47 protein-coding genes are annotated in these 45,313 nt (G+C 67.7%); 29 read left to right on the top strand and 18 right to left on the bottom strand.

All coding sequences use genetic code 11. The features are described 5' to 3' along the window. On the bottom strand, positions 1 to 1,794 hold a 1,794-nt coding region (locus tag VBO01S_RS14860; protein WP_157627370.1), incomplete at its 3' end, for an Rne/Rng family ribonuclease. A gap of 548 nt (positions 1,795 to 2,342) precedes the next feature. Here VBO01S_RS14860 and VBO01S_RS14855 point away from each other — a divergent pair. The 4 genes from VBO01S_RS14855 to VBO01S_RS14840 are packed head-to-tail and all read left to right on the top strand — an operon-like array spanning position 2,343 to position 5,531. Continuing rightward, the gene (locus VBO01S_RS14855; protein WP_062475576.1) at positions 2,343 to 3,443 is read left to right on the top strand and encodes an RluA family pseudouridine synthase; all 1,101 of its coding nucleotides are present in this window, start codon (positions 2,343 to 2,345) and stop codon (positions 3,441 to 3,443) included. Next, positions 3,436 to 4,110: an HAD family hydrolase gene (locus tag VBO01S_RS14850; protein ID WP_062475573.1), complete on the top strand. Its 675-nt coding sequence runs from the start codon at positions 3,436 to 3,438 to the stop codon at positions 4,108 to 4,110. The genes VBO01S_RS14855 and VBO01S_RS14850 overlap by 8 nt, the downstream gene beginning before the upstream one ends. Positions 4,111 to 4,120: 10 nt before the next feature. Next, a complete protein-coding gene (locus VBO01S_RS14845) occupies positions 4,121 to 4,489 on the top strand; it encodes a Rieske (2Fe-2S) protein (protein WP_062475569.1) in 369 nt (122 codons plus the stop codon). 1 nt (position 4,490) lies between these two features. After that, positions 4,491 to 5,531 carry a S49 family peptidase gene (locus tag VBO01S_RS14840; protein WP_056572114.1) on the top strand — a complete coding sequence of 347 codons (1,041 nt, stop codon included), beginning with the start codon at positions 4,491 to 4,493 and terminating at the stop codon, positions 5,529 to 5,531. Positions 5,532 to 5,543: 12 nt separating this feature from the next. On the opposite strand, the gene VBO01S_RS14835 is transcribed toward VBO01S_RS14840, so the two are convergent. The 3 genes from VBO01S_RS14835 to VBO01S_RS14825 are packed head-to-tail and all read right to left on the bottom strand — an operon-like array spanning position 5,544 to position 8,058. After that, on the bottom strand, positions 5,544 to 6,710 hold the full coding sequence (locus VBO01S_RS14835; RefSeq protein ID WP_062475567.1) for an MFS transporter: 1,167 nt from the start codon (positions 6,708 to 6,710) through the stop codon (positions 5,544 to 5,546). A gap of 2 nt (positions 6,711 to 6,712) precedes the next feature. After that, positions 6,713 to 7,480 (bottom strand): SAM-dependent methyltransferase, encoded by a 768-nt coding sequence (locus VBO01S_RS14830; protein WP_174543664.1) that lies wholly within the window; start codon positions 7,478 to 7,480, stop codon positions 6,713 to 6,715. Further along, positions 7,477 to 8,058, bottom strand: coding sequence for a Maf family protein (locus tag VBO01S_RS14825; RefSeq protein ID WP_062475564.1), 582 nt, complete (start codon positions 8,056 to 8,058; stop codon positions 7,477 to 7,479). Before VBO01S_RS14825 ends, VBO01S_RS14830 begins: the two co-directional genes overlap by 4 nt. Positions 8,059 to 8,144: 86 nt before the next feature. On the opposite strand from VBO01S_RS14825, the gene VBO01S_RS14820 reads away from it, so the two are divergent. From VBO01S_RS14820 to nagZ, 23 genes are all read left to right on the top strand, one after another. Then, entirely contained in the window at positions 8,145 to 8,702 is a 558-nt protein-coding gene (locus VBO01S_RS14820) for a YceD family protein (protein WP_062475561.1), read from the top strand. A gap of 173 nt (positions 8,703 to 8,875) precedes the next feature. Then, positions 8,876 to 9,058 carry a 50S ribosomal protein L32 gene (gene rpmF, locus VBO01S_RS14815; RefSeq protein ID WP_057592299.1) on the top strand — a complete coding sequence of 61 codons (183 nt, stop codon included), beginning with the start codon at positions 8,876 to 8,878 and terminating at the stop codon, positions 9,056 to 9,058. 61 nt (positions 9,059 to 9,119) lie between these two features. Then, positions 9,120 to 10,217 (top strand): phosphate acyltransferase PlsX, encoded by a 1,098-nt coding sequence (gene plsX / locus VBO01S_RS14810; protein WP_082818146.1) that lies wholly within the window; start codon positions 9,120 to 9,122, stop codon positions 10,215 to 10,217. Then, the gene (locus tag VBO01S_RS14805) at positions 10,217 to 11,194 is read left to right on the top strand and encodes a beta-ketoacyl-ACP synthase III (protein WP_062475555.1); all 978 of its coding nucleotides are present in this window, start codon (positions 10,217 to 10,219) and stop codon (positions 11,192 to 11,194) included. The genes plsX and VBO01S_RS14805 overlap by 1 nt, the downstream gene beginning before the upstream one ends. Before the next feature lie 51 nt (positions 11,195 to 11,245). Next, positions 11,246 to 12,199 carry an ACP S-malonyltransferase gene (gene fabD, locus VBO01S_RS14800; protein ID WP_062475552.1) on the top strand — a complete coding sequence of 318 codons (954 nt, stop codon included), beginning with the start codon at positions 11,246 to 11,248 and terminating at the stop codon, positions 12,197 to 12,199. Positions 12,200 to 12,231: 32 nt separating this feature from the next. Next, entirely contained in the window at positions 12,232 to 12,975 is a 744-nt protein-coding gene (gene fabG, locus VBO01S_RS14795; RefSeq protein WP_062475549.1) for a 3-oxoacyl-ACP reductase FabG, read from the top strand. 100 nt (positions 12,976 to 13,075) lie between these two features. After that, entirely contained in the window at positions 13,076 to 13,315 is a 240-nt protein-coding gene (gene acpP / locus VBO01S_RS14790; RefSeq protein ID WP_007830471.1) for an acyl carrier protein, read from the top strand. A gap of 96 nt (positions 13,316 to 13,411) precedes the next feature. Further along, positions 13,412 to 14,656: a beta-ketoacyl-ACP synthase II gene (gene fabF, locus VBO01S_RS14785; protein WP_062475546.1), complete on the top strand. Its 1,245-nt coding sequence runs from the start codon at positions 13,412 to 13,414 to the stop codon at positions 14,654 to 14,656. A 13-nt stretch (positions 14,657 to 14,669) separates the two neighbouring features. Then, complete coding sequence (locus VBO01S_RS14780; protein ID WP_062475543.1) at positions 14,670 to 15,152, top strand: hypothetical protein; 483 nt, start codon at positions 14,670 to 14,672, stop codon at positions 15,150 to 15,152. A 9-nt stretch (positions 15,153 to 15,161) separates the two neighbouring features. Then, on the top strand, positions 15,162 to 15,836 hold the full coding sequence (rpoE, locus tag VBO01S_RS14775) for an RNA polymerase sigma factor RpoE (RefSeq protein WP_235926394.1): 675 nt from the start codon (positions 15,162 to 15,164) through the stop codon (positions 15,834 to 15,836). Positions 15,837 to 15,853: 17 nt separating this feature from the next. Next, positions 15,854 to 16,528: a sigma-E factor negative regulatory protein gene (locus VBO01S_RS14770; protein ID WP_062475540.1), complete on the top strand. Its 675-nt coding sequence runs from the start codon at positions 15,854 to 15,856 to the stop codon at positions 16,526 to 16,528. Positions 16,529 to 16,566: 38 nt separating this feature from the next. Next, positions 16,567 to 17,634: a MucB/RseB C-terminal domain-containing protein gene (locus VBO01S_RS14765; protein WP_223301400.1), complete on the top strand. Its 1,068-nt coding sequence runs from the start codon at positions 16,567 to 16,569 to the stop codon at positions 17,632 to 17,634. A gap of 108 nt (positions 17,635 to 17,742) precedes the next feature. Further along, a complete protein-coding gene (locus tag VBO01S_RS14760) occupies positions 17,743 to 19,221 on the top strand; it encodes a DegQ family serine endoprotease (RefSeq protein ID WP_062475536.1) in 1,479 nt (492 codons plus the stop codon). Between the two features lie 522 nt (positions 19,222 to 19,743). After that, a complete protein-coding gene (lepA, locus tag VBO01S_RS14755; RefSeq protein ID WP_056572087.1) occupies positions 19,744 to 21,555 on the top strand; it encodes a translation elongation factor 4 in 1,812 nt (603 codons plus the stop codon). A gap of 11 nt (positions 21,556 to 21,566) precedes the next feature. After that, positions 21,567 to 22,532, top strand: a complete 966-nt coding sequence (lepB, locus tag VBO01S_RS14750) for a signal peptidase I (protein WP_062475534.1) — start codon at positions 21,567 to 21,569, stop codon at positions 22,530 to 22,532. A gap of 41 nt (positions 22,533 to 22,573) precedes the next feature. Further along, positions 22,574 to 22,945 carry a DUF4845 domain-containing protein gene (locus VBO01S_RS14745; RefSeq protein WP_062475531.1) on the top strand — a complete coding sequence of 124 codons (372 nt, stop codon included), beginning with the start codon at positions 22,574 to 22,576 and terminating at the stop codon, positions 22,943 to 22,945. 20 nt (positions 22,946 to 22,965) lie between these two features. Next, entirely contained in the window at positions 22,966 to 23,652 is a 687-nt protein-coding gene (rnc, locus tag VBO01S_RS14740; protein ID WP_056572447.1) for a ribonuclease III, read from the top strand. A gap of 7 nt (positions 23,653 to 23,659) precedes the next feature. Continuing rightward, on the top strand, positions 23,660 to 24,625 hold the full coding sequence (era, locus tag VBO01S_RS14735; protein ID WP_062475526.1) for a GTPase Era: 966 nt from the start codon (positions 23,660 to 23,662) through the stop codon (positions 24,623 to 24,625). Position 24,626: 1 nt separating this feature from the next. After that, on the top strand, positions 24,627 to 25,400 hold the full coding sequence (gene recO / locus VBO01S_RS14730; RefSeq protein ID WP_062475523.1) for a DNA repair protein RecO: 774 nt from the start codon (positions 24,627 to 24,629) through the stop codon (positions 25,398 to 25,400). 44 nt (positions 25,401 to 25,444) lie between these two features. Then, entirely contained in the window at positions 25,445 to 26,320 is an 876-nt protein-coding gene (locus VBO01S_RS14725) for a DUF7164 domain-containing protein (RefSeq protein ID WP_062475520.1), read from the top strand. A gap of 26 nt (positions 26,321 to 26,346) precedes the next feature. Next, on the top strand, positions 26,347 to 27,120 hold the full coding sequence (locus tag VBO01S_RS14720) for a pyridoxine 5'-phosphate synthase (protein ID WP_062475517.1): 774 nt from the start codon (positions 26,347 to 26,349) through the stop codon (positions 27,118 to 27,120). Beyond that, complete coding sequence (gene acpS, locus VBO01S_RS14715) at positions 27,117 to 27,509, top strand: holo-ACP synthase (protein ID WP_056572075.1); 393 nt, start codon at positions 27,117 to 27,119, stop codon at positions 27,507 to 27,509. The genes VBO01S_RS14720 and acpS overlap by 4 nt, the downstream gene beginning before the upstream one ends. A gap of 44 nt (positions 27,510 to 27,553) precedes the next feature. Continuing rightward, on the top strand, positions 27,554 to 28,651 hold the full coding sequence (nagZ, locus tag VBO01S_RS14710; protein WP_062475581.1) for a beta-N-acetylhexosaminidase: 1,098 nt from the start codon (positions 27,554 to 27,556) through the stop codon (positions 28,649 to 28,651). Here nagZ and VBO01S_RS14705 read toward each other — a convergent pair. Genes VBO01S_RS14705 through VBO01S_RS14695 form a run of 3 tightly spaced genes read right to left on the bottom strand, consistent with a single transcriptional unit; the run spans position 28,621 to position 32,327 of the window. After that, a complete protein-coding gene (locus VBO01S_RS14705; protein WP_062475514.1) occupies positions 28,621 to 30,507 on the bottom strand; it encodes a glycosyltransferase family 2 protein in 1,887 nt (628 codons plus the stop codon). The genes nagZ and VBO01S_RS14705 overlap by 31 nt on opposite strands. A 19-nt stretch (positions 30,508 to 30,526) precedes the next feature. Continuing rightward, complete coding sequence (locus VBO01S_RS14700; protein WP_062475511.1) at positions 30,527 to 31,054, bottom strand: YgjP-like metallopeptidase domain-containing protein; 528 nt, start codon at positions 31,052 to 31,054, stop codon at positions 30,527 to 30,529. A gap of 7 nt (positions 31,055 to 31,061) precedes the next feature. Next, positions 31,062 to 32,327, bottom strand: a complete 1,266-nt coding sequence (locus VBO01S_RS14695; RefSeq protein WP_062475508.1) for an Hsp70 family protein — start codon at positions 32,325 to 32,327, stop codon at positions 31,062 to 31,064. 94 nt (positions 32,328 to 32,421) lie between these two features. Here VBO01S_RS14695 and VBO01S_RS14690 point away from each other — a divergent pair, with 94 nt between their 5' ends. Then, positions 32,422 to 33,756 carry a glycosyltransferase family protein gene (locus VBO01S_RS14690; protein ID WP_062475505.1) on the top strand — a complete coding sequence of 445 codons (1,335 nt, stop codon included), beginning with the start codon at positions 32,422 to 32,424 and terminating at the stop codon, positions 33,754 to 33,756. 21 nt (positions 33,757 to 33,777) lie between these two features. On the opposite strand, the gene VBO01S_RS14685 is transcribed toward VBO01S_RS14690, so the two are convergent. The 5 genes from VBO01S_RS14685 to VBO01S_RS31845 form a co-directional block, all read right to left on the bottom strand. After that, positions 33,778 to 34,572: a class I SAM-dependent methyltransferase gene (locus tag VBO01S_RS14685; RefSeq protein WP_062475502.1), complete on the bottom strand. Its 795-nt coding sequence runs from the start codon at positions 34,570 to 34,572 to the stop codon at positions 33,778 to 33,780. A gap of 23 nt (positions 34,573 to 34,595) precedes the next feature. Next, a complete protein-coding gene (lysS, locus tag VBO01S_RS14680) occupies positions 34,596 to 36,137 on the bottom strand; it encodes a lysine--tRNA ligase (protein ID WP_062475499.1) in 1,542 nt (513 codons plus the stop codon). Positions 36,138 to 36,283: 146 nt separating this feature from the next. After that, the gene (locus VBO01S_RS14675; protein ID WP_062475497.1) at positions 36,284 to 37,654 is read right to left on the bottom strand and encodes a hypothetical protein; all 1,371 of its coding nucleotides are present in this window, start codon (positions 37,652 to 37,654) and stop codon (positions 36,284 to 36,286) included. A gap of 17 nt (positions 37,655 to 37,671) precedes the next feature. Further along, on the bottom strand, positions 37,672 to 38,295 hold the full coding sequence (locus VBO01S_RS14670) for an LON peptidase substrate-binding domain-containing protein (protein WP_223301401.1): 624 nt from the start codon (positions 38,293 to 38,295) through the stop codon (positions 37,672 to 37,674). Between the two features lie 29 nt (positions 38,296 to 38,324). Next, positions 38,325 to 39,290 carry a glycosyltransferase family 2 protein gene (locus VBO01S_RS31845; RefSeq protein ID WP_082818145.1) on the bottom strand — a complete coding sequence of 322 codons (966 nt, stop codon included), beginning with the start codon at positions 39,288 to 39,290 and terminating at the stop codon, positions 38,325 to 38,327. Positions 39,291 to 39,380: 90 nt separating this feature from the next. Here VBO01S_RS31845 and VBO01S_RS14660 point away from each other — a divergent pair, with 90 nt between their 5' ends. After that, positions 39,381 to 39,941, top strand: coding sequence for a YggT family protein (locus tag VBO01S_RS14660; RefSeq protein ID WP_056572059.1), 561 nt, complete (start codon positions 39,381 to 39,383; stop codon positions 39,939 to 39,941). A gap of 86 nt (positions 39,942 to 40,027) precedes the next feature. On the opposite strand, the gene accD is transcribed toward VBO01S_RS14660, so the two are convergent. The 6 genes from accD to VBO01S_RS14630 form a co-directional block, all read right to left on the bottom strand. Next, positions 40,028 to 40,900 carry an acetyl-CoA carboxylase, carboxyltransferase subunit beta gene (gene accD / locus VBO01S_RS14655; protein ID WP_062475492.1) on the bottom strand — a complete coding sequence of 291 codons (873 nt, stop codon included), beginning with the start codon at positions 40,898 to 40,900 and terminating at the stop codon, positions 40,028 to 40,030. A 24-nt stretch (positions 40,901 to 40,924) separates the two neighbouring features. Then, positions 40,925 to 41,770: a tryptophan synthase subunit alpha gene (gene trpA, locus VBO01S_RS14650; protein ID WP_062475489.1), complete on the bottom strand. Its 846-nt coding sequence runs from the start codon at positions 41,768 to 41,770 to the stop codon at positions 40,925 to 40,927. Then, a complete protein-coding gene (gene trpB / locus VBO01S_RS14645; RefSeq protein WP_062475486.1) occupies positions 41,770 to 43,056 on the bottom strand; it encodes a tryptophan synthase subunit beta in 1,287 nt (428 codons plus the stop codon). The genes trpA and trpB overlap by 1 nt, the downstream gene beginning before the upstream one ends. A gap of 47 nt (positions 43,057 to 43,103) precedes the next feature. Next, positions 43,104 to 43,847 (bottom strand): phosphoribosylanthranilate isomerase, encoded by a 744-nt coding sequence (locus tag VBO01S_RS14640; protein WP_062475483.1) that lies wholly within the window; start codon positions 43,845 to 43,847, stop codon positions 43,104 to 43,106. Then, entirely contained in the window at positions 43,844 to 44,668 is an 825-nt protein-coding gene (truA, locus tag VBO01S_RS14635) for a tRNA pseudouridine(38-40) synthase TruA (RefSeq protein WP_062475480.1), read from the bottom strand. Before truA ends, VBO01S_RS14640 begins: the two co-directional genes overlap by 4 nt. Positions 44,669 to 44,699: 31 nt before the next feature. Further along, a partial coding sequence (locus VBO01S_RS14630; protein WP_303621477.1) for a FimV/HubP family polar landmark protein occupies positions 44,700 to 45,313 on the bottom strand: 614 nt, incomplete at its 5' end.

The raw sequence follows: 45,313 nt of genomic DNA, 5'->3' as shown, positions 1-45,313 counted from the left end.
TGCTTCGACCGGAATGGCGCTGGGGGCCGGTGCCGGTGCGGGCGCCGGCGAGGCGCCGCCGAAGAAGCTCTTGATCCAGGCCATGAAGCCGGTCTGTGCCGGGGCCGGAGCGACCACCGCGGGCGGGGCCACCGGTGCGGGCGCGGGCGCAGCGCGCACCGCTTCGGGCTTGGGCGGTACCACCGGCGCGGGTGCGTCGGGCAGCACGCCCTTGATGACTGGCGTCTGCTTGTTGGTGGGTTCTTGCGAACGGCGCGTGACCGAGGTCGGATCTTCGATCTCGTCGGCCATCTTGTAGCTGGCTTCGATGTGATCGAGGCGCGGATCGTCGTGCTTGAGGCGCTCGAGCTTGTAGTTCGGCGTTTCGAGCGTCTTGTTGGGCACCATCAGCACGGTGACGCGCTGCTTGAGCTCGATCTTGGCGATTTCAGGGCGCTTTTCGTTCAGCAGGAACGACGCGACTTCCACGGGCACCTGCACATGCACGGCGGCCGTGTTGTCCTTCATGGACTCTTCCTGAATGATGCGCAGGATCTGCAGCGCGCTCGATTCGGTGTCGCGGATGTGGCCCGAGCCGCCGCAACGGGGGCAGGGGATCGACGAACCTTCGCTCAGCGCCGGCTTCAGGCGCTGGCGGCTCATTTCCATCAGGCCGAACTTGCTGATCGAACCGAACTGCACGCGGGCGCGGTCTTGCCGGAGCGCGTCGCGCAGGCGGCTTTCGACTTCGCGGCGGTTCTTCGACTCGTCCATGTCGATGAAGTCGATGACGATCAGGCCGCCCAGGTCGCGCAGGCGCATCTGGCGGGCCACTTCGTCGGCGGCTTCGAGGTTGGTGCGGGTGGCGGTCTCTTCGATGTCGCCGCCCTTGATGGCGCGGGCCGAGTTCACGTCGACGGACACCAGTGCTTCGGTGTGGTCGATCACGATGGCGCCGCCCGAGGGCAGCTGCACGGTGCGGGCGTAGGCCGATTCGATCTGGTGCTCGATCTGGAAGCGGCTGAACAGCGCCGCGTCGTCGCGGTAGCGCTTCACGCGGGCGGCATGCTCGGGCATGACGTGCGCCATGAACTGCTGCGCCTGGTCGTAGATGTCGTCGGTGTCGATCAGGATGTCGCCGATGTCGTGATTGAAGTAATCACGGATCGCGCGGATGACGAGCGACGATTCCTGATAGATCAGGAAGGCACCCTTGCCGCCCTTGGCCGCGCCGTCGATGGCGGTCCACAGCTTGAGCAGGTAGTTCAGGTCCCACTGGAGTTCGGGCGCCGAGCGGCCGATGCCGGCGGTGCGCGCGATGATGCTCATGCCCTTCGGGTACTCGAGCTGGTCCATCGCCTCCTTGAGTTCGGCGCGGTCGTCGCCCTCGATGCGGCGCGACACGCCACCGCCACGGGGGTTGTTGGGCATCAGCACGACATAGCGGCCGGCCAGCGAGATGAAGGTGGTGAGGGCCGCGCCCTTGTTGCCGCGCTCTTCCTTTTCGACCTGGACGGTGAGTTCCTGGCCTTCACGGATCACGTCCTGGATGCGGGCCTGGCTGGCCGACACGCCTTCGGCGAAATACTGCTTGGAGATTTCCTTGAACGGCAGGAAGCCGTGGCGGTCTTCGCCGTAGTCGACGAAACAGGCTTCGAGCGAAGGCTCGACGCGGGTCACGACCGCTTTGTAGATGTTGCCCTTGCGCTGTTCGCGCCCTTCGATTTCGATTTCGTAGTCGAGCAGTTTCTGCCCGTCGACGATGGCCAGGCGGCGTTCTTCGGCCTGCGTGGCATTGATCAGCATCCGCTTCATGATGCGTTGTCCTTATATGTATCGTTCTACCGGCTCATGACGAGCCAACGATGCACGGACGACGCCCGCGAAACCAGGGAATTGCCGCTTGGCCCCGGATGCTGTGACTGCCGCGCCAGGCGCGAGCAGGCCTCTCGAGCGTCAGCTCAAGAAGACAGCCGGGGTGGGGGCGCGTGGATGGGCGCGAGCCAGATTCGGTGTTGGGTGGCTGCCTTTTTGACAGCCGGTTGCGCAAGGGTGGCGCGCACTGCGGGCGATTCAATGCCTGAGGCGACTGGTCGAAACCAGGTCGACCAGCGCAGACATATTTGAATCAGCAGCATCAACACAACAAGGGACTCGCTTCGATCCGCCTGCAGCTTGGAAGCTGCAGGCTGGGTATTCCGTATCGGTGTTTCGTGGGTGTCGGCTTGACTTGGGTGCCTGGCCTGCCACTTTGCGCGATTGCGCGGGGTTTGCGGGCTGGACGCCAAAGCGGCATCGACCTCACAGCATGGTCGTCAGTGCTCTAAACTTCTGTCTAATCAAGCACTTACACGACCGCGCTGGTGAAAAACATTATAGGTGCGAAGAAAAGCCCCGCGGGGGCTCCAAATCCCGCAGATCGACCCGCGGGCGCTGACACCGGCACGCCGCACGCCGCCATCCACTTCCTGACCGTCGACGCCGAATCGGCCGGGCAGCGGCTCGACAATTTCCTTTTTCGCCATCTGAAAGGCGTGCCGAAGACGCACGTCTACCGGATCATCCGGTCGGGCGAAGTGCGCATCAACAAGGGCCGGGCCCAGGCCGAGACCCGCATCGAAGACGGTGACCTGGTCCGGATTCCGCCGGTCCGCATCTCGCCACGCGCCGAAGAGGGCGCCACGCCGCCCGCGCCGGCGCGCGAGTTTCCGGTGCTGCTCGAAGACGAGGCCGTGCTGGCCATCGACAAGCCCGCCGGTGTGGCGGTGCACGGCGGCAGCGGCGTGAGCTTCGGCGTGATCGAGCAGTTGCGCACGGCGCGCCCGGGCGCCAAGTTCCTGGAACTGGTGCACCGGCTCGACCGCGAAACCTCCGGCATCCTGCTGGTCGCCAAGAAGCGCAGCGCACTGGTGGCATTGCAGGACCAGTTTCGCGAGCGCGAAACCGGCAAGACCTACCTGGCGCTGGTCGAAGGCGACTGGCCCGCCAACAAGAAGGTGCTGGACGCGCCGCTCGCCAAGTACCTGCTGCCCGACGGTTCGGGCGCCGGTGCCGGCGAGCGCCGCGTGCGCGTGGTCGCCAAGGACCACCCCGACGCCATGCGCGCCGTCACGCTGGTGCGCGTGCTGGCCCGCCTCAGCCTGCCGGGCGACGCCACGCCGCTGTCATTGCTGGCGGTGACCATCAAGACCGGGCGCACCCACCAGATCCGCGTGCACCTGGCCTCGGCCGGGCATCCGATTGCCGGCGACGACAAATATGGCGAGTCCGATCGGCAGCGTGCCTTGCACAAACTCGGCCTCAAGCGCATGTTCCTGCATGCGTGGCGGCTGCAATTCAACCACCCGGCCAGCGGCGAGCGCATTGCGCTGCAGGCCGGGCTGCCGCCTGAGCTGCATGCGCTGATGTCGCGCGCGGCGCTCGAGGCGATGGCGCAACACCCCACCCCCACGGCCCATGACTGATTCTTCCGCCCGCCCTCCGCGCTTCGACCTGATCGCCTTCGACTGGGACGGCACGCTTTACGACTCCACCCGCCTGATCGTGCGCTGCATCCAGGCGGCCGTGGTCGATGTCGGCGGCGCCAAGCCCAGCGAGGACGATGCCGCCTGGGTGATCGGTCTGGGCCTGGCCGAGGCGCTCGCGCGCGCGGCGCCCGACGTGCCCAAGGAAAAATACCCCGAGCTCGGCGCCCGCTACCGCTACCACTTCCTGCAGCACCAGGACGACCTCGTGCTGTTCGACGGCGTGCTGCCCATGCTCGACGCGCTGCGCGCGCGTGGCCACAAGCTGGCCGTGGCCACGGGCAAGTCGCGCCGCGGCCTCAACGAAGCATTGAAGACGGTGGCGCTGCGCGACCGCTTCGACGCCTCGCGCACCGCCGACGAAACCTTCGGCAAGCCGCATCCGCGCATGCTGCTCGAACTGATGGAAGAGCTCGACGTGCCGGCCGAGCGCACGCTGATGATCGGCGACACCACGCACGACCTGCAGCTGGCGCAGAACGCCGGCTGCGCCAGCGTGGGCGTGGGCTTCGGCGCGCATGCGTCGTCCACCTTTGACGAGTTCAAGCCGCTGTACGTGGCGCAGTCGATCGCCGAGCTGCAGGCCTGGCTGCTCGACAACGCCTGAGGGACGCTGCATGAGCGACCAGCGCATCCCGTTGTGCAATGCCTCGGACCTGGTCGAGGGCGGCAACGCCGTGCCCTTCGACGTGGTCCACGGCGGCGAAACCTGCCGCGCCTTCGCGGTGCGCTTCGAGGGCCTGCCGCATGCGTATCTCAACCGCTGCAGTCATGTGGCGATGGAGATGGACTTCCAGCCCGACCGCTTCTTCGACGACAGCGGCCAGTGGCTGCTGTGCGCCACCCACGGCGCCGTCTACAAGCCCGACACCGGCGAATGCGCGGGCGGGCCGTGCCGCGGCGGGCTCGTGAAGATCGCGCTGAGCGAAGAAGACGGCGTGGTGCACTGGCATACTGACTGGAACCTCCAACCTCTTTCCTTCTGACATGACCGATCCGAACCGCAGGGAACCCCAAGGTTTCGAACCGCTGGAGCCGGCCGTCCCCCTCACGACATCCCAAGACAGCCCCCGTACCATGGCCCAAGACCCCACGCAGCGCCCCGGGTGGGAGCGCGCCACGCTCGAGAAACTCGCGTTCGCCTCCCTGAATGAGCAGAAGGCCACGCGCCGCTGGAAGACCTTCGTGCGCCTGGGCTGGCTGGCTTTCTTTGTATTCCTGGCCTGGTTCGCGTTCTCGCGCAGCACGCCCAGCACCGCCAAGACCACGGCCCACACGGCCGTCGTCGAGATCAAGGGCGAGATCGCCAACGGCGGCGACGCCAGCGCCGAGTTCGTGATCGCCGCCATGAAGACGGCCTTCGAGGACGAGGGCGCCAAGGGCGTGGTGCTGCTGATCAACTCGCCCGGCGGCAGCCCGGTGCAGGCCGGCATCATCAACGACGAGATCAAGCGCCTGAAGGCCAAGCACAAGAAGCCGGTCTACGCGGTGGTCGAAGAAACCTGCGCCTCGGCGGCGTACTACATCGCCGCGGCCGCCGACAAGATCTTCGTCGACAAGGCCAGCATCGTCGGCAGCATCGGCGTGCTGATGGATGGCTTCGGCTTCACCGGCGTGATGGAAAAGGTCGGCGTCGAGCGCCGCCTGCTGACGGCCGGTGAAAACAAGGGCTTCCTCGATCCGTTCAGCCCGATGAACGACGCGCAGCGCGCGCATGCCCAGTCGATGCTCAACCAGATCCACACGCAGTTCATCAACGTGGTGAAGACCGGCCGCGGCGACCGCCTCAAGCTCGACACCCCGGGCCTGTTCAGCGGCCTGTTCTGGAGCGGCGAACAGGCCGTCGAGTTCGGCCTGGCCGACCAGCTGGGCAACGTCGACTTCGTGGCACGCGAGGTGATCAAGGCCGAGGAAGTCATCGACTACACGCGCCGCGACAACGTGGCCGAGAAGCTGGCCAAGAAGTTCGGCGCCGCCATGGGCGCGGCCTCGGTGAGTGCGCTGAAGACCTCGCCGGCGCTGCGCTGAGCGCGGCTCTTGTCAGGCGGCGCTGCTGTCGCCGCTGCCGGTGAACCGGGCCGAGGCCGCCAGCGCGGCGGCAAAGGCCACCACCACATAGAGCGCGGCGGTCAGGGAGCTGACCCGCGCCAGCAGGCCGATCACCGCGGGCCCTGCCATGAACCCCAGGTAAGCGATGGCCGACACGGCGGCAATGCCGTTGGCGGGCGCCACGCCCGGCACGCGGGCCGAGGCCCCGAACAGGATCGGCACCACGTTCGCAAAGCCGACCCCGACACCCGCGAAGCCCAGCAGCGCGAGCCAGGGCAGGTCGGTCAGCAATACCAGCGTCATGGCCGCCGCCGCGAGCAGGCCGCTGCCGCGCAGCAGCGCCGTGGGTGAGAAGCGGGCGCGCATCGCGTCGCCACCGAAACGCGCAGCCGCCATCGCGGCGGAAAAGCTCGCATAGGCCAGCGCGGCCTGCTGCTGCGGGCTGCCCAGCTCCTGCTGCATGTAGAGCACGCTCCAGTCGTAGATGGCGCCCTCGGCGATCAGTCCCAGCGCGGCCAGCACGCCGAGCACCGCGAGCACGCCGCGCGGCAGGCGGAAGCTATGGTCCGTTGCGGCTGCGCCGTCGGCGGGTGCAGCCGGCGTGGGCAGCATGCGCGTTGCCGCAATCGCGACCACGCCGATCATCACCACGGCCACCGTCCACAAATGAGTCTGAGGCGCCATGCCGGCGGCCAGCGCCGCGCTGCCGCTCGCGGCACCGACCATGCCGCCGAGGCTGAACATGCCGTGCATGCCGCTCATCAACGGCTGATTGCCGCGCAACTCGAGCTGTGCGGCCTCGGTGTTGATCGCCACGTCGAACACGCTGGTGACCAGGCCGAACACCGCCAGCAGGCCCAGCAGCGCGGCATAGCCGGGCATCGCGATCAGGCCGGCAATCAACAGTGCGTAGATGCAGCCGCACAGCGCGGCCATGCGGCGCGGGCCGTGGCGGCCGATCCAGCGCCCGGCGCTGGTCAGACCGACCATCGCGCCGGCACCGGCCGCAAGCATGGCGAGCCCGAGCTGCGCCTCGTCGATGGCGTAGTGCGCCTTGACCGTCGGCACGTGCACACCCCAGGTCGCGAAGATGAAGCCCGACGCGAAGAACTGGGCGCGCGACGCCCAGCGCGTACCGGCCGTGACGCCCGGCCCCACCGTCAGCGCCCGATCGCGAACACGGCGGGCAGGCGGTCGTCGGTCGTGGCCTGCGGCTTGGTGGCGCGCCAGCCTTTCACCGTCTCGCTGCGCACCTGCGCGGTCGCCAGCGTCAGGCCGCGCGCGACGGCGAGGCGGGTGTTGTGCTGCAGCGTCTGCACCAGCGCCTGCAGCAGGGCAGCGTTGCGGTACGGCGTCTCGATGAAGAGCTGCGTCTGGCCGGTCTTGAGTGCGAGCGTCTCGAGTTCGCGGATGCGCGCCTGGCGCTCGCCGCCGTCCTGCGGCAGGTAGCCGACGAAGGCGAAGTTCTGTCCGTTCAAGCCGCTTGCTGCGAGGGCCAGCAGCAAAGACACCGGTCCGGTGAGCGGCACGACGGTGAGGCCCAGGTCGTGCGCGGCGCGCGCCACCGACGAGCCGGGGTCGGCCACGGCGGGCATGCCGGCTTCGCTCAGCAGGCCGACGTCGTGGCCTTCGAGTGCGGCGGCGAGCAGCGGGCGGGCGTCGAACTGGCCGGCGTGGTCGCCTTTCTTGTGCACTTCGCGCGGCAGTTCCTGGATGTTCTGCGCCTGCAGCGGCGCGGCCAGCGGGGCGACGGCGTCGATGCGCTTCAGGTAGGCGCGGGCCGACTTGGCGTTCTCGCAGATCCAGTGCGTGATGCCGGCGGCGGCCTGCAGCGTGCCCAGCGGCAGGGCGTCCTGCAGCGGGGCCTGGAGGTCGCAGCCGAAATCGAGCGGCGCGGGGACGAGGTAGAGCTTGCCTGGGGTGGTCACAGCAGGTCGACCCCCGCGGCGCGCAGCATCCGGCAGGTGCGGATCAGGGGCAGGCCGACCAGCGCGGTGGGGTCGTCGCTGTCGATGGCGTCGAGCAGGGCGATGCCGAAGCCCTCGCTCTTGGCGCTGCCGGCGCAGTCGTAGGGCTGCTCTGCTAATAGGTAGCGCTCGATGGCGGCGTCCGAGAGGTCGCGGAACACCACGCGCACGGGGGCGATGTCGCGCTGGACGAAGTCCGTCGCATGGCAGACAACGGCCACGGCGGTCTGAAAGATCAGCGTCTGGCCGCGCATGCGGCGCAATTGGGCGGTGGCCCGTGCGTGGTCGCCGGGCTTGCCGAGCGCTTCGCCCGCCAGGTCGGCAACCTGGTCGGAGCCGATCACCACCGCGTCGGGAAAGCGCGCGGCCACAACGTTGGCTTTTTCCAGCGCCAGGCGCTCGGCGAGCGCGCGGGGCGTTTCGCCTTCGAGCGGGGTTTCGTCGACTTCGGGGGCGTGCACCTCGAAGGGCAGATGGAGGCGGGTGAGCAGTTCGCGCCGGTAGCGCGAGGTCGAGGCGAGGATCACGGTGCGTTGCATGCAGCGATTGTGCGTGAGCGACCGGACCCGACCGGCTTGGCGGGTTGCTCGCCTGGGAGGCCGGCCGGCGCGCTAGACTGGGGCGGATGAAGAGAGAATTTGCCCCCGAAAGGCTCAATGTGCCCGCGTTCACCGCGGCGGCTGCCACGCTGGATGGTGCCGATCCGGTCCCGGGTTTCGCACGCCTGGTCGCCGAACTGGCGACGCCGGCCACCGACGCCGTGGTCCGCTGGGAAGCGACCGGCGAAGAGCGCCCCGGCGCCGACGGCAAGGCGACGCCCTGGTTGCACCTGGACGTCGAAACCACCGTGCCCCTGGTCTGCCAGCGCTGCCTGTCGCCGGTCGATACCGAACTGTTCGTGGACCGCTGGTTCCGTTTCGTGGCCGACGAGGCCACGGCCGAGGCGGAAGACGAGGAGTCCGATGAAGACCTGCTGGTCGTCAGCCGCGATTTCGACCTGCGCGGGCTGATCGAGGACGAGCTGCTGATGGAAATCCCCGTCATGCCGGTCCACGACGTGTGCCCGACGCCGGTGCGCCTGTCGTCCAGCGACGAAGATTTCCAGGCGGCCGAAGAGGCCAAGCCGAACCCCTTTGCCGTGCTCGGCGCGTTGCGTCCGCGCAAGCCCGAAGAGGGAAAGTAGCCCTTTCTCCGTGGCTGGGCTATAATCATGGGCTTCGCGCGCGCCGCCGTGAGCAGCAATGCATACAAGGCAAAGGCAGAACGTGGCATTCCATGCATGCCGCCGGAGCTTTCGCCTCATTGCCACCGCTTGAGCCCGCATCCAGTCACCCACCTAACCGTCCAGGAGCCATCATGGCCGTCCAGCAAAACAAGAAGTCGCCTTCCAAGCGCGGCATGCACCGTTCCCACAACGCCCTGGGCGTGCCCGGCATCGCTGTCGAGCCCACCACCGGCGAAACGCACCTGCGCCACCACATCAGCCCGAACGGTTTCTACCGCGGCCGTCAGGTGCTCAAGAACAAGTCCGAAGCCTGATCTCGAATCCCAAGGCCAAGGCCCGAAGCTACTTTTGCTGTAGCGTCGGGCCTTTGTTTTGATGGCTGCGCCTTTTTCTCCCGAACTCACTGCTGCGCCCGCCGCAATCACGCTCGCCGTGGATTGCATGGGGGGTGACCATGGGCCGCGTGTCACGCTCGCGGCCTGCCGCGCGTTTCTCGAGCGGCACAGCGAAGCCTCGTTGCTGCTCGTCGGTGCGCCGGCCGCATTGGCGGGGTTTGCCGATCATCCGCGCGCCCGCATCGTGCCGGCCAGCGAAGTCGTCGGAATGGACGATCCCATCGAAATCGCCTTGCGCAAGAAGAAGGACTCTTCGATGCGCGTCGCGATCCAGCAGGTCAAGGATGGCGCGGCGCAAGCGGCCATATCTGCTGGCAACACGGGCGCATTGATGGCGATCGCACGCTATCTGCTCAAGACACTCGATGGCATCGACCGTCCTGCCATTGCGCCCCAGCTGCCCAATGTGAAGGGCGGAGCGACCACCGTGCTCGATCTCGGTGCGAACGTCGATTGCGACGCTGAAGACCTGCTTCAGTTCGCGGTGCTGGGCTCGGCGCTCGTTTCGGCATTGACCGGCAACGAATCGCCCTCGGTCGGTTTGCTCAATATTGGTGAGGAAGCCATCAAGGGCAGCGAAACCATCAAGAAGGCCAGCCAACTGCTGCGTGCAGCTGCCAACTCCAAGGATCTGAACTTCTACGGCAACGTCGAAGGGAACGACATTTTCAAGGGCACGACCGACATCGTCGTGTGCGACGGATTTGTCGGCAATGTGGCGCTGAAGGCCAGCGAAGGCGTTGCGTCGATGATCGGCGAGTTCATTCGCGTCGAGTTCTCGCGAAACATTCTCACGAAACTGGCGGCTATTGTTGCTTATCCGGTTCTAAAAGCGTTCAAAGGTCGTCTGGATCACCGTCGCTACAACGGCGCGGCCTTGCTGGGCCTGCGCGGGCTGGTGTTCAAGAGCCATGGCTCGGCCGACGAAGTGGCTTTCGGCCATGCGTTGGATCGCGCTTATGATGCCGCTCGCAACAACCTGCTCGATCGCGTGCGGGCCCGCATCGCCCACGCCGCGCCTTTGCTAGCGCGACAGGAGTCGGCGGTGCCGGCCGACGCGACAGCCCTTCACGCTTGATGACCCCTTTTTCGCGCATTACCGGCACCGGCAGCTACCTGCCCCCCCGCCGCGTCACCAATGACGACCTTGCCAAGGATCTGGCGACACGCGGCATCGAAACCTCCGATCAGTGGATCGTCGAGCGCACCGGCATTCACGCGCGCCACTTCGCGGCGCCCGATGTCAGCAGCAGCGATCTCGGCCTCGAAGCCGCGAAACACGCGCTGGAAGCCGCCGGCCGCAGGGCGAGCGATGTCGACCTGATCATCGTCGCGACCTCGACGCCGGACATGGTGTTCCCGTCGTCGGCCGCGATCCTCCAGCACAAGCTTGGCATCGCCGGCTGCCCGGCCTTCGACGTCCAGGCGGTCTGCAGTGGTTTTGTCTACGCGCTGACGGTGGCTGACGCGATGATCCGCACGGGCACCGCGCGCTGCGCGCTGGTGATCGGCGCCGAAGTGTTCTCCCGCATCCTCGACTTCAACGACCGCACCACCTGCGTGCTGTTCGGCGACGGCGCGGGCGCGGTGGTGCTCGAGGCCTCCGACGAGCCCGGCATCCTGGCCAGCGACCTGCATGCGGACGGCAAGCACGTCGGCATCCTGTGCGTGCCGGGCCATGTGTCGGGCGGCAACGTGCTCGGCACGCCGCTGCTGCACATGGACGGCCAGGCCGTCTTCAAGCTGGCGGTGCGCGTGCTCGAAGACGCCGCGCGCGCCACGCTCGCCAAGGCGGGCAAGACCGAGGCCGACATCGACTGGCTGATCCCGCACCAGGCCAACATCCGCATCATGGAAGGCACGGCCAAGAAGCTGAAGCTGCCGCGCGAGAAGCTGGTCGTCACAGTGCACGAGCACGGCAACACCTCGGCCGCCTCGATCCCGCTGGCGCTCGACGAAGCCGTGCGCTCGGGCAAGGTGAAGAAGGGTGAGACCCTCATGCTGGAAGGCGTGGGCGGTGGCTTCACCTGGGGCGCGGTGCTATTGAATCTGTAGTGCGTCGCGGCGCCCCGAAGCGGGCGTCGGCGCGGTGACGAAGAAACAACAATGAAATCCTTTGCTTTTGTCTTTCCGGGTCAGGGCTCGCAGGCGGTCGGCATGCTCGACGCCTGGGGCGATCACCCGGCCGTGGTCGAGACCTTGCGCGAAGCCTCTGAGGCGCTGAGCGAAGACATCGGCGCGCTGATCAAGAACGGTCCCAAGGAAGAGCTGGCGCTCACCACCAACACGCAGCCCGTGATGCTGGTGGCTGGCGTGGCCGCCTGGCGTGCCTGGCTGGCCGAAGGCGGCGCCACGCCGTGCGTGGTCGCCGGCCATTCGTTGGGCGAGTATTCGGCGCTGGTGGCTTCGGGCGTGCTCACGCTCGCGCAGGCCGCGCCGCTGGTGCGTTTCCGTGCGCAGGCCATGCAGCAGGCGGTGCCGGTCGGCGTTGGCGCGATGGCGGCGATCCTCGGCATGGCGTCCGACAAGGTGGTCGCCGGCTGCGCCGAAGCCACCGCCACGTTCGGCCCCGGCAGCGCCGAAGTGGTCGAGGCCGTGAACTTCAACGATCCGATGCAGACCGTGATCGCCGGCAGCAAGGCCGCGGTCGACAAGGCCTGCGAGCTGCTGAAGGCCAACGGCGCCAAGCGCGCATTGCCGCTGCCGGTGTCGGCGCCGTTCCATTCGAGCCTGATGAAGCCCGCGGCCGAAGCCCTGCGCGAGAAGCTCGCGAGCGTGGCGCTGGCCGCGCCGCAGATTCCGGTGTTCAACAACATCGACGTGGCCGTCGAGACCGATGCCGATCGCATCCGCGACGCCCTGGTGCGCCAGGCCGCCGGTCCGGTGCGCTGGGTCGAGAGCGTTCAGGCCTTGAAACTGCGCGGTGCAACCGCCATCATCGAGTGCGGTCCCGGCAAGGTGCTGGCCGGCATGGTGAAGCGCATCGCCCCCGAACTGGAAGCCGCGTCGGTGTACGACCCAGCCACCCTCGCGGACGTCCGACAATCGCTCGCCGGCTGAACGCCGCCAGGCCCCGATACTTTTTCTCTTTTATGAGCACTCCCAAATTCGAAGGCCAGGTCGCCCTGGTCACCGGCGCAACGCGCGGCATTGGTGCCGCCATTGCGCTCGAACTCGCGCAGCGCGGCCTCAAGGTCGTGGGCACCGGCACCACCGACGACGGTGCTGCCAAGATCACCCAGGCGCTGAGCGCGTTCGACGGCCGCGGCCGTGCGCTCGACGTGAACGACGGCGCTGCCGTCGAAGCCCTGATCGACGAGATCGTGCAGGCCTACGGCGCGATCCACGTGCTGGTCAACAACGCCGGCATCACGCGCGACACGCTCGCCATGCGCATGAAGGATGACGACTGGGATGCGGTGCTCGACACCAACCTCAAGGCCGTCTTCCGCCTTTCGCGCGCGGTGATCCGCCCGATGATGAAGCAGCGCTATGGCCGCATCATCAGCATCACGAGCGTGGTGGGCGCGTCCGGCAATGCCGGCCAGGCCAACTACGCGGCCGCCAAGGCCGGCGTGTCGGGCATGACCCGTGCGCTGGCCCGCGAACTCGGCAGCCGCAACATCACGGTCAACTGTGTCGCGCCGGGCTTCATCGAAACCGACATGACGGCCAGCCTGCCGGAAGCCCAGCAACAGGCGCTGCTCTCGCAGATCCCGCTGGGCCACCTGGGCAAGCCGGCCGACATCGCGCATGCGGTGGCCTACCTCGCATCGCCGCAGGCCTCGTACGTGACGGGGCAGGAGCTGCACGTCAACGGCGGCATGCACATGTAGCCGAAAGGCGCAATCTTTTTCCGTACCGAAGCGCGGGGCAAATGCCACGGGCCGCCCGGCTAAAATCCACCAGTTACCTACAACCCTTAGAGGGAATCAAATGAGCGATATCGAAGCACGTGTCAAGAAAATCATCGCCGAGCAGCTCGGCGTGGAAGAGTCCCAAGTGACGAACGAAAAGGCTTTCGTGGCCGACCTCGGCGCTGACTCGCTCGACACGGTCGAACTCGTGATGGCACTCGAAGACGAGTTCGGCATCGAGATCCCGGACGAAGACGCCGAGAAGATCACGACGGTGCAGAACGCCGTCGACTACGCCACCAAGAATCAAAAGGCCTGATCGGCCAGCTGACACTGCAACGACGGCCGGCGGCTCTTTTTTCAACCGCCCGCGCCGCTCGGCAGCTGTCCAGCGCTTCCAGAAAGGTTTGCCGGCATGACCAAACGCCGCGTCGTCGTGACCGGACTCGGTTGCATCGCTCCTGTCGGAAACACCGCAACCGAATCCTGGACCAACCTGTTGGCCGGGAAGTCGGGCATTGCGAACATCACCGCGTTCGATGCAAGCGCCTTCGCCTGCAAGTTCGCCGGTGAGGTCAAGGGTTTCGACATCACCCAATACATCTCGGAGAAGGAAGCGCGTCACATGGACCGCTTCATTCATCTGGGACTCGCCGCCGCCATCCAGGCGGTGCAGGACAGCGGACTGCCGACCGGCGAAGCGCTGTCCTATGAAAAGGCCGTGCGCATCGGCTGCAACATCGGCTCGGGCATCGGCGGTCTGCCGATGATCGAACAGACGCACGGCGAGTACGCGAGCCGCGGCCCGCGCCGCATTTCGCCGTTCTTCGTGCCGGCGTCGATCATCAACATGATCTCGGGCCACGTCTCGATCAAGTACGGCTTCAAGGGCCCGAACATCGCAGTGGTTACCGCCTGCACCACCGGCCTGCATGCCATCGGCACGTCGGCACGCATGATCGAGTACGGCGATGCCGACGTCATGATCGCGGGCGGCGCCGAATCGACCATCTCTCCGCTCGGCATCGGCGGCTTCACCGCGCCTCGCGCATTGAGCACCCGCAACGACGATCCCGCCACGGCCTCGCGCCCGTGGGACAAGGACCGCGACGGCTTCGTGCTGGGCGAGGGCGCCGGCGTGCTGGTGCTCGAGGAGTACGAACACGCCAAGGCGCGCGGCGCCAAGATCTACGCGGAAGTCTCCGGCTTCGGCATGACGGGCGACGCGTACCACATGACCGCACCCGACGTCGACGGCCCGCGCCGTTCGATGGCGATGGCACTGGCCAATGCGGGTGTCAACGCCGACGAGGTCCAGTACCTGAACGCGCACGGCACCTCGACGCTGATCGGTGACCTCAACGAGACCAACGCGGTCAAGCTGGCTTTCGGCGATCACGCGAAGAAGCTCGTCGTCAATTCGACCAAGTCCATGACCGGCCACCTGCTGGGCGGCGCGGGCGGCATCGAATCGGTGTTCACGGTGCTCGCGCTGCATCACCAGAAGAGCCCGCCGACGATCAACATCTTCAACCAGGATCCGGAGTGCGATCTCGACTACTGCGCCAACGAGGCGCGCGATCTGAAGATCGATGTCGCGGTCAAGAACAACTTCGGCTTCGGCGGCACCAACGGCACGCTGGTGTTCAAGCGCGCTTGAGCGTCGCTCTCCCATGCACAGCGCACCGTCGGTGACCTATCCGGTGGGGCGCACCCGCGGCGCGACCCGGATTCTTCTGGCCCTTTGGACTCTGGGCGTCTGCTGCGCCGGCGCAGCCTGCTATCTGTTCGATAGCAATGGCTGGCGTCAGCTGCTGCTGCTCCTCAGCGTCGTCTTCTCTGGTGTCGCGGCAGGCTTCGGCCTGCGGCGGGACGGTGCGGCCACGCTGCATTTCGATGGCTTGCACTGGTCGCTGACCGGTGCCGATCCGTCGCGCGGCGTGCTCGCTGCGCGCGCCGTCGTGGCGCTCGATTTCCAGTCGCTGCTGCTGGTCCGTCTGGCCGAACCCGGCCGCGCGGCCCGCTGGGTCTGGCTCGAGCAGCGGGCCATGCCCGAGCGCTGGCGCGACGTGCGCCGTGCGGTCTACGCGCGGCCCCCGGTCGCCGAGGTGGCCGGCGACCCCTGGCGCGCGACCGCTCCGGCCGACGCGCCCTGATCCGTTTCGATGACCACTTCCTTGCCTCCCGTGCCTCCGGAGTCCGCGCTGCCCGATGAGGCGGCGCAGGCGCCGCGCCCGGGTGAGGTCGATTTCCAGCTGGTGCAGCGCACCGTCGCGGGCGACCAGAAGGCGTTCGAGCTGCTGGTCATCAAGTACCAGCGCCGCATCGAACGGCTGATCGGGCGCATGGTGCGCGATGTCGACCTGATCGAGGACATCGCCCAGGAGACCTTCATCCGCGCCTACCGCGCACTGCACCAGTTCCGCGGCGAGGCGCAGTTCTACACCTGGCTGTACCGGATCGCCGTGAACACCGCCAAGAAGGCGTTGGTGGACATGAAGCGCGATCCGACCGTCTCCGAAAGCGCACTGCGTTCGTCCTCGGACGACGAAGATGAAACTTACCGTCCTGGAAACGAACCAACCAGCGATGAAACCCCCGAATCGGTCATGGCGGCGAATGAAATCGCCAGTGCCGTCGAGGCTGCCATGGAAGCGCTCCCCACCGAGTTGCGCCAGGCGGTCACGCTGCGCGAGATCGAGGGGATGAGTTACGAAGAGATTGCCGAGGTCATGGATTGCCCGATCGGCACGGTGCGCTCGCGTATTTTCCGGGCGCGCGAGGCCATTTCGGCCAGGGTCAAGCCGCTGCTGGACAACCAGTCCGGCAAGCGTTGGTAGATCAGCAGGTGAATGACATGAATCAGACGATGACGGTTCGGGAACAGGTGTCCGCGCTGGCGGACGGCCATTTGCAGGGCGAGGCGTTCGCGCGTGCGATCGAATCCGTCTGCGCCGAGGAAGACTCGCGCGACGCCTGGCACGCGTACCACGTGGTGGGCGACGTGCTGCGCTCGTCGGCGCATTCGCGCTGCAGCGACACCTCGGCCTTCCTGGCGCGTTTCCAGCAGCGGCTGGCGCAAGAGCCGGTCGTGATCGCTCCGCCCGCGGCCGTGGCGCCGCTGGCCGCCGTGCCGGCCGCGATGTCCGTGCGGCAACGCGCCGAGGCGGCCAACGAGCCGGTTTTCCGCTGGAAGCTGGTGGCCGGCGCCGCGTCGCTGATGGCCGTGGCGGCCATCAGTTGGACGCTGGTCGGCAATGGTGCCGCGGTGCCGAACGGCGGTGCCCAGTTGGCCGCAGTGCAGCCGCCCGTGGCGAACTCGGTACTGGCGGCCGCAGCCGGTGGCAGCGAGCTGCCGGGCAACGGTGCCCTGACGCCGACTCGCGTGCTGGTCGGCAGCGGCAATCCGCAGGTCATGCTGCGCGATCCGCGCCTTGACCAGTTGCTCGAAGCCCACCAGCAGGCCGGTGGTGCGTCGCAAATGCCGTCCGGTTTCCTGCGGAACGCCACCTTCGAGGGCCCCACGCGCTGATTGCGCGACCGTCGCCGCCTGCAATGACCGTTGTTCACATGCCGATTTCCGCACGCACCTTGGTGCTCGCGTTTGCTGTTCTTTGCCTGGGGCAGATGGCCACCGCGCAGACCCGCTACGGTGCGGCGAACACGAAGAGCGTGCCCTCGGCGCAGACCGACGAACCGCCGGCCATGGGCGTGACCGAGTGGCTGCAGCGCATGCATGCGGGCGCACGGCAGCGCAGCTACGTGGGCACCTTCGTGGTGTCGGCGCCAGGTGGCGATCTGTCGAGCGCGCGCATCTGGCATGTGCGCGACGGCGATCACCAGCTGGAGCGCATCGAAGCGCTGTCGGGCCCGCCGCGCTCGACCTTCCGGCGCAACCGCAACGTGATGACCTTCCTGCCTGAGGCGAAGGTCGTGAAGGTCGAGAAGCGCGAGAACCTCGACCTTTTCCCCAACCTGCCCGACAAGCCCGATTCGTCGGTGGGCGACTACTACGACGTGCGCGCCATCGGCAAGGACCGCGTCGCGGGCTTCGATGCCGACGTGGTGCAGCTGGTGCCGCGCGACGGCCTGCGCTTCGGCTACCGCATCTGGAGCGAACGCCGCTCCGGCCTCGTGGTGAAGCTCCAGACCGTCGACAGCGACACCCGCGTGGTCGAGCAGTCGGCGTTCTCCGAGCTGCAGCTCGATGCGCCCGTGAAGGCGCAGGCACTGGCGCAGATGATGGCCAACACGAGCGGCTACCGCATCGAGAAGCTCGAACTCGAGCGCAGCACGGCGCAGGACGAAGGCTGGATGCTGCGCACACCCGTGGCCGGATTCAAGCCCCGAAGCTTCTTCCGACGCCCCGCGCTGCCCGCCGGCGACGGCAAGCCGCCCAAGCCCGAGGCGACCACCGTCCAGTGGACCTTCTCCGATGGCCTGGCGACGGTCTCGCTCTTCATCGAACGCTACGATCCCGCGCGCACGCCAGGCGATGGCGTGCTGACCATCGGCGCCACCAACGCGATCCGCCGACGACTGCCCGCACCGGCCAGCGACTGGTGGCTGACCGCGGTCGGCGAGGTGCCGCAGCAGACGCTCAATGCCTTTGCCCAGAGCCTCGCGCGCACGCGCTGACGGGCGATGCGCTGACGCCGTGCAGGCGTTCGGGCTGAACCAAGCCGGCGCCGGGTACTCATAGCCTCTGTCGTTATTTGCAGCTCTGTTCTTTTGGAAAGACAACCGATGATGTTCAAAGTCGAGGGACACAAGCTTCGTTCCGGCCTGCTGGCCTTTGCGCTGGCACTGACGGCCGGCGCCACTTTCCTGCCGGTCGAGTCGGTGCATGCGCAGACGCGCACGCTGCCCGACTTCACCGACCTGGTCGACCAGGTCGGGCCGTCCGTGGTCAACATCCGCACCGTCGAGAAGGTCGCGCAGCGCGGCGGCGGCAACGGCGAGATGGACGAGGAGATGCAGGAGTTCTTCCGCCGCTTCTTCGGCCAGCCGCTGCCGGGCACGCCGCGCCAGGGGCCGCGCCCGAACCGTCCGCAGCAGGAAGAAGAGCGTCCGCGCGGCGTGGGCTCGGGCTTCATCCTGACGGGCGACGGCTACGTCATGACCAACGCGCACGTGGTGGAAGACGCCTCCGAGGTGCTGGTCACGCTGCCCGACAAGCGCGAGTTCAAGGCCAAGATCATCGGTGCCGACAAGCGCACCGACGTGGCCGTGGTGAAGATCGAAGCCACAGGCCTGCCCGCGGTGAAGGTGGGCGACATCTCCAAGCTGCGTGTGGGCGAGTGGGTGATGGCGATCGGTTCGCCCTTCGGCCTGGAGAACACCGTCACGGCCGGCATCGTGAGCGCCAAGCAGCGCGACACGGGTGAGTACCTGCCGTTCATCCAGACCGACGTGGCCATCAACCCCGGCAACTCGGGCGGCCCGCTGATCAACATGCGCGGCGAAGTGGTGGGCATCAACAGCCAGATCTATTCGCGTTCGGGCGGCTTCATGGGCATCTCGTTCTCGATCCCGATCGACGAGGCGATCCGCGTCAGCGAGCAGCTGCGCACCTCGGGGCGCGTCTCGCGCGGGCGCATCGGCGTGCAGATCGACCAGGTCACCAAGGACGTGGCTGAAGCCATCGGCCTGGGCAAGGCGCAGGGCGCGCTGGTGCGCGGCGTCGAAGCCGGTTCGCCGGGCGAGAAGGCCGGCGTGGAGCCGGGCGACGTCATCACCAAGTTCGACGGCAAGGCGATCGAGAAGCCGAGCGACCTGCCGCGCCTCGTGGGCAATACCAAGCCGGGCACCAAGAGCACGCTGACCGTGTTCCGCCGCGGCAGCTCGCGCGACCTCAGCGTGACCATCGCCGAGATCGAGCCGGACAAGCCCGCCAAACGCGCAACCGACCGCGACGAGCCGGCTGCGAAGCCGTCTGCTTCCGCGGCCCTCAAGTCGCTCGGCCTCGCGGTCAGCGACCTCAGCGATGCGCAGAAGAAAGAGCTCAAGCTGAAGGGCGGTGTGAAGGTCGATGCCGCCAACGACGCCGCGGCGCGGGCCGGCCTGCGCGAGGGTGACGTCATCCTGGCGGTGGGCAATCTCGAGGTGGCGAATGCCCGCGAATTCGAGGCGGCGGTCGCCAAGGCGGACAAGGCCAAGTCGCTCAGCGTGCTCTACCGCCGGGGCGACTGGGCACAGTACGCCCTGATCCGACCCGCACGCTGATACGGCGGCGGCGTCAAGTGGCCCCACCCGGCAGTCGGGTTTGGGGCCATTTTTTCGAGGTGTTTACGACGCTTCGGCGCCGGCCTCTAAAAAAATCCGGGGCCTTGAAAACGCCAGGATTTGTTTGCAATCACTAACTTATAAAAGGGCTAAGGACGAATTTCGGTAGAATAGACAGCTCCTGGCGGCCAGTCAGCGCATAAAGAGGGCGATGGCCTTCACGATGCGAGATGTCACACAGCCGTCCACCGGTGCTCCACAGATCGCCCACAAGTTGTTCAGCTACTGCTCCACCGATCCTGTTGATAAGTTGTGAGTATCTTTGATGTTGTGGACCTGCAACGAGCCCTTTGGACCCTGTTCCCGGATGTACGTGCTTCCCTTTTTGCCTACAATGAAGTTCCAACTACTGCAGTTGCCATTGCTTGTTGGTTCAGGGCGCGTCTCCAGAAGACGCGCCCTTTTTTCTTGGCCCCGCCCCTCGGCGCCCGAGCCAATTCAAGTACTTAAGCGTTCCCGTTGATGAATCACATCAGAAATTTTTCGATCATTGCGCACATCGATCATGGCAAGTCGACGCTCGCAGACCGTTTGATCCAACGTTGCGGCGGCCTCGCGGAACGCGAGATGGAAGCGCAGGTGCTCGACTCGATGGACATCGAAAAAGAGCGTGGGATAACCATCAAGGCGCAGACCGCCGCGCTGCACTACAAGGCACGCGATGGACAGGTCTACAACCTCAATCTGATCGACACGCCGGGCCACGTCGACTTCTCGTACGAAGTGAGCCGATCGCTGTCGGCATGCGAAGGCGCATTGCTCGTTGTCGACGCATCGCAAGGCGTTGAAGCGCAGACGGTGGCCAACTGCTACACCGCGCTCGACCTCGGTGTCGAAGTGGTGCCGGTGCTCAACAAGATCGATCTGCCGAATGCAGACCTCGACAACGCGCGCACTGAGATCGAAGACGTGATCGGCATCGATGCGACCGACGCGATTCCGTGCTCCGCAAAAACCGGTGTCGGCATCGACGACATCCTCGAGACCATCGTCGCGCGCATGCCCGCACCGCGCGGCAATCCCGACGGCCCGCTGCGCGCGATGATCATCGACAGCTGGTTCGACCCGTACGTCGGCGTCGTGATGCTGGTGCGCGTGGTCGACGGCCGCCTCGTGAAGGGCGAGCGCATCAAGATGATGGCCTCGGGCGCCATGTACAACGCCGACAGCATCGGCGTCTTCACGCCCGCCAACGAAGCGCGCGCGTCGCTCGAAGCCGGCGAGGTGGGCTACATCATCGCGGGCATCAAGGAGCTGCAGGCGGCCAAAGTCGGCGACACGGTCACGCTGATCCGTCCCGGCACCGGCGGCGCCGCCGCCACGGCCACCGAGGCGCTGCCCGGCTTCAAGGAAATCCAGCCGCAGGTGTTCGCGGGCCTGTACCCGACCGAAGCCAGCGAGTACGACTCGCTGCGCGACGCGCTCGAGAAGCTCAAGCTCAATGATTCGTCGCTGCGCTACGAACCCGAAGTGAGCCAGGCGCTGGGCTTCGGCTTCCGCTGCGGCTTCCTGGGCCTGCTGCACATGGAGATCGTGCAGGAGCGTCTGGAGCGCGAGTTCGACCAGGACCTGATCACGACCGCGCCTAGCGTGGTCTACCAGGTGGTGCGCAACGACGGCGAAGTCATCATGGTGGAGAACCCGTCCAAGATGCCCGACGTCGGCAAGATGGCGGAGATCCGCGAGCCCATCGTCACCGTGCACCTGTACATGCCGCAGGAATACGTCGGCTCCGTCATGACGCTGGCCAACCAGAAGCGCGGCGTGCAGCTGAACATGGCCTACCACGGCCGCCAGGTCATGCTGACCTACGAGATGCCGCTGGGCGAAATCGTGCTCGACTTCTTCGACAAGCTGAAGTCGGTGAGCCGCGGCTACGCCTCCATGGACTACGAGTTCAAGGAGTACCGTGCGTCCGACGTGGTGAAGGTCGACATCCTGCTCAACGGCGACAAGGTCGATGCGCTGTCGATCATCGTGCACCGCAGCCAGTCGCAGTACCGCGGCCGTGCCGTGGTCTCGAAGATGCGCGAGATCATTTCGCGCCAGATGTACGACGTGGCGATCCAGGCGGCCATCGGGGTCACGATCATTGCGCGTGAGACAATCAAGGCACTTCGCAAGAACGTGCTCGCCAAGTGCTACGGCGGCGACATCTCCCGCAAGAAGAAGCTGCTCGAGAAGCAGAAGGCGGGCAAGAAAAGAATGAAGCAGATCGGTTCCGTCGAAGTCCCGCAAGAGGCCTTCCTCGCGATTCTGCAAGTCGAAGACTGATCACCACGAACATGGCATACCTCACCACCCTGGTTCTCGCGGCGTTCGCCAGCTACGTCGGCGCCTGGTATTTCGGCGCGCTCGAAGGCAACTTCGCGCTGCTGCTGTTCGTGGCCACGGTGGTCACCGGGGTCTACTGGCTGGCCGAGCGCTTCTACTTCCTGCCGCAGCGCGAACGCGCCGCCGCCACGCTCGAGAGCTCCATCGCCGAACGCAACACGCGGCTGGCGGGGCAGGGCATCACCCAGGTCGACACCACCGACGCCAAGGCCAGCGAGCGCCTGCTGATGCAGCCCTGGTGGCTCGACTGGACCGCGGGCCTGTTCCCGGTGATCCTGGTGGTGTTCCTGCTGCGCTCGTTCCTGTACGAGCCCTTCAAGATTCCCTCGGGCTCGATGATGCCCACGCTGCTGACCGGCGACCTGATCCTGGTCAACAAGTTCACCTACGGCCTGCGCCTGCCGGTCGTCAACACCAAGCTCACCGACGGCACGCCGCTGGCGCGCGGCGACGTGGTGGTGTTCCGCTACCCGCCCAAGCCCAGCATGGACTACATCAAGCGCGTGGTCGGCATCCCGGGCGACGAGGTGGCCTACCTGAACAAGAAGCTCACGATCAACGGCCAGCCGGTGGGCAAGGCCCCGATCGCCGACTACCTCGATGGCGAGTCGATGCGCATCCTGAAGCAGTTCGATGAAGACCTCGGCGGCAAGCAGCACAAGATCCTCAACGACGAGAACGCCCCCGCCTTCGTGCCGGGTGCCAGCGACTTCCCATTCCGCGAGAACTGCCGCTACTCGGTCGAGGGCGTGGTGTGCAAGGTGCCCGAAGGCAACTACTTCATGATGGGCGACAACCGCGATAATTCGGCCGATTCCCGTTTCTGGGGATTTGTACCGGACAAGAACATCGTGGGCAGGGCCTTCTTCGTCTGGATGAACTTCGGCGATCTCGGTCGCATCGGTCCGTTTCAATAATTAATCAACAGTCAACGTTACTGTTCGAGGGGTAAGAGGGCATGAGAACCAACAGTCGGTCCGTCCGTGGCAGTGCCGCGCACCAGCGCGGCATCTCGTTCATCGGCCTGGTGTTCGTCGCGGCGGTGCTGGGCTGCGTGGGCGTTGTCGTCGCGCAGGTCATTCCGACGCTGATCGAATGGCAGGCCATCGACAAGGCCGCCAACAAGGCCAAGGAAGGCGCCACGGTGCCCGAGATCCGCGCGATCTTCGACCGTGCCCAGGCCATCGACGACTTCAAGTCGGTCAGCGGCCGGGACCTCGAGATCAAGAAGGTGGGCGACAAGGTCGTCGTGTCGTATGCGTACGAGCGCGAGATTCCCCTGTTCGGGCCGGCCTACCTGACGCTCAAATACAAGGGCGCGTCCCGCTGACCGCGGTGTCGAACAAGAAGGTGGACGGCAGCCTCGTCGCGCTGCAGGCGCGCCTTCAGTACACGTTCTCGGACCCGCGCCTGCTCCAGCTCGCGCTCACGCACCGCAGTTTCTCGGCCGACCACAACGAGCGCCTCGAGTTTCTCGGCGACTCGGTGCTGAACCTGGCCGTCTCGCACCTGCTGTACATCCGTCTCTCGGAACTGCCCGAGGGCGACCTGTCGCGCGTGCGGGCCAACCTGGTCAAGCAGGACACGCTGCACCGGCTCGCGCTGGGACTGGCGCTGTCGCCGCTGTTGCGCCTGGGCGAAGGCGAAGCCCGCTCGGGCGGCCCGAACCGGCCCTCCATCCTGGCCGACGCGCTCGAAGCGCTGATCGGCGCGGTCTACCTGGACGCCGGCTTTGCCGCCGCGCAGGCGCTGGTGCACCGGCTCTACGAGGCGGTCGAGATCAATCCGCGCATGGAAGCCGCCGCGAAAGACCCGAAGACCGAATTGCAGGAATGGCTGCAGGGCCACAAAATGAAGCTGCCGGTGTACCGCGTGGCAGCGACGCTGGGTGCAGCGCACAAGCAGACCTTCGATGTCGAGTGCGAGGTGCCCGAGCTGGGCCTTCGCGAGCGCGGCATCGGCGGCTCGCGCCGCGCCGGCGAGCAAGCTGCCGCGGCCGCCATGTTGATCCGGCTCAAGGCACGCGGCGCCGCGTGAAATCAGAATGAACGATGTAACCAATCCCGCAGCGGGACCCGAAGACACCGCAGGCGAAATGCCTGCCACCGGGCCGCAGCACTGCGGCCTGATCGCCATCGTCGGCAAGCCCAATGTGGGCAAGTCGACGCTGCTCAATGCGCTGGTCGGTCAGAAGATCAGCATCACCTCGCGCAAGGCGCAGACCACCCGCCACCGCATCACCGGCATGCGCACGCTGGGCGCCACGCAGTTCGTGTTCGTCGATACGCCGGGTTTTCAGACCCTGCATGCCAACGCGCTGAACAAGTCGCTCAACAAGACCGTGCAGGGCGCGGTCGGCGACGTCGACCTGATCCTGTTCGTGGTCGAGGCCGGCAGCTTCACGCCGGCCGACGAGCGCGTGCTCAAGCTGCTGGGCAAGGGCATCCCCACGGTGCTGCTGGCCAACAAGCTGGACAACGTGCACCGCCGCGGCGACATCGCGCCCTGGCTGCAGACGATGCAGGCCAAGCACAGCTTCGCCGAGTTCGTGCCGATGTCGGCCAAGAACTCGAAGGACGTCGAGCGCCTGTTCGGCATCTGCGAAAAGTACCTGCCCGAGCAGCCCTGGTTCTACGACGAAGACGAGCTCACCGACCGCAGCGAGAAATTCCTCGCCGGCGAGCTGGTGCGCGAAAAGCTCTTCCGCCTCACGGGCGACGAGCTGCCCTACACATCGACCGTCATCATCGACAAGTTCGAGGAAGAGCCGCCCCAGAAGAAGGGCCAGAAGCGCCTGCTGCGCATTGCCGCCACCATCGTGGTCGAGCGCGATGGCCACAAGGCCATGGTGATCGGCGACAAGGGCGAGCGCATCAAGCGCATCGGCATGGAAACCCGCGTCGAGCTCGAGAAGCTGGCCGACGCCAAGGTGTTCCTCGAGCTGTGGGTGAAGGTGCGCTCCGGCTGGGCCGACGACGAGGCGCGCGTGCGCTCCTTCGGCTACGAATGAAGTGGCTGCCGCTCATCGCGTTTCGCATGAACCGGCTTACGTGCTCCATCGCTACGACTGGAGCGAGTCGAGCCTGATCCTCGAGGTCTTCACCCGCCACCACGGGCGCATCGCGCTCGTGGCCAAGGGGGCGAAGCGGCCGAGTTCCAATTTCCGTCCCGTGCTGCTGCCGCTGCAGCCGCTGCAGCTCAACTACGGTGGCGACGCCGAGATCCGCACGCTGAAAGGCGCTGAATGGATGGGCGGCCACGTCATGCCGACCGGCGAGGCGTTGCTCTCGGGCTACTACGTCAACGAACTCCTGTTGCGCCTGCTGGCGCGCGACGACGCGCACGAGGCGCTGTTCGACGCCTACGCCGGCGTGGTGCAGGTGCTGGCCGGCGACCACGCGGGCGCCCAAGCCGCGACGCAGGCCGCCGCGCTGCGCGCCTTCGAGCTGCTGCTGCTGCGCTCGGTCGGCCTGCTGCCCTCGCTCGACGTGCAGACGCTCACCCTGGAGCCGCTGGCGGCCCGCACGCGCTACACCCTCGTGCCCGAAGCCGGCCTGCGCCAGGCGGCCAAGGACGAGGCCGCGCTGGCCGGTGCCGACTGGCAGGTGCTGCAGAGCGTGCTCGACGACCGCACCCCGTTCACCGCCACCCTGCGCGAGGTCGCGACCATGAACGCCGGCAGCAACAGTGCCCTGCGCAACCAGCTGCGGGCCTTGCTCAACTACCATTGCGGCGTGACCACGCTGCGCACGCGGCAGATGATGAGAGACCTGCAAGCGCTCTAGCCCGGCGCACGATCGATCGAAACGCCAACCTGAGAACCGAAGCCATGCGTCTGGGTGTCCTCGTCTACGTCGACGACAAGAAAGAAATCGTCGACGAGTTCCACTGGCTGTACCGGAGCATGATCGTCTCCGGCGTCTTCGCGCGCGGCGGCGAGCTGATCGCGGTGTGCCACCCGAACGTCATCGCGCAGCTGCCCACCGACGACCGCGTCGTCGTGATTCCGGGCCTGCCCTACGCCGACCAGCACCCCGAATGGGCCGGCTACGGCTACATCAATTCGATCGCGAACCTGTGCGACCCGGCGGTGCTCGCCGTGTGCCGCAACTACGACGCGATCCTCAAGACCGACTGCGACACCTTCGTCACGCCGGCGATGGCCAGCTTCGAGCCGACCGGGCTGTGCTTCGGCTTCGGCGCCTACGCGTACCAGGAAGAGGTGCGCCGCAAGCTCTCCGAATGCAGCGCGCGCTGGGGCTTTCCTCATTCGGGGCTGCACAACGTGGGTGCGTCGGTGCTGGGGCCGACCGAGTTCGTGGGCAACTTCGTGCAGGCCCAGTTGGACTACTGCCACAAGCTGCTCGACGAGGAATTCCGCGATTTCCAGGGCGAGTGGCCCGGCTGGTGCAAGAACGTGCTCACCATGTACGCCGGCGAGCTGGCATTGCGGCGCACCTACCCGCAGCGCTGCTCGCTGGGCCTGCTCGACCACCTGCCGTACGCCGATCGCACCCTGGGCGGCGACGTGCTGCACATCCACGGCTGGCACACCGACCAGTACTGGTCCAAGCATCATTTCCGTGCCGGCGCCTACGACCACATGGCGCCCGGCGACATCGACAGGACGACGCTCGGCGGCTACTGTCACTGGCTTGCCGTCACCCCCACCGACGACCTCCGGGCCGGCGCGGGCGGCGCATGAACGAAGAGAAGAAAGCGATTGCGTCCATGAGCGATACCTCGTCCTCCCTCCCTCGCACCACCACGGCCCTGTCGGTCAACCTCAACAAGGTGGCCCTGGTGCGCAACACGCGCCACCTCGGCATCCCGAGCGTGGTGGGCGCGGCCCAGGCCTGCCTAGCCGCGGGCGCGCAGGGCATCACCGTGCACCCGCGGCCCGACGCGCGCCACATCCGCGCGCACGACGTGAGCGACCTGTCGGAACTGCTCGCCAAGGACTGGCCGGCCATCGAGTTCAACATCGAAGGCAACCCCTTCCACAACCTGATGGACTTCGTGCGCGAGCTCAAGCCGCACCAGGCCACCTTCGTGCCCGACAGCGAAACCCAGTCGACCAGCGACCACGGCTGGAGCTTCCCGGAAGACGCCGAGCGCCTGCGCCCGCTGGTCGCCGAAGCCAAGGCACTGGGCGTGCGCGTGAGCCTGTTCATGGACCCGATCCCCGAGATGATGGCCGCCGTCAAGGCCGTGGGCGCCGACCGCGTCGAGCTCTACACCGAGGGCTACGCCGCCTCGCGCGGCACGCCGCAGGAAGCCGCCGTGCTCGCGCGCTACGTGGCCGCGGCGCAGGCCGCCCATGCGGCGGGCCTGGGCGTCAACGCCGGCCACGACCTGAGCCGCGACAACCTCACGCCGTTCCTGCGCGCGGTGCGCGGCGTGCACGAGGTGTCGATCGGCCATGCCTTCGTCGCCGATGCGCTCGAACTCGGGTACGCCGCGACCACGCGCGACTACCTGCGCTGCATCGCCGACGCCGCATGATCTACGGCATCGGGACCGATATCTGCGACGTGCGCCGCATCGCGGCCACCTTCGAGCGCCAGGGCGAGCGCTTCGCCCGCCGGGTGCTGAGCGACGCCGAGTTCGCCATCTGGCAGGCCCGCGCCGCGCGCTGGCCCAAGCGCGGCCTGAGCTACCTCGCCACGCGTTTTTCCGCCAAGGAAGCCTTCAGCAAGGCCATCGGCCTGGGCATGCGCATGCCGATGAGCTGGCGCCTGTGCGAGATCGCCAACCTGCGCAGCGGCAAGCCGGTGATCGTGCTGCACGGCGAGCTGAAAGACTGGTTCGAGGCGCAGGGCCTGACAGCGCACGTGACCGTCACCGACGAAACCGAGTACGCCGCCAGCTTCGTGGTGGTGGAAAAGGCCTGAACGAATCCCCGGCGCCGTTGCGCCTTGCCGACCGATCGACCGACATGACCGACCTGAACCACGCGCCGCTCCTCATCGATGTGGCCGGCACCGAACTCACCGCCGCCGACCGCCGGCGCCTTGCCAACCCGCATGTAGGCGGCGTGATCCACTTCACCCGCAACTGGCAGGACCGCGCGCAGATGACCGCGCTGAACGCCGAGATCAAGGCGATCCGGCCCGACCTGCTGATCTGCGTCGACCACGAAGGCGGTCGGGTGCAGCGCTTTCGCACCGACGGCTTCACGCGGCTGCCCTCGATGCGCAGCCTGGGCGAGCTGTGGATGCACGATGCCCTGCGCGCCACACAGGTCGCCACCGCCGCCGGGCAGGTGCTGGCCGGCGAACTGCGCGCCTGCGGTGTCGACTTCAGCTTCGCGCCGGTGCTCGACCTGGACTACGGCGGCAGCAGCGTGATCGGCGACCGCAGCTTCCACCGCGACCCGCGCGTGGTCGCGCTGCTCGCCAAGAGCGTGATGCACGGCATGCTGCAGATGGGCATGCGCAACTGCGGCAAGCACTTCCCGGGGCATGGCTTCGTGCAAGCCGATTCGCACGTCGAGATTCCGATCGACCGGCGCAGCCTGAAGGCCATCCTGGCCGACGACGCGCGGCCCTACGACTGGCTGGGCGGCACGCTCGCGGCCGTGATGCCGGCGCACGTGATCTACCCGAAGGTCGACAAGCGGCCGGCGGGTTTCTCTGAAAAATGGTTGAAGGACATCCTGCGCCAGCGCTTTGCGTTCGACGGCGCGGTGTTCAGCGACGACCTGAGCATGGAGGCCGGTCGCTACATCGACGGCCAGCTGCTGAGCTACACCGACGCGGTGCTTGCGGCGCTTGCGGCGGGTTGCGACCTGGCGCTGCTGTGCAACCAGAGCATCGGCGAGGGCCGGCCGCTGGACGAGATGCTCGACGGCTTCACCGCCGCGGCGGCCGATGGTCGCTGGCAGGGCGATGCGGCCAGCGAGGCGCGGCGCCGGTCGCTGCTGCCGGGCGATGAAGCGCTCGACTGGCAGGCGCTCACGGCCTCGGCGCGCTACGTGCAGGCGCAACGCCTGCTGGCCGGCGCTCAGTCGCGGAAGGGCCGCACCGGTAGCTGATTCGCCGCGGGGCCGAGCAAGGCGGCCACCTCGGGCGTCTCGAACAGCGACTCCAGCCAGGGCTTGTCGGCCAGGCCGGCCTGGAAGAACACCTGCAGCAGCCGCAGGGTTTCGGTGCGCAGCGCGCGCGTCAGCATTTCAGCGTCGATCCGCGGCGTGCCGGCGGACGCTGCGCAGGCCTGCGCCACGGTGCGCAGCAGCTGTTCGGCGAAGTCGCGCTGCGGCGGCCACAGGTGCGCGTAGAGCTGGGCTATGAGGTCGATGTCTTCCACACGGCTGCGCGGCAGCAGGTGACGCAGCACCGCGCGCCGCGCGCGCATGGCGAGCGAGGCGGCGTGCGCGAGGTCTGCTGGCGGCGCGGCCGGCGCGGGGCGATGCAGCACCTCCGGAATGACAGCGAAGTGCGCGCCGGCCACGATGCAGCGGCACAGCATCTGCAGGCCGTCGTGCACCGCGAACTCGGGGTCGTGGCGCACGCCGGTGCGTTCCAGGAAGCGGCGGCGGACCAGGCAGGCCGACAGTCGCAGCGGCTCGGGGCCCAGCGCTTCGGCCACGATCTCGTCGTGCCGCTGGGCGTATTTCAGCGGCCCGGCGGGCGTCTCGCTCCAGCAGCCGACGATGTCCAGGTCCGGGCAGGCGGCGAGCAGTGCAGCTTGCCGCTGCAGGCGGCCGGGCAGGGCGCGGTCGCTCGCATCGGCGAAGACGACGTGCTCGCCGGTGGCTTGTGCGAGCGCGAGGTTGCGCAAGGTGGCGCGGTCGCACGGTACGGGCAGCGCGATCCAGCGCAGGTCGGGGGCGATGGCGCGCGCCTCGCTTTCGGCCGCTGCGGGCAGGCCTGCCGCCACCACGACCAGTTCCAGCGCCACGTCGGCTTGTGTCGTCCAGTCGCGCAGGTCCTGCAGCCAGTCATCACCGCTGCCGTCGGGTGTCAGGCAGACCGTCACGCGCGGCATCGCCACGGGCGGCACGCGGTCGGGCTGCTGGGCGCGCCAGGCGAAGTAGCGTTCGAGCGCGGGGCCGATGTCCGGCGGCGCGAAGGCCCGCTCGAGCGTGTCGAGCCCGTCGCGTTCGAGCTGCGCGCGGCGCGACGCATCCGCGACCAGCGCGACCACGGTGTCGACCAGCTGGTCGTAGGGCACGCCCACCACCGCATCGCGGAAGGCGGGGTCGATCTCGCTGTCGGGGTAGAGCTCGCAGACCACGGCCTTGCGATGGCGCAGCAGGATCGACAGCCGGGGCGTCTCGACCACGCGGGACGCTTCCCAGTTGTGCAGGTTCAGCATGACCTTGGCGCGGCGCATGCGGTCTTCGCGCTCGGCCTGGGTCCAGAACCCGCCGCGCGTCATCTCGACGCGCAGGCCGCGGGCCATCAGGGCCTCCAGTACGTCGATCCGGCGCTGCGTGAACGAGCCGAAGAAGCAGACGTCGATGTCGCGCTCCTCCTCGGGCAGGACTTCCGACAACGGCAGGATGCGGGCCGCGTCGGGCTCCCAGCCCAGCGGCACGTAGTCAGCGTTCTGGTAGCCGAGCTCGCGGTGGCGATGGAAGTTGGTCTTGCTGTACTCCCACAGGTAGCAGCGCGGGAGCAGGTCGAGGTAGCGGTCGTTCCAGGCATGCGTGCCTTCGACCATCGGCTCGAAGTTGACGACGATGCAATTCGGGTGGAACGGCTCGAGGCTCTTCCAGGGGAAGTTCCAGAAGAAGAACAGGATGTTGATCGCGCCGGGATCGATGTTCGCCGGCGTGTAGCTCGTCGGGTAGCCCAGCCGCTCGGCCGCCAGGCGGTAGGTCCGCACGATGTCGCCGCAGACCGCGTCTTCGGACAGGGACGTGAAGTGCAGCCGTGGCAGGGTCATGGGCGACGACTGTACCGGGTCAGTCCGCGGCCGGCGCGCCTACGGCCGCGGGCCACAGCGGCGCACCGCCCGCCTCCAGGTGCGTCAGGTACAGGCGCAGCTCGAACTCGAAGCGGTGGTACTCGGGCTCCATGTGCGTGCACAGCGCGTAGAAGGGCTTGTCGTGGTTCTTCTCGCGCGTGTGGGCCAGCTCGTGCACGACGATCATGCGCAGCCATTCGAGCGGCACGGTCTTGAACAGGCTGGCCACGCGGATCTCGCGCTTGGTCTTGAGCTTGCTGCCCTGCACGCGCGCGATGGTGGTGTGGGTGCCCAACGCATGGCGCACCACGTGCAGCTTGTTGTCGAACACCGCCTTGGCCAGCGGCTCGGCCTTGCGCATGTACTCGCCCTTGAGTTCGCAGGCGTAGTCGTACAGCGCGCGGTCGGTGCGGATGTCGTGCAGGCCGGCGTAGCGTCCGCGCAGCAGGGCGCCGAGCTTGTCGGCCGCCATCAGCTCGCTCACCTGCGCCAGCAGCGCGGGCGGGTACGCGGACAGGTACTTCATCTGCGGCTCACCCCGCCGTGCGCGCCGAATAGGCGAGCCCGGCCGCGACGCCGCCGAGCAGGTCGCCTTCGATCAGCGGTACGCCCGCGAAGCTCGCGCGCAGCGCCCGCTGGAACGGGCGCAGGGCTGACGAGCCGCCGGTGAGGTAGATGGCGTCGAGGTCGCCGCTGCGCAGGCCGGCGCGCTTCACGCAGGCGTGGGCGCAGGCCACCACGTTCTCCAGTGGTGCCGCGAGCTGCTGCGCCATGTCGGTCGGCGTCAGCGCCGAGGCCAGCCCCGCCTCGATGCACGACAGGTCGATCTGCACCTCGGCGTCGCTGACCGAGCCGTTGATCTTGGCCTGCTCGACCTCGCTGGCGATGCGGTGGCCGTGGCGCTCCTCGAGCACCGTCATCAGGCGGTCGTGCAGCTGGCGGTCGCTGTAGCTGGTGCGCAGCTCGCGCGCCTGGCGCACGGCCTTCGGGGCGTAGAGCCAGTTGATCAGATGCCAGGACGACAGCTCGAAGAACACCTTGCTGGGCACCTCGCGCCCGCTCGGGCCGAGGTGGCGCAGCCCGAGCAGCGGCATCACGCGCTCCAGGTTCAGGCGCTGGTCGAAGTCGGTGCCGCCGATGTGCACGCCGCTGGTGGCCAGCACGTCATCGGCGCGGTCGGGGCGCGCCATGCGCTCGGGGCCCAGGCGCACCACGGTGAAGTCGGAGGTGCCGCCGCCGATGTCGACGATCAGGATCAGCGATTCGCGCGTGACGCGCTGCTCGTAGTCGAAGGCCGCGGCAATGGGCTCGTACTGGAAGGACACGTCGCGCAGGCCGGCCGCGCGGGCGGCGTGGCGCATGCTTTCCTCGGCGCGCTGGTCGCGCTTGGCGTCGTCGTCGACGAAATGCACCGGGCGGCCGATGACCACGCGCTCGGGGCGCTGGCCCAGCTCGCGTTCGGCGCGCGTCACCAGCTCGTGCAGGAAGCGCGCGATGATGTCCTCGAAGCTGACCAGCCCGTCGTAGACGGCGGTTTTTTCCTGCATCAGCGGGCTGCCGAGCAGGCTCTTGAGCGAGCGCATGAGCCGGCCTTCGACGCCGGACAGGTACAGCGCGATGGCATCGCGGCCGAAGTGCGTGCTGCGGTCCTCGGCGTTGAAGAAAAGGGCGGTCGGCAGGGTGGTGGCGCTGCCTTCGATGGGCAGCAGGCGCGCGGCCTCGCCGGGGGAGGCGTAGGAGACCGCGGAATTCGAAGTGCCGAAATCGATGCCGATGGCCGGGGTGCGTAGGGGATTCATTCAAGCAGGAAATCGGAGGGCCCAAGAGTGTAGAGGGTTGGCAGGAGCGCGCGATAGACTGCGGCCCAATGACCACCCCACCCGGACGCCGTCGATGCCGCTGTGCCTGACCTTTTTCGACCGGCTCGACGAGCCGGTGCTGCGCAACCACAGCCACTACTGCCGCCGTTTTGGCTACCCCCATGCCTGGGTGGAGACTGAGCGCGCCGGGCATCCTGCGCTGCGCGACTGCGCCAAGTACGCCGAGATGCTGCGCCGCCTGCGCGGGCTCGACGAAGGCGACTGGCTGCTCCTTCTGGACGGCGATTCGGTGGTGTTCCATCCGGTGGCTGTCGAAACGATGATGGAAGGGCGCGACCTGCTCGTGGTGGACGGGCCCAAGGGCCTGCCGCTGTGCAACCTGATGATCCTGCGCAACACGGCGGCCAACCGCGCGCTGCTGCATGCGCTCATCCGGGCGGCAAGCCAGGTCGTCGCGCGCGTCACGCCCCGTCTTGATGCGGCCGAGCTGCTGCGTCCGGCCGGCCTGCTGCTGTGCAACGGGCTCATCGGCGACTGCTACGTGAACGTCTCGTGGCGCATCGCGAACTGGTTCACCGCCCGCATCTTCGTGGTGCATCTGGCGCCCCTGGTGGAGTTGGATGCCGAGGGCCGCGTGCTGGATGAGCTGCTGCACGACGCGAACCTGCAGCGCCTGCTGGTGCGCCGGGTGAATGCGGCGTTGACCGACGGCGAGCCCGTGCTGCCGCTGCCGGCCTATCCGGCGATCTCGGAAGACGTGTATTCATGCGTCAACCCGCAGGCGCCCATTGCCTTCGTCACGCTCTACACGCACCACATCAACGACTACGCGCGCGTGTCGGAGCACAACGTGCGGCGCTACTGCGAGCGGCACGGGTACGGCTACCACGTCTACCGCGCGATCCCGGGCGAGCTCGATCCGTCGATCAGCGGCGCCTGGGTGAAGAGCTGGCTCGTGAAGCGGCATCTCGCGCAGCACCAGTGGGTGGTCTGGATCGACGCCGACACGCTGTTCGTCAACCAGACCCAGCGCATCGAGCCGCTGCTCGAAGGCCGCGATCTGCTGTTCGCCAAGGACATCGGCGCGTGGGACGTCAACTCGGGCGTGATGGGGTTCCGCCACACCGAGCGTAACCTCGAACTGCTCACGCAGCTGTGGGAGCGCATCACCGGCGTCGACGACAAGTCGACCGTGTACGCCAGCCAGGGCGACCAGTACTACACGAATGTGGTGCTGGGCGAACACGGCCTGATCGGCGACGCGGTCGTCACCGACCTGCTGAGCATCAACACGCCGCCGCACCTGGCAGGCGACGACAGCCTGCTGGTGCACTTCGTGGGGCTCGGGGAGCCCTACCGGTCGGTGTACATGGCGGACGTCGACGCGCGCTCCAAGCGCCTGGGCTGAGCGGGCGGCACGCGCCGCGCTTCAGCCGCCGAAGGTGTAGGTCGTGGGGTAGCTGTTCGACGCCATCTCGCGCTCGCTGTCGTCGCGGAAATCGCCGTGGTGCGGGCTGAGCAGATACAGGTTGCGGTCGGCGCACAGCCGCGCTAGGTCGTCGGCCGATGCGACCTGCAGCGAGAGCCCGCCCAGCGTCAGCACCAGGGGGAAGGGCTCGGCCTGGTGGCGCTCGTAGATGCCGCGGCCTTCGCCGAGGTAGTCGAGCCGGTGGTCGATCACGCGAAAGCCCGTCTGGTAGAACATCTTGCGCGCGTCGAAGTCCGTGAAGAAGCGCAGGTGCGTGAAGTCGAGCAGGCCCCAATGGGTGTAGCGCCAATGCCCGCGCATGGCGTCGTACAGCATCGGCAGGTTGGACGCATTCGGCAGGCTGACCAGGATCTGCGCATCCGGCGCGACGATGCGCTTCAGGCCGCTGAGCAGCTGCCAGGGATTGACGAGGTGCTCGAGCACGTCGAACAGGCACACGAGGTCGAAGGGGCGTGTGAGGCCCATCGCGGCGAAGTCGACGGTTTCCACGTCCTGCTCGACGACCTTGTCGAAATGTTCGCGCGCCACCTGCGCCGCCGAGGCGTTGAACTCGCAGCCCCAGAGTTCGCAGCCGGGGTGGCGCCGGCGCAGTTCGTGGCCCACGCCACCGGAGCCGCACCCGATGTCGAGGGCGACTGTGGGAGGACGCTGGATCATGTCCAGGCACTCGGGCCTGGGGTTGAACGGGTAGACGTATTCCTTCTTGTCGCGGTCTTGCCAGAGAAAGTCGGTCACGGACAGCGTCCCCGTCGGGTGGGTCAGCCTTCCCGGCGCAGCGCCGGGAACAGGATCACGTCGCGGATGCTCGGCGAATCGGTCAGCAGCATCATCAGGCGGTCGATGCCGATGCCGCAGCCGCCGGTGGGCGGCATGCCGTATTCGAGGGCGCGCACGAAGTCGTGGTCGTAGAACATGGCTTCGTCGTCGCCGCTGTCCTTGGCGGCCACCTGTGCGTTGAAGCGCGCGGCCTGGTCTTCGGCGTCGTTCAGCTCGCTGAAGCCGTTGCCGAATTCGCGGCCCGTGATGTACAGCTCGAAGCGCTCGGTGACCTCGGGGCGCTCGTCGTTGGCGCGTGCCAGCGGCGAGATCTCGGTCGGGTGCTCCATGATGAAGGTCGGCTGCCAGAGCTTCTCTTCCACGGTCTCCTCGAAGTACATGACCTGCAGGCTGGCGAGGCTGCGCTGCGAGAGCTTGTCCTTTTCTTCGCTCAGGCCGAGCTTGCGCAGGGCGTTGATGAGCCAGGCGGTGTCGTCCACGCCATCGCCCGCATCGGTGTGCTTGAGGATCGCTTCGCGGATCGTCAGGCGCTCGAAGGGCTGCGTCAGGTCGACGGCCTTGCCGCCGTAGGTGAGCTGCTGCGTGCCCACGGCCTTGTCGGCGATGGTGCGGATCAGCGTCTCGGTGAAGTCCATCAGGTCGCGGTAGTTCCAGTAGGCCGCGTAGAACTCCATCATCGTGAACTCGGGGTTGTGCCGCACCGAGATGCCCTCGTTGCGGTAGCTCCGGTTGATTTCGAACACACGCTCGAAGCCGCCGACGATCAGGCGCTTGAGGTACAGCTCGGGCGCGATGCGCAGGAACATCTCCTGGTCGAGCGCGTTGTGGTGCGTCTTGAACGGCTTGGCGTTCGCACCGCCCGGGATCGGGTGCAGCATGGGCGTCTCGACTTCGAGGAAGTCGTTGGCCACCATGAACTCGCGCAGCGCGCTCACGGCCTTGCTGCGCGCGGTGAAGCGCACGCGGGCCGACTCGTCGGTGATCAGGTCGACATAGCGCTGACGGTACTTCTGCTCCTGGTCGGCCATGCCGTGGAACTTGTCGGGCAGCGGGCGCAGGCTCTTGGTGAGCAGGCGCAGGCGGCTGACCTTGATCGACAGCTCGCCGGTCTTGGTCTTCATGAGCGTGCCTTCGGCACCGAGGATGTCGCCGAGGTCCCAGCGCTTGAAGTCGGCGTACGCCTCTTCGCCGATGGCGTCGCGCGTCACGTACAGCTGGATGCGGCCGGTGGCGTCCTGCACGGTCGCGAAGCTGGCCTTGCCCATCACGCGCTTGAGCATCATGCGGCCGGCCACGCTGACGGCGACGGCCTGTGCTTCGAGCGCCTCGGGCTCGGTGCCGCCATGCTGTTCGACTAGCGCCGCGGCGCGGTGGCCGGGTTTGAAGTCGTTCGGGAACGCGACCCCCTTGCCTTCGGTCTGCGCCGTGCGCAGCAGCTTGAGCTTTTCGCGGCGTTCGACGATGAGCTGGTTGTCGTCGGCCGTGGACGTGGGAGAAGAGGAGGGCAGTTGTTCGTCGGACATGGGAGGCGTGTGGGGGCGCAGCAAGAAGGGGGAGGGTGTGCGCGGGCCGTGCATTTTAGCCCATCGGCCTTGAGCGGAATCGGCCTGAAGCGCCCGTCAGTTCTGTGAGGGTTGCTATCAAAAATGGAGCTTAACCCTCAGCGTTTTCAGCCGTTCGGCGGTGTCGCGGCGTCTGGCGCGTCTGCGTGGCGGTGCGTGATCCGTTGGGCGTCGTGCTGCATCACCAGCGTGCGCAGGCGATCCGGGTAGCCCATGTAGTGCAGCATGAAGCTGTCGCCGTCGTACAGCGCGGGGTGCGAATTGAAGGACACGCCGTCGGAGCGCGGCATGACCGCGTCGCCGCCGGCTTCGGTCCAGGCGGCGACGAAGAAGGCCTGGTCACCGCCCGAGGCGTAGACGCCGCGCTTGTCCTGCACGTCATCGACGAGCGCCTGCACGCGCTCCAGGTAGGCGATGCAGGCCGGCGTGTTCGAGAACACCATGAAGCCGCTGTTGAACTCGTAGCCCGACACGTCGCGCGCCAGCGCCACTGGCCGGCCGCGCAGCAGGGACGCGAGCGGCCGTGTGCGGTCGTGAATGAGGATGTCGGCATCGACCCACGCGACCTGCTCGTGTTCGGCCAGGTGCTTGAGCAGCAGCCGCGGCTTGATCCAGTTGCCGGCCACCCGGCCCCGCAGCTCGGCGGGCAGGTCCCGGTAGACGTGGTGGGTGTAGCCGTGGTGGTCGGCGTACGCGGCGATGTTGCGCTCCGACAGCGTGGCATAGCCCGCGATGTTGGGCGTGTAGCTGGTCAGCAAGGCGACGAGGCGGCCGGCGTTGCGCACGTCGTAGTCGGCCTCGCCTGTGGGCGCAGGCGGCAGGTCGTCGTAGAGCTGGCCGTCGCGCGCCAGCACCGCGTTCAGGTGCGCGACGAAGAGGCCCCGCACCCGCATGTCCTGGACATCGATGTGGACCGCAGGATTGAACGAGAGCACGAAGGCCGAGACCTCCGGCAGGTAGTGGCCGAAGCGGGCGAACAGCAGGTTGGGGTAGTGCCGGCCGTCGATGAGCTGGTGGTGCGGATGGGCCGCCAAGCCTTCGAGTTCCCGGTGCGCCCAGCGGTCGGTGCCTGCATCGGGCGCGGTGCGCAGGCGTTCGAGCACGGACGCGACCAGGGCCGTCGCCTCGGGGCCCGCACGCAGCATGAAGCAGCTGCCCTCGGGGCGGTGGTGGTGCTCGTTCTCGGCGATCCAGTGGGGCGCGTCGCCGATCACGGTCGGCGCGGGCAGGGGCGCGAGAAAGGCCGCGTCGTCGTCCGCGAAGACCAGCAGCGTGCCGTCGGGCGCATCGGCCAGCGCGGCGCTCACCACGCTGTACTTGTAGACCAGCAGCGTGCGCGCGCTGTTGTGCGGCGTGCCGATGGCGTGCAGGCGGTGCGCATAGCCCCAGCGTGCGCAGTAGGCGCGGTGGTTGTCCGCGAAGGCCTCCGCGCCCGCGCGCAGCAGGATCGAATGGAAGCGGACCGGCGCCGGGTTCATCTCGCGGCGGGCCGTGACTAGTCGGTGATGCCGGTGCGCGCCAGCAGGTCGCTGACCAACTCCAGGCGCATCAGCGGGCTGTCGAGTTCCATCAGGCGCTGCTTGAGTTCGAGCTGCATCGGCACCAGCTCGCACCAGCGGTTGGCCACCCACCCGCAGTCGTCGAGGCGGTAGGGCGCGCCGATCGGCAGGCGCACGGTGTCGCCCTGCGCGTGGCGGCGCTCTTCGAGGGTGTCGATGAGGCGGCGCAGCGCGGTGGCGGTGTGGCGCAGGTCGTCGGGGATCTCGAGGTCGACATCGTCGGCGACGGCGTCGACCTCGGCGATCCACAGGCCGTGCTTCTGCAGCTCGCTGCTGCGCACGCGAAAGCGCTGCGTGCCGACGCATTCGATCTGCAGCAGGCCGCTTTGCGGCGCGTCGAAGGTGCGGATGTCGGCGAGCGTGCCGACGGCGGCAAAGCTTTCGGCTTCGGCGCCGGCCTTGCGCACTTCGGCGCCGCTGGTCAGGCTGACGACGCCGAACGGGGTGCCGGCCTTGCGGCACTTGCCGACCATGTCGAGGTAGCGGACCTCGAAGACACGCAGCGGCAGCAGGCCGCCGGGAAACAGGACCGTACCGAGCGGAAAGAGAGGAATGCGCACGTTGAAAAGGGCCGGGCCAGTCGCCGCGGTCAGCTGGGTTGAAGGATCAGGTTGAGGACGGTCGCGTGCTCGGGCCGCAGTATCCCCTGCATCTGGAACGCGTGGCGCGCGTGGTTGAGCAGGTTCAGGATCGACTGCTGGCACTCGCCGGCGCTCTGGCCCCAGCGCGTGTCGACCTCGGACAGGGCGCTGTGCGCCGCGCGATGCAGGTCGACCAGGTGGGCCAGCGTCTGGGGCATGTCGCCGGGGTTGCGGTACAGCGTGAGCAGCTGTTCGCACTCGCGGCCCCGCAGGCGCGGGAAGACCAGCGGCAGCAGGCGCCGGTAGATGCGGTCCTTCGAGGCATAGAGCCGGTCGCGCGGCAAGGTGCGGGAGGTCATGCCCGGGTGGATGCGGTAGCGCGTCAGCGGCTCGGGCAGGTTCGCGAAGCGCGCGCCGTGCAGCATGCAGTCGACCCAGAACCCGAGGTCGTCGACGGCGTAGAGGTTGGGGTCGAACTGCAGCCCGTGCGCGCGGTAGAAGTCCAAGCGCCCGGTCGTGCTCTGGTTCGCGAGGTAGTCGTAGCCCTCCACCATGCGGGCCTTGATCGTCGCGTCGTCCAGCGGCAGGCCGGTGACGCCGGCCTGGTCCTGGAAGTGCTCGAGCTGGCTGCCGACGACGGTGACCGACGGGTTGCTTTGCAGGAACGCGACCTGCTTGGCGAAGCGCTCCGGCGTGGCGCAGTCGTCGTGGTCGACGCGCGCCAGGTAGGTGCCCCGGGCCATCGCCATCGCGAGGTTCATGTTGGCCGGCAGGCCGACGTTGCAGGCGTTGCGGTGCCGCCGGATGCGCGGGTCGTCGAAGGCGGCCACGCGCTCCCAGGTGCCGTCGGTGCTGGCGTCGTCCATGACCAGCAGCTCGAAGTCGGTGAAGGTCTGTGCCTGCAGCGACTGCAGCGTCTCGATGAGGAACTCGCCGCTGTTGAAGGTGGGGAGCACGACGCTGAGCAAAGGCATGGGGTTCCGTAGGGCGGTGTGGCCGGGGGCGAGGCTTGTGGTCCAGAATCGGAGCAGTCGCGCGCGTGCGCACCTCCCTGCCCATCCGACATGTTGTACCAGATACCCTCGTTTCTTCTCGACGTGATCGTCGGCCTGCTCGGCGGCGCCTGCCTGCTGCGCCTGTACATGCAATACCACCGCGTGCCCTTCGGTAATCCGCTGGGGCGCTTCGTGTTCGCTATCACCGACTGGATCGTGCTGCCGCTGCGGCGCATCGTGCCCGCGGTGAAGCGCTGGGACCTCGCGAGCCTGATCGCGGCCTGGCTGCTGGTGATGCTCAAGTTCCTGGTGCTGTGGCTGCTGGCCGGCAGCCTGGCGCGGATCACGGCGCTGCCGCTGGTGTCGCTGGTCGGCCTGCTGCAGCTGGCCGTGTCGGGCCTGACGGCGCTGCTGGTGGTGTATGCGGTGCTGTCGTGGATTCCGGGCGCCTCGCCGATGTTGCTCGACCTGATCTCGCGCCTGGCCGAGCCGCTGGTGCGGCCGTTCCGGCGCTTCATTCCGCTGATCGGCGGCGTCGACCTGTCGCCGCTGGCCGCCATCGTGGTGCTGCAGGTGGTGGCGATCGTGCTGGGCAACCTGCTGGTCTTCGCGTTCCGGCTCGGCGCCTGACGCGTCGGGGTACCCCAGACAGCAAAACGCCCGCACCGCCTTTCGGCGTGCGGGCGTTCAGGCCGAAGCCTGAGCTACGGTGAAGGTCAGAGCACCGCGTCGGCCGGCTGGCGCAGCAGCATGGCCAGCGTGCTGGCGATGGTCTTGCGCAGTTCGCGGCGATCGCTGATGAAGTCGATCGCGCCCTTGGTCTGCAGGAACTCGGCGCGCTGGAAGCCTTCGGGCAGCGTCACGCGCACGGTCGATTCGATCACGCGCGGGCCGGCAAAGCCGATCAGCGCCTTGGGCTCGGCGATCACCACGTCGCCCACGAAAGCGAAGCCGGCGCTCACGCCGCCCATGGTCGGGTCGGTCAGCACGCTGATGTAGGGCAGGCCCTTCTTCGCCAGGCGCGTGAGCGCGGCGTTGGTCTTGGCCATCTGCATCAGCGAGAGCAGGCCTTCCTGCATGCGCGCGCCGCCGGTGGCGGTGAAGCACACGAAGGGCACCTTCTGCTCGATGGCGGTCTCGACGCCGCGCACGAAGCGCTCGCCGACCACGCTGCCCATGGAGCCGCCCATGAACTCGAACTCGAAGCAGGCCACGACCACGCTGATGCTGTGGACGGAGCCGCCCATGACGACCAGCGCGTCGGTCTCGCCGGTGTTCTCCAGCGCTTCTTTCAGGCGCTCGGGGTACTTGCGGCTGTCCTTGAACTTCAGGGCGTCGACCGGCAGCACTTCCTGGCCGACTTCGTAGCGGCCTTCGGCGTCCAGGAAGGCGTCCAGGCGGGCGCGGGCGCCGATGCGGTGGTGGTGGCTGCAGCTCGGGCAGACGTTCTGGTTGTGCTCGAGGTCGGTCTTGTACAGAACGGTCTCGCAGGCCGGGCATTTGATCCACAGGCCCTCGGGCACCTGGCGGCGCTCGGACGGGTCGGTTTGTGCGATCTTGGCGGGTAGCAGTTTTTCAAGCCAGCTCATGGGGGCTCCTTGTGAGGGCAGTGATTATCGACCAGCCGCGTTCTTGGCCGTGGCGGCCGGCAGGGCGTCGAGCGCCTCGCGGATGCCGGCCAGGAATTCGCGCACCGTGGGCACCACGTTGTCGCGGGGCTGGTCTTCGATGAGTTGAATGATCTTGGTGCCGATGACCACGGCGTCCGCCGCCGAGCCGATGGCCTGCGCCGTGCGCGCGTCGCGGATGCCGAAGCCCACGCCGACGGGGATGCTCACGTGCTCGCGGATGCGCGGGATCATGCGCCCGACCGCCTCGGTGTCGAGGTGGCCGGCGCCGGTCACGCCCTTGAGCGACACGTAGTACACGTAGCCGCTCGCGATGCGCGCCACCTGCGCCATGCGCTCGGCGGTGCTGGTGGGGGCCAGCAGGAAGATCAGGTCGATGCCGGCGGCTTTCAGGTCGGCGGCGAAGTCCTCGCATTCCTCGGGAGGGTAGTCGACGACCAGCAGGCCATCGACGCCGGCCGCGGCCGCGTCGCGGATGAAGGCCTTCTTGCCGTGCACGAGGTCATAGCGCTCGACCGGGTTGGCGTAGCCCATGAGCACGACCGGCGTGGTCGTGTCCTTCGTGCGGAAGGCGGCCACCATGGCGAGCACCTGCTTCATGCCGACGCCCAGTGCCAGCGCGGCCTCGCCGGCCTTCTGGATCACGGGGCCGTCGGCCATCGGGTCGGAGAAGGGCACGCCCAGCTCGATCACGTCGGCACCGGCCTCGACCATGCCGTGCATGAGCTCGGGCGTGATGTCGGCGAAGGGGAAACCGGCGGTGACATAAGGGATCAGCGCGCGACGGCCTTGCGTTTGCAGGGCCTGGAACTTTGTGGCAATGCGGCTCATCACTTTCCTCCCTTCACGCTCAGACCGCGCATCGAGGGCCGGTCGTAGAAGTCGACACCCGACAGGTCGGCGACGGTGCCGATGTCCTTGTCGCCGCGGCCCGAGAGGTTCACGAGGATGGACTGATCGGGGCGCATGGTCTTGGCGAGCTTCAGGGCGTAGGCCATGGCGTGGCTGGATTCGAGCGCGGGGATGATGCCCTCCGTGCGGCACAGGTAGTGGAAGGCTTCGAGCGCCTCGACGTCGGTGATGCCGACGTACTCGGCGCGGCCGATGTCGGCCAGGTAGGCGTGCTCGGGGCCGACGCCCGGGTAGTCGAGGCCGGCGCTGACGCTGTGCGTCTCGGTGATCTGGCCGTCGTCGTTCTGCAGCAGGTAGGTGCGGTTGCCGTGCAGCACGCCGGGGCTGCCGCGCAGGATCGAGGCGGCGTGCTTGCCGCTGTCCAGGCCTTCGCCGGCGGCTTCCACGCCGATGAGGCGCGTGCCCGCGAACGGAATGTAGGGGTGGAAGATGCCGATCGCGTTGCTGCCGCCGCCCACGCAGGCGACCACCACGTCGGGCTGTTTGCCCTCGGCTTCTCCGGTGATGCCGTCGGCCGCGAGCATGGCGGGCATCTGCGCGATGCACTCGGTGCCGATCACGCTCTGGAAGTCGCGCACCATGGTCGGGTAGGGGTGCGGGCCCGCCACCGTGCCGATGATGTAGAAGGTGTTTTCGACGTTGGTGACCCAGTCGCGCATGGCCTCGTTGAGCGCGTCCTTCAGCGTCTTGCTGCCCGATTCGACGGGCACGACGGTCGCGCCCAGCAGGTTCATGCGGTAGACGTTGGGGCTCTGGCGCTTCACGTCCTGGCTGCCCATGTAGACCACGCACTCAAGGCCGTAGCGCGCGCAGATGGTGGCCGTGGCCACGCCGTGCTGACCGGCGCCGGTCTCGGCGATCACGCGGGGCTTGCCCATGCGGCGCGCGAGCATCGCCTGGCCGATCACGTTGTTGATCTTGTGGGCGCCGGTGTGGTTCAGGTCTTCGCGCTTCAGGTAGATCTGCGCGCCGCCCATTTCGCGGCTGGTGCGCGCGGCGTGGTAGATCGGCGAGGGGCGGCCGACGAAGTGCTTCAGCTCGTAGTGGAACTCGGCCAGGAAGGCCGGGTCGTCCTTGAACTTCGCATACGCGTCGCGCAGCTCGTTGATCGCGTGCGTGAGCGTTTCGCTCGCGAAGGTGCCGCCGTAGGGGCCGAAATGGCCGCTGGCGTCGGGTTGCTGGTAGTCCTGGAATTGGCTTTGCATGGTTCTCGATCGATGGGCCGCAGCCCGAATGCGATCGGGTGCGGCGGCTAACTGGAGAAGGACGAAGCGTCGGCGGCCGAGGCTTTGACAGTGTTCGCCGCATCTGCGGCTCTCACGGCGGCGACGAATGCCCGGATCTTTCCGGCGTCCTTGAGGCCCTTGTGCTCGGGACCGTCGATTTCGACGCCCGAACTCACATCAACGGACAGCGTCTTGCAGCGCGCCCGCAGGCTGTGAATGCCATCGCTCACGTTTGCAGGTGTGAGCCCACCACTCAAGACGAGGTGAGCGTCGACGGCGGGTGGAAGAAGTGACCAATCGAAAGCCTTGCCGCCTCCGCCATAACCTTCGACATGGGCGTCGAGCAGGATGGCCTGGGCGCGGGAGTAATCGGACGCGTATTTTACGAGGTCGAAGCCGGCCCCGGCAGCCCCCAGCGGAATCCGGGCGGCGCGCATGTAACGAAAGCGTCCCGGGCCGGTGGCTTCCTCGCACTGTTCGGGTGTTTCTTCCCCGTGGAACTGCGCGATGGCACCCTTCACGCGGGCCAGGGAGGCCAGGACTTCGGGAGCGTCCGCGTTCACGAACAGCAGCACCGGCGTGATGAAGGGCGGCAGGCGCGAGGCCAGCTCGGCGGCGCGCTCGACGCTCACGGCGCGCGGGCTCTTCGGGTAGAGCACGAAGCCGATCGCGTCGGCGCCGGCCTCGACCGCCGCGTCCACGTCGGCCTCACGCGTGAGGCCACAGATCTTGATGCGGGTGCGCGGGGCGAGGAAGGCGGGGGATGTCATGGCGGACCATCATACGAAGCCCGGTCGCCCTGGAACGTGGCCTCGGCCGGCAGACCCCACTTGGCGTCGTACAACGGGCCGAGGAAGTACAGGCCGTCGGCGGAGAAGGTGGGCGCGGCCACCTTGCGGCTGCGCGCCTCGAGCACCTCGGTGATCCATTCGGGCTGCTCGTCGCCGCGGCCGATGCGCACCAGGCTGCCCATCAGGTTGCGGATCATGTGGTGCAGGAAGGCGTCGGCCTCGAATTCGAAGTGCCAGCGGCAGCGCTCGCCGTCGCCCACGCGCGTGATCTCCAGGCGCCGCAGGTCCTTGACCGGCGAGAGGGCCTGGCAGGCCGAGGCGCGGAACGAGCTGAAATCGTGCCGGCCCACCAGCAGGGCCGCCGCGGCGCGCATCGCATCGCCGTCGAGCGGGTACATCGACCAGCCGACCCGGCCCGCATCGAGGCTGGGCCGCACGGGCGACTGCGAGAGCACGTAGACGTAGCGACGCGCTAGGGCACTGGCGCGGCAATGGAATTCGTCGGGCACCGGGTGCGCCCACTGCACCGCGATGTCGTCGGGCAGGTAGCGGTTGGTGCCGCGCATCCAGGAGAACGGATCGCGTTCGATGTCGGTGTCGAAGTGCACCACCTGCATCAGCCCGTGCACACCGGCGTCGGTGCGGCCGGCGCACAGCGTGCTGACCCGGCTGCCGGCGGGCAGGCCGGCGAACTTCGCGAGGGCGGCTTCGAGCTTGTCCTGCACCGTGCGGCCCGAGCGCTGGCTCTGCCAGCCCTCGTATGCCTGGCCGTTGTAGCGGATGCCGAGTGCCAGCCTCACGAAGCGATCAGAAGGGCAGTCGGCAACCGGCTCAGCGCAGTTCGGCGAGCAGCTGCTTGGCTTGCGACTTGAGGTCGCCGGCGCTCTCGGCTTCGACTTCCTCGACCAGCGAGCGCGCGCCTTCGACGTCGCCGATGGCCTGCAGTTCGCGGGCCAGCGAAAGCTTCACGGCGTGCGGGTTGTCGTCGCCGTCGTCGTCCAGCGCGGACGGCGAGGTGGCCACAGCCGCAGAACGCGGTGCTTCGGCGACGGCCGAGCGGGCCGGCAGGCCGGCGAGGGCGCTCATGTCGAACTCGATGAAGCCGGAGTCGGCGGGCAGCGTGTCGCGCAGCATGGCCGGTCGGGTGTTGTGCTCCGCGTCGTTCAGCGACGAGGGGCGCGTGTGGGCCGTCAGCGCGCCGGGGGCCGTGTCGAAATCGTTTTCGAGGTCGACCGGCGCTGCGGCATGGCCGTTGCTCAGCGGGGCCGGTGCAGCCGTCGGCGCATAGACCGACTTCGGCAGGCTGGCACCCACCGGAGCAGGTGCCGGTGCGGGCGGCTGGGTCAGGTCGAGGTCGAAGTCCAGCGGCGCGACCGAGGGCATGAAGGCCGGCGGGGCCGACGCCACGGGCGGTGCGGCCGGGGGCGGCGGTGCCACGACGGCTG

It is taken from the genome of Variovorax boronicumulans NBRC 103145 (assembly GCF_001591345.1).
Taxonomy (GTDB): Bacteria; Pseudomonadota; Gammaproteobacteria; order Burkholderiales; family Burkholderiaceae_C; genus Variovorax; species Variovorax boronicumulans.
The sequence above is the reverse complement of the archived record's forward strand: the minus strand, read 5'-3'. Positions and strand labels throughout refer to the sequence as shown.

Excerpts from the sequence above, each read along its gene's own strand:
- VBO01S_RS14850 (WP_062475573.1), top strand. The coding sequence starts at position 3,436 with ATGACTGATTCTTCCGCCCGCCCTCCGCGCTTCGACCTGATCGCCTTC.
- VBO01S_RS14845 (WP_062475569.1), top strand. The coding sequence starts at position 4,121 with ATGAGCGACCAGCGCATCCCGTTGTGCAATGCCTCGGACCTGGTCGAG.
- VBO01S_RS14840 (WP_056572114.1), top strand. The coding sequence starts at position 4,491 with ATGACCGATCCGAACCGCAGGGAACCCCAAGGTTTCGAACCGCTGGAG.
- VBO01S_RS14825 (WP_062475564.1), bottom strand. The coding sequence starts at position 8,058 with ATGCAACGCACCGTGATCCTCGCCTCGACCTCGCGCTACCGGCGCGAA.
- VBO01S_RS14820 (WP_062475561.1), top strand. The coding sequence starts at position 8,145 with ATGAAGAGAGAATTTGCCCCCGAAAGGCTCAATGTGCCCGCGTTCACC.
- rpmF (WP_057592299.1), top strand. The coding sequence starts at position 8,876 with ATGGCCGTCCAGCAAAACAAGAAGTCGCCTTCCAAGCGCGGCATGCAC.
- plsX (WP_082818146.1), top strand. The coding sequence starts at position 9,120 with ATGGCTGCGCCTTTTTCTCCCGAACTCACTGCTGCGCCCGCCGCAATC.
- VBO01S_RS14805 (WP_062475555.1), top strand. The coding sequence starts at position 10,217 with ATGACCCCTTTTTCGCGCATTACCGGCACCGGCAGCTACCTGCCCCCC.
- fabD (WP_062475552.1), top strand. The coding sequence starts at position 11,246 with ATGAAATCCTTTGCTTTTGTCTTTCCGGGTCAGGGCTCGCAGGCGGTC.
- fabG (WP_062475549.1), top strand. The coding sequence starts at position 12,232 with ATGAGCACTCCCAAATTCGAAGGCCAGGTCGCCCTGGTCACCGGCGCA.
- acpP (WP_007830471.1), top strand. The coding sequence starts at position 13,076 with ATGAGCGATATCGAAGCACGTGTCAAGAAAATCATCGCCGAGCAGCTC.
- fabF (WP_062475546.1), top strand. The coding sequence starts at position 13,412 with ATGACCAAACGCCGCGTCGTCGTGACCGGACTCGGTTGCATCGCTCCT.
- VBO01S_RS14780 (WP_062475543.1), top strand. The coding sequence starts at position 14,670 with ATGCACAGCGCACCGTCGGTGACCTATCCGGTGGGGCGCACCCGCGGC.
- rpoE (WP_235926394.1), top strand. The coding sequence starts at position 15,162 with ATGACCACTTCCTTGCCTCCCGTGCCTCCGGAGTCCGCGCTGCCCGAT.
- VBO01S_RS14770 (WP_062475540.1), top strand. The coding sequence starts at position 15,854 with ATGAATCAGACGATGACGGTTCGGGAACAGGTGTCCGCGCTGGCGGAC.
- VBO01S_RS14765 (WP_223301400.1), top strand. The coding sequence starts at position 16,567 with ATGCCGATTTCCGCACGCACCTTGGTGCTCGCGTTTGCTGTTCTTTGC.
- VBO01S_RS14760 (WP_062475536.1), top strand. The coding sequence starts at position 17,743 with ATGATGTTCAAAGTCGAGGGACACAAGCTTCGTTCCGGCCTGCTGGCC.
- lepA (WP_056572087.1), top strand. The coding sequence starts at position 19,744 with ATGAATCACATCAGAAATTTTTCGATCATTGCGCACATCGATCATGGC.
- lepB (WP_062475534.1), top strand. The coding sequence starts at position 21,567 with ATGGCATACCTCACCACCCTGGTTCTCGCGGCGTTCGCCAGCTACGTC.
- VBO01S_RS14745 (WP_062475531.1), top strand. The coding sequence starts at position 22,574 with ATGAGAACCAACAGTCGGTCCGTCCGTGGCAGTGCCGCGCACCAGCGC.
- era (WP_062475526.1), top strand. The coding sequence starts at position 23,660 with ATGAACGATGTAACCAATCCCGCAGCGGGACCCGAAGACACCGCAGGC.
- VBO01S_RS14725 (WP_062475520.1), top strand. The coding sequence starts at position 25,445 with ATGCGTCTGGGTGTCCTCGTCTACGTCGACGACAAGAAAGAAATCGTC.
- VBO01S_RS14720 (WP_062475517.1), top strand. The coding sequence starts at position 26,347 with ATGAGCGATACCTCGTCCTCCCTCCCTCGCACCACCACGGCCCTGTCG.
- acpS (WP_056572075.1), top strand. The coding sequence starts at position 27,117 with ATGATCTACGGCATCGGGACCGATATCTGCGACGTGCGCCGCATCGCG.
- nagZ (WP_062475581.1), top strand. The coding sequence starts at position 27,554 with ATGACCGACCTGAACCACGCGCCGCTCCTCATCGATGTGGCCGGCACC.
- VBO01S_RS14705 (WP_062475514.1), bottom strand. The coding sequence starts at position 30,507 with ATGACCCTGCCACGGCTGCACTTCACGTCCCTGTCCGAAGACGCGGTC.
- VBO01S_RS14700 (WP_062475511.1), bottom strand. The coding sequence starts at position 31,054 with ATGAAGTACCTGTCCGCGTACCCGCCCGCGCTGCTGGCGCAGGTGAGC.
- VBO01S_RS14695 (WP_062475508.1), bottom strand. The coding sequence starts at position 32,327 with ATGAATCCCCTACGCACCCCGGCCATCGGCATCGATTTCGGCACTTCG.
- VBO01S_RS14690 (WP_062475505.1), top strand. The coding sequence starts at position 32,422 with ATGCCGCTGTGCCTGACCTTTTTCGACCGGCTCGACGAGCCGGTGCTG.
- lysS (WP_062475499.1), bottom strand. The coding sequence starts at position 36,137 with ATGTCCGACGAACAACTGCCCTCCTCTTCTCCCACGTCCACGGCCGAC.
- VBO01S_RS14675 (WP_062475497.1), bottom strand. The coding sequence starts at position 37,654 with ATGAACCCGGCGCCGGTCCGCTTCCATTCGATCCTGCTGCGCGCGGGC.
- VBO01S_RS31845 (WP_082818145.1), bottom strand. The coding sequence starts at position 39,290 with ATGCCTTTGCTCAGCGTCGTGCTCCCCACCTTCAACAGCGGCGAGTTC.
- VBO01S_RS14660 (WP_056572059.1), top strand. The coding sequence starts at position 39,381 with ATGTTGTACCAGATACCCTCGTTTCTTCTCGACGTGATCGTCGGCCTG.
- accD (WP_062475492.1), bottom strand. The coding sequence starts at position 40,900 with ATGAGCTGGCTTGAAAAACTGCTACCCGCCAAGATCGCACAAACCGAC.
- trpA (WP_062475489.1), bottom strand. The coding sequence starts at position 41,770 with ATGAGCCGCATTGCCACAAAGTTCCAGGCCCTGCAAACGCAAGGCCGT.
- trpB (WP_062475486.1), bottom strand. The coding sequence starts at position 43,056 with ATGCAAAGCCAATTCCAGGACTACCAGCAACCCGACGCCAGCGGCCAT.
- VBO01S_RS14640 (WP_062475483.1), bottom strand. The coding sequence starts at position 43,847 with ATGACATCCCCCGCCTTCCTCGCCCCGCGCACCCGCATCAAGATCTGT.